This window comes from Geobacillus sp. WSUCF-018B (assembly GCF_002809985.1).
In the GTDB taxonomy this organism is placed as follows: domain Bacteria; phylum Bacillota; class Bacilli; order Bacillales; family Anoxybacillaceae; genus Geobacillus; species Geobacillus thermophilus.
Genome location: NZ_PIJF01000021.1, coordinates 1 through 44,518 on the forward strand (window position 1 = coordinate 1; position 44,518 = coordinate 44,518).

Annotated in this window: 41 protein-coding genes and 1 rRNA gene; 11 read left to right on the forward strand and 31 right to left on the reverse strand. The window is 51.5% G+C overall.

The genetic code is table 11. The features are described from left to right. Positions 1 to 1,043: 1,043 nt before the first annotated feature. A complete protein-coding gene (locus tag CV944_RS08140; RefSeq protein ID WP_100664057.1) occupies positions 1,044 to 2,282 on the forward strand; it encodes a GGDEF domain-containing protein in 1,239 nt (412 codons plus the stop codon). Positions 2,283 to 2,654: 372 nt separating this feature from the next. Here the strand turns inward: CV944_RS08140 and rlmH are convergent, their stop codons facing one another. The 20 genes from rlmH to CV944_RS08240 form a co-directional block, all read right to left on the reverse strand. Beyond that, positions 2,655 to 3,134, reverse strand: coding sequence for a 23S rRNA (pseudouridine(1915)-N(3))-methyltransferase RlmH (rlmH, locus tag CV944_RS08145; protein WP_020754209.1), 480 nt, complete (start codon positions 3,132 to 3,134; stop codon positions 2,655 to 2,657). Positions 3,135 to 3,217: 83 nt separating this feature from the next. After that, positions 3,218 to 3,370: a CxxH/CxxC protein gene (locus tag CV944_RS08150; protein WP_020754210.1), complete on the reverse strand. Its 153-nt coding sequence runs from the start codon at positions 3,368 to 3,370 to the stop codon at positions 3,218 to 3,220. Between the two features lie 59 nt (positions 3,371 to 3,429). Continuing rightward, a complete protein-coding gene (locus CV944_RS08155; RefSeq protein ID WP_100664062.1) occupies positions 3,430 to 4,647 on the reverse strand; it encodes a S1C family serine protease in 1,218 nt (405 codons plus the stop codon). A gap of 100 nt (positions 4,648 to 4,747) precedes the next feature. Next, entirely contained in the window at positions 4,748 to 5,542 is a 795-nt protein-coding gene (locus tag CV944_RS08160) for an MBL fold metallo-hydrolase (RefSeq protein ID WP_063211306.1), read from the reverse strand. 6 nt (positions 5,543 to 5,548) lie between these two features. Then, positions 5,549 to 6,334 carry a two-component system regulatory protein YycI gene (locus tag CV944_RS08165; RefSeq protein ID WP_033008870.1) on the reverse strand — a complete coding sequence of 262 codons (786 nt, stop codon included), beginning with the start codon at positions 6,332 to 6,334 and terminating at the stop codon, positions 5,549 to 5,551. Beyond that, positions 6,321 to 7,649, reverse strand: coding sequence for a YycH family regulatory protein (locus tag CV944_RS08170; protein WP_100664058.1), 1,329 nt, complete (start codon positions 7,647 to 7,649; stop codon positions 6,321 to 6,323). The genes CV944_RS08165 and CV944_RS08170 overlap by 14 nt, the downstream gene beginning before the upstream one ends. Further along, entirely contained in the window at positions 7,642 to 9,471 is a 1,830-nt protein-coding gene (gene walK, locus CV944_RS08175; protein ID WP_033016895.1) for a cell wall metabolism sensor histidine kinase WalK, read from the reverse strand. The genes CV944_RS08170 and walK overlap by 8 nt, the downstream gene beginning before the upstream one ends. Positions 9,472 to 9,477: 6 nt before the next feature. Next, a complete protein-coding gene (gene yycF / locus CV944_RS08180) occupies positions 9,478 to 10,191 on the reverse strand; it encodes a response regulator YycF (protein WP_033008867.1) in 714 nt (237 codons plus the stop codon). A gap of 542 nt (positions 10,192 to 10,733) precedes the next feature. Continuing rightward, positions 10,734 to 12,020 carry an adenylosuccinate synthase gene (locus CV944_RS08185; protein WP_033008881.1) on the reverse strand — a complete coding sequence of 429 codons (1,287 nt, stop codon included), beginning with the start codon at positions 12,018 to 12,020 and terminating at the stop codon, positions 10,734 to 10,736. Positions 12,021 to 12,173: 153 nt separating this feature from the next. Continuing rightward, complete coding sequence (dnaB, locus tag CV944_RS08190; RefSeq protein WP_033016901.1) at positions 12,174 to 13,538, reverse strand: replicative DNA helicase; 1,365 nt, start codon at positions 13,536 to 13,538, stop codon at positions 12,174 to 12,176. A gap of 111 nt (positions 13,539 to 13,649) precedes the next feature. Beyond that, positions 13,650 to 14,099, reverse strand: a complete 450-nt coding sequence (rplI, locus tag CV944_RS08195) for a 50S ribosomal protein L9 (protein ID WP_033008865.1) — start codon at positions 14,097 to 14,099, stop codon at positions 13,650 to 13,652. Continuing rightward, positions 14,096 to 16,072: a DHH family phosphoesterase gene (locus CV944_RS08200; RefSeq protein ID WP_063211308.1), complete on the reverse strand. Its 1,977-nt coding sequence runs from the start codon at positions 16,070 to 16,072 to the stop codon at positions 14,096 to 14,098. The genes rplI and CV944_RS08200 overlap by 4 nt, the downstream gene beginning before the upstream one ends. Positions 16,073 to 16,119: 47 nt before the next feature. Further along, entirely contained in the window at positions 16,120 to 17,046 is a 927-nt protein-coding gene (locus CV944_RS08205; protein ID WP_061581041.1) for a YybS family protein, read from the reverse strand. A gap of 78 nt (positions 17,047 to 17,124) precedes the next feature. Further along, entirely contained in the window at positions 17,125 to 17,361 is a 237-nt protein-coding gene (gene rpsR / locus CV944_RS08210) for a 30S ribosomal protein S18 (RefSeq protein WP_008880812.1), read from the reverse strand. 41 nt (positions 17,362 to 17,402) lie between these two features. Beyond that, positions 17,403 to 17,897: a single-stranded DNA-binding protein gene (gene ssb / locus CV944_RS08215; RefSeq protein ID WP_033008862.1), complete on the reverse strand. Its 495-nt coding sequence runs from the start codon at positions 17,895 to 17,897 to the stop codon at positions 17,403 to 17,405. Positions 17,898 to 17,926: 29 nt separating this feature from the next. Next, positions 17,927 to 18,214: a 30S ribosomal protein S6 gene (rpsF, locus tag CV944_RS08220; RefSeq protein WP_033008861.1), complete on the reverse strand. Its 288-nt coding sequence runs from the start codon at positions 18,212 to 18,214 to the stop codon at positions 17,927 to 17,929. Between the two features lie 259 nt (positions 18,215 to 18,473). Further along, complete coding sequence (ychF, locus tag CV944_RS08225) at positions 18,474 to 19,574, reverse strand: redox-regulated ATPase YchF (RefSeq protein ID WP_100664059.1); 1,101 nt, start codon at positions 19,572 to 19,574, stop codon at positions 18,474 to 18,476. 201 nt (positions 19,575 to 19,775) lie between these two features. Continuing rightward, the gene (locus tag CV944_RS08230) at positions 19,776 to 21,803 is read right to left on the reverse strand and encodes a molybdopterin-dependent oxidoreductase (protein WP_100659536.1); all 2,028 of its coding nucleotides are present in this window, start codon (positions 21,801 to 21,803) and stop codon (positions 19,776 to 19,778) included. A 189-nt stretch (positions 21,804 to 21,992) separates the two neighbouring features. After that, the gene (locus tag CV944_RS08235; RefSeq protein WP_033008859.1) at positions 21,993 to 22,190 is read right to left on the reverse strand and encodes a DUF951 domain-containing protein; all 198 of its coding nucleotides are present in this window, start codon (positions 22,188 to 22,190) and stop codon (positions 21,993 to 21,995) included. Between the two features lie 19 nt (positions 22,191 to 22,209). Continuing rightward, the gene (locus CV944_RS08240) at positions 22,210 to 23,109 is read right to left on the reverse strand and encodes a mechanosensitive ion channel family protein (protein WP_044743675.1); all 900 of its coding nucleotides are present in this window, start codon (positions 23,107 to 23,109) and stop codon (positions 22,210 to 22,212) included. Between the two features lie 187 nt (positions 23,110 to 23,296). Here CV944_RS08240 and yyaC point away from each other — a divergent pair, with 187 nt between their 5' ends. Further along, positions 23,297 to 23,917 carry a spore protease YyaC gene (yyaC, locus tag CV944_RS08245; RefSeq protein ID WP_044743676.1) on the forward strand — a complete coding sequence of 207 codons (621 nt, stop codon included), beginning with the start codon at positions 23,297 to 23,299 and terminating at the stop codon, positions 23,915 to 23,917. A gap of 134 nt (positions 23,918 to 24,051) precedes the next feature. On the opposite strand, the gene CV944_RS08250 is transcribed toward yyaC, so the two are convergent. The 11 genes from CV944_RS08250 to rpmH form a co-directional block, all read right to left on the reverse strand. Then, positions 24,052 to 24,264, reverse strand: coding sequence for a DUF554 family protein (locus CV944_RS08250; RefSeq protein WP_044743677.1), 213 nt, complete (start codon positions 24,262 to 24,264; stop codon positions 24,052 to 24,054). Between the two features lie 58 nt (positions 24,265 to 24,322). Continuing rightward, a complete protein-coding gene (locus CV944_RS08255) occupies positions 24,323 to 25,183 on the reverse strand; it encodes a ParB/RepB/Spo0J family partition protein (RefSeq protein WP_033010850.1) in 861 nt (286 codons plus the stop codon). Further along, on the reverse strand, positions 25,176 to 25,937 hold the full coding sequence (locus tag CV944_RS08260) for a ParA family protein (RefSeq protein ID WP_033010849.1): 762 nt from the start codon (positions 25,935 to 25,937) through the stop codon (positions 25,176 to 25,178). Before CV944_RS08260 ends, CV944_RS08255 begins: the two co-directional genes overlap by 8 nt. A gap of 127 nt (positions 25,938 to 26,064) precedes the next feature. Beyond that, entirely contained in the window at positions 26,065 to 26,910 is an 846-nt protein-coding gene (gene noc / locus CV944_RS08265) for a nucleoid occlusion protein (RefSeq protein ID WP_033010848.1), read from the reverse strand. A 142-nt stretch (positions 26,911 to 27,052) separates the two neighbouring features. Then, positions 27,053 to 27,769: a 16S rRNA (guanine(527)-N(7))-methyltransferase RsmG gene (rsmG, locus tag CV944_RS08270; RefSeq protein WP_033010847.1), complete on the reverse strand. Its 717-nt coding sequence runs from the start codon at positions 27,767 to 27,769 to the stop codon at positions 27,053 to 27,055. A gap of 23 nt (positions 27,770 to 27,792) precedes the next feature. After that, complete coding sequence (mnmG, locus tag CV944_RS08275) at positions 27,793 to 29,682, reverse strand: tRNA uridine-5-carboxymethylaminomethyl(34) synthesis enzyme MnmG (protein WP_100664060.1); 1,890 nt, start codon at positions 29,680 to 29,682, stop codon at positions 27,793 to 27,795. A 17-nt stretch (positions 29,683 to 29,699) separates the two neighbouring features. Then, positions 29,700 to 31,088 carry a tRNA uridine-5-carboxymethylaminomethyl(34) synthesis GTPase MnmE gene (mnmE, locus tag CV944_RS08280; RefSeq protein WP_100664061.1) on the reverse strand — a complete coding sequence of 463 codons (1,389 nt, stop codon included), beginning with the start codon at positions 31,086 to 31,088 and terminating at the stop codon, positions 29,700 to 29,702. Positions 31,089 to 31,310: 222 nt separating this feature from the next. Next, on the reverse strand, positions 31,311 to 31,967 hold the full coding sequence (gene jag, locus CV944_RS08285) for an RNA-binding cell elongation regulator Jag/EloR (RefSeq protein WP_033010844.1): 657 nt from the start codon (positions 31,965 to 31,967) through the stop codon (positions 31,311 to 31,313). Beyond that, positions 31,964 to 32,728 (reverse strand): YidC family membrane integrase SpoIIIJ, encoded by a 765-nt coding sequence (gene spoIIIJ / locus CV944_RS08290; protein ID WP_044743679.1) that lies wholly within the window; start codon positions 32,726 to 32,728, stop codon positions 31,964 to 31,966. The genes jag and spoIIIJ overlap by 4 nt, the downstream gene beginning before the upstream one ends. A 72-nt stretch (positions 32,729 to 32,800) precedes the next feature. Then, the gene (rnpA, locus tag CV944_RS08295; protein WP_033010842.1) at positions 32,801 to 33,166 is read right to left on the reverse strand and encodes a ribonuclease P protein component; all 366 of its coding nucleotides are present in this window, start codon (positions 33,164 to 33,166) and stop codon (positions 32,801 to 32,803) included. Between the two features lie 79 nt (positions 33,167 to 33,245). After that, positions 33,246 to 33,380, reverse strand: coding sequence for a 50S ribosomal protein L34 (gene rpmH, locus CV944_RS08300; protein WP_020961658.1), 135 nt, complete (start codon positions 33,378 to 33,380; stop codon positions 33,246 to 33,248). A 490-nt stretch (positions 33,381 to 33,870) separates the two neighbouring features. Here rpmH and dnaA point away from each other — a divergent pair, with 490 nt between their 5' ends. From dnaA to CV944_RS08340, 9 genes are all read left to right on the forward strand, one after another. Further along, the gene (gene dnaA / locus CV944_RS08305; protein WP_033027785.1) at positions 33,871 to 35,220 is read left to right on the forward strand and encodes a chromosomal replication initiator protein DnaA; all 1,350 of its coding nucleotides are present in this window, start codon (positions 33,871 to 33,873) and stop codon (positions 35,218 to 35,220) included. A 171-nt stretch (positions 35,221 to 35,391) separates the two neighbouring features. Then, on the forward strand, positions 35,392 to 36,528 hold the full coding sequence (gene dnaN / locus CV944_RS08310) for a DNA polymerase III subunit beta (protein ID WP_033011986.1): 1,137 nt from the start codon (positions 35,392 to 35,394) through the stop codon (positions 36,526 to 36,528). A gap of 182 nt (positions 36,529 to 36,710) precedes the next feature. Then, positions 36,711 to 36,932, forward strand: coding sequence for a S4 domain-containing protein YaaA (yaaA, locus tag CV944_RS08315; protein WP_033011987.1), 222 nt, complete (start codon positions 36,711 to 36,713; stop codon positions 36,930 to 36,932). Positions 36,933 to 36,943: 11 nt separating this feature from the next. After that, positions 36,944 to 38,062: a DNA replication/repair protein RecF gene (gene recF / locus CV944_RS08320; RefSeq protein ID WP_033011988.1), complete on the forward strand. Its 1,119-nt coding sequence runs from the start codon at positions 36,944 to 36,946 to the stop codon at positions 38,060 to 38,062. A gap of 45 nt (positions 38,063 to 38,107) precedes the next feature. Continuing rightward, complete coding sequence (gyrB, locus tag CV944_RS08325; RefSeq protein ID WP_033011989.1) at positions 38,108 to 40,030, forward strand: DNA topoisomerase (ATP-hydrolyzing) subunit B; 1,923 nt, start codon at positions 38,108 to 38,110, stop codon at positions 40,028 to 40,030. 153 nt (positions 40,031 to 40,183) lie between these two features. Beyond that, the gene (gyrA, locus tag CV944_RS08330; protein ID WP_033011990.1) at positions 40,184 to 42,661 is read left to right on the forward strand and encodes a DNA gyrase subunit A; all 2,478 of its coding nucleotides are present in this window, start codon (positions 40,184 to 40,186) and stop codon (positions 42,659 to 42,661) included. 349 nt (positions 42,662 to 43,010) lie between these two features. After that, positions 43,011 to 44,087 (forward strand): HD-GYP domain-containing protein, encoded by a 1,077-nt coding sequence (locus tag CV944_RS08335; RefSeq protein WP_047817615.1) that lies wholly within the window; start codon positions 43,011 to 43,013, stop codon positions 44,085 to 44,087. After that, positions 44,068 to 44,211: a hypothetical protein gene (locus CV944_RS17275; RefSeq protein ID WP_155734064.1), complete on the forward strand. Its 144-nt coding sequence runs from the start codon at positions 44,068 to 44,070 to the stop codon at positions 44,209 to 44,211. Before CV944_RS08335 ends, CV944_RS17275 begins: the two co-directional genes overlap by 20 nt. A gap of 240 nt (positions 44,212 to 44,451) precedes the next feature. Next, positions 44,452 to 44,518, forward strand: a 16S ribosomal RNA gene (locus CV944_RS08340); the annotation flags it as partial.

A 44,518-nucleotide genomic window follows, 5' to 3' on the forward strand; every position in this document is an offset into this window, starting at 1 on the left:
TTTACGTACCATAGATACAACGACCTCATGACCCCAGCTGCAAGGAGACCATTCGACAGAAGGTTGTTTTCATCCTTCCGATGGTGACGAAATTTTTTTGTCATGGGAGTCTATATTCTTTTTTCATCGATTCTCCCATTTTTTTACTTTTTTTGATCAAAAGTAAAAAAAAGGACGCCGCGTATCCCCCGCCTACGCTTCGCTTAGAGGCGGGGGACTTGCGGCGTATGGGTTGTTAAACGAATCTGGGGCAATGACGACCTTCATCTTTTTCCCTCCTCGATGTCGTGAAACGGGGCGACACATGGCCATAACGATGCAAACGCAGCCGGCCGCACGAACAGCGGATTCATATCCGTGCGGCGCAAGCCACTAGGCCGCAGCGGCACAGACGATGGCCATCGCGGTCAGAGCGGCGGTCGCCCCTTACTATTGTTTTCACCAACGAAAATGCCGTTTCCTTTATCGGGCAGGCAAACAGATAGATGCCGAATGGGCCAATGATCGTTGAAACAGTCTTGACCGCGATCAACGAAGGCAACGCTGCGCACTTCCGTCGCCGCGATTTTCCATAGGCTCAGCTCGGAAGTGCAGCGCCCTCAGTCCGGCGTACATTTGATTTCCAGAAACTCGCGGTCTCTCGTCCCCGCCCGATGGTGCTGATGGAACGATCGATGTTTGATCCCCGTCCTTTCGCCGCTCGTATTATATACAACGAAAGAGGCAGGATCTAGCGGCATCGCTCATGATGTCAAATTTTGACGAAAAAAGACGGAGACAGCCGCTTTTTTTCTATTTTCAGAATTGGTTATATAGTACTATAATAGAATTAGTTATATGTTCGTTTGTTCCGATGGGGAACATGATTGCCGTCGCCAATGCCAAGAAGCAGCGGTTTCCGAACTCGCCATCCGCCTTGTCTGTCAAACAATCCATCAATTGATCGCCAACGGCCACCGTCATTGGAGTGATCATCCTCTTTTTAGCATCGCTTCGTCAGCACTGAAGTTGTCAGAGGTCAGATAATAGGAGAGAGAGTCGACATGTTATTCCGAGCGCGACCGGTTATTTTTTCCGTTTTTTTCGCATCGATTGCTGTTGCGGTTATGTCAAAACCGCCTTCCTTCGATCGTACATATATGATCGCCTTGCTGTTTTATTGGCTGTTTTCCAGCTTGTATTCGCACTTGCGCGTCGTCGATAAAACAAAAAACAATATCCCGGTTGACTACGGCATCAACTACAGCTTATCGTTCTCCTTGTTTGCTGGCCCACTCGGGCTGCTTATTTTTGAATCGCTGTTTCGCTTGACTGAACATCTGACAAAGAAATATTTAAAAACAGCGGAACCGGATGAATGGCTGCACACGTTGTACAACATCGGCTCATTTGTGACGTTCAACTCATTGGCGTTCGCTCTATACAACCTCCTTAACCCGCTGTTTCAATCCGTTCCGCTTATCGGTTTTTGGCTGCTCGTTTTTCTGCTCGTCGTCATCGTTTCGTTGCTGACTGATTGCTGTCTCATCATCGTTTTTTATCTCACCGGCGATATTCGGACACAAGGCGAAGCGCTTGAGTTTATTAAAACAAGAAGCTGGACGGACATGGGAAAAACGGCGCTGACAAATGGTCTGTTATTTCTCTTTTTGCAAGAACAGCGGTGGGATATGCTTTTAAGTTTGTTTTTGCTTAATTACTTTGTCAGTCGCTCGTTTTTTTCCAAATCGCAAAGCATCCGTCATAAACTGGAGCGCGATCAGTTTGAGAAGATGGCGTACACCGATTTTCTCACCGGCGTCCATAACCGCGCCTACATGGACAAAACGATCGCCAAGCTGAATGGGACAGGCGAATGGATCGGCGTTGTCGTCGCAGATATTGACAATTTTAAATCGATTAATGACACGTACAACCACGCTGTTGGCGACGAGGTGATCCGCCATTTTGCCTCAACCTTGAAACAGTTTCTCAAAGAGGGCGATTTTTTGTTCCGCAGCGGCGGTGAAGAATTTACGATGTTTTTGCGTCATCGCACGTTTGAAGAGAGCGTCCGGCTTGTCGAGGAGATTCGAGAAGCCGTGCGCCGCAGCACCGTGTTGGTCGATTATATGGCGGCGAAACGTCCCATTGCCTATACGTCGTCGTTTGGTCTTTACTTTTGTCAAGCAGAAGGAACGATGTCAATTGAAAAAGCGTACATTTATGCCGACCATTTATTGCTCCGTTCGAAAGAAAGCGGCAAAAATAAAGTATCAGCCCAATGCGGGGGAGTTGCATGACGGGGCAGCTCCTTTTTGTTTTCTCCGCACCGTCCGGCCTAAGCAAAAACGGCGCAGCCACCATACATTAACGAAAAAATGGGGCTATCCTCGGCTGCACTGCCAAGGCAAACTTCTTCATCCTTTTCAGTAATGGATGACAGAAGAGGAATAGTTCAATAAGGTGGTGAGGGCCCTTTGATTCATCTTGTTACGGCGACTAACGACGCATACCCCTTGCCTCTTGGGGCGATGTTAAAGTCGTTGTTTGCCGATAAAACGTCCGAACATCGTGTCACCATTTATGTATCACACGAAACATTATCGGAACAAAACCAGCTAAACTGAGAAAAAAGTATTAAAAAAACATCCCCCAAAGTAAAAGGGGACGACTCACTTGTGATACGGCTCCCCCCGGTTGATCCGAAATGCGCGGTAAATCTGCTCGAGCAAAATGAGACGCATGAGCTGGTGAGGAAACGTCATTTTCGAAAACGACAACGCCTCGTCAGCGCGCGCCATCACTTGTTTGCTTAAGCCAAGCGAGCCGCCGATGACGAACACTACCTTGCTTTTGCCATAGGTGGCGAGCTCATCGAGACGGGCGGCAAATTGCTCGGACGATTTCATCTTTCCTTCAATCGCAAGCGCGATGACGTGGGCGTCATGCGGAATTTTCGCCAACAGCCGCTCGCCTTCCCGCTGTCTGATTTGCTCTTCCTCAAGTTCGCTTGCCCGTTCGGAGGTTTTTTCATCGGCGACCTCAATTATCTCAATTTTTGCATATGCGGACAGACGCTTTGTGTACTCATTGATCCCTTGAATTAAATATTTTTCCTTCAATTTGCCCACAGCGGCAATGGAAATATGCACACATCATCCCCACCTTACAAACAACTTATCAACAATATTTATCCACATATACACAACACATATCCACATATTGTGCAAAAACATCAGCATCCTACGGCATAGACAGCCTTTTTCTCGCAAAAACGGCACAGTTTTTCGCTGTTATCCACAAACATGACATCAGGGGCCTGCTCCGTCTCATCCACATATTCGTCAATGGCCATATCGATGTGCTCCTCACATGTGAATATCATCATTCTCGCTCCTTTCCTTGTGGAAAAAAGAAGGAGCGTTTCCGCTCCTCCATCGTTTTCGTTTAATACGACTCACGCGTCAACTTCATCGTGACCGTGCGTTTTTCCCCATCACGATAAAACGTGACTTCCATCCGGTCGCCGATCGATTTTTTCGTATACAAATATTTGCGCAAGTCGAGCACATTGCGGATTTTTTCGCCATCAAGCGCCACGATGACATCAAACTGTTTTAAGCCTGCCTGGGCGGCTGGCGACATCGGCACGACTTGGATGACCGCGGCCCCTTCTGTTACATTCGGCGGCAAATGAAGCGTCGCCTGCAAATGGTACGATGGGATGTCGCTCAGCGAGCGAAGTTCAACGCCCATATATGGACGGCGCACTTGTCCGTATTTTTCCAAGTCCGAAATGATCGGAATGGCTGTGTTGATCGGGATCGCAAATCCGATGCCTTCAACCGCCTCTTGGGCGATTTTCATCGAATTAATGCCAATGACTTGCCCTTTGATGTTGACGAGGGCGCCGCCGCTGTTGCCCGGGTTAATGGCTGCGTCTGTCTGCAATACTTCCGCATTCCAATCCGGAGCGCCGTCCTGGTCCAAGTCAACTTCCACCGTCCGGTTCGTCCCGGAAATAATGCCTTGCGTCACCGACCCGGCGAACTGCAGGCCGAGCGGGTTGCCGATGGCGATGACCGGCTCTCCTGGCTTTACCGCGTCGGAGTCGCCGAACTCAGCCACCTTTTTCACATGCTTTGCATCGATTTCCAGCACAGCCAAGTCCATCAGCACATCGCTGCCCAGCAGCTTCGCCGGCACTCTCGTCCCATCTTTGAGGCTCACTTCGAGCTGACTGGCGTTTTCAACAACATGATGGTTCGTGACGATAAACGCCCGTCCTCCCGCATTCTTGTAAATGACGCCCGATCCGACGCCAGCCTCGCCTCCTTGCGACCAGAAGCTGGCTTCTTGAATGTTGACAACGCCGACAACCGCATCCGATACTTGGTCGATCGCCTTTGTCACCGCCGTCGTCACATCGACGGAAACGCTTTGCCGAACCGCAGGAGCTTCACTTTCCCCTTCCGGCTCCCCTCGTTCCTCTTGCGACGGCACGACGTCGTACGGGAGGACGTCCCAACGGGAAAGCGCCGGAATGGACATGAGGACGAGCAATCCTCCTAACACAGCGCCGACAAGCGTGGACAAAAACGAACCGCTGCGCCGTTTCCGTCTCGTTTGCCCGTGCGCTTCGTAATGGTCATCGTAATATCCCACATTCACCACCCTTTCCGCATTCGTCTCCATCCCTCATTATAATCACCAATAGAGGAAAAATCCAACAAACACATTTTCCCCAGTTTAGCCAAAACGCCTCTCATACATACGCCAACGCGGTCGCCCGACGGGGATCGGTGTCGTATAAATGAAAGCGGGCGCCGACTGCCAGCCCTCTTTGTTCCAATATTTGCGCCACAGTCATGCGCGCCAGCTCTTTCATATTGTTATCTTGACTTAAATGAGCCAAATACACTTGTTTTGTCCGCTCCCCGATCACATCGGCAAGCGCCAGCCCTGCTTCCTCGTTCGAAATATGGCCGACATCGCTTAAAATGCGGCGCTTGACGCTCCACGGATACCTCCCCATCCGCAGCATCCCGACGTCGTGGTTGCTTTCAAACACGAACACATCAGCATTTTCGATCGTCTTTTTGATCCGCTCGCTCACGTAGCCGGTGTCGGTGAGCAACGCAAGCTTTTTTCCCCCGTAGTGAAAGACGTAAAACATCGGTTCAGCCGCATCGTGAGAGACGCCAAACGATTCGACATCCACATCGCCGAACGTCCTCACCGCGCCGAGTGGAAAGACAAATTTTTGTTCAGCCGGAATGTCGCCGACGGCCTGTTCCATCGCCCGCCATGTTTTTTCATTCGCATACACAGGCAGGCGGTATTTGCGAGCGAGCACCCCAAGCCCTTTAATGTGGTCGCTATGTTCATGGGTGACAAGCAGCCCATCAAGCTCCTTTGGATGGCGGCCGATTTCGGCAAACAGCTGCTCAAGCTGCCTGCCGCTCAACCCGGCGTCGACGAGCAAGCGTTGGCGGTCCGTTTCAACGTAAAACGCGTTGCCGGTGCTGCCGCTGGCCAGTACACTAAATCGCATCGTCATTCAAGCTCACTCCAACACACTTCCTTCATCGGTAATGACTTGTCCTTCAAACGCATTCACAAAATAATCTTCTTTCCGATTGACGACGATATGCCATGTCGGCGTCAACACTTGGGAAGCGGTAAACTGGACGAGGCCATAGTAGCCAAGCTCCACTTTCGTGACGCGGTCGCCCGGCTGCAAATGCCCTTTCCGGTACAGCGTCTCAAGAGCTTTAATGGCCGGAACGATGTCTTGTTTCCGCTCGTATTTTTCCAAGTCATCGAGCATCGTCTGTTCATAAGAAACCGCTTTTTGCTGCTTATTGACATGAATGATGAGCTTGCTGTTTTCGTTGCCATAAATCATTTTGCCTTCGTACACTTGGTAACAAATTACCGTTCCTTCCCCTTCATCAAATGACCAAAGGGCGTACTGCTCCCCATCCAAAATATAGCGCCGCAAAAACTCGCGCAACTGGTACGGGTCGCTGACATTTAAAGCAATGGGATGGAGAAACGTTCCTTTCAATTTCGTTTCTCCTTCTTCGATTTTTGCTTTTTGCGCGGACAGTTTTTTCGTATCGGCGGCGGTAAACGCTCGGCTTTTGCCGCTGACGTACGCCGCTTTCGTCACTTCTTTCGGCAGCTCCACATACGTGATGCCGTTCGCTTCGAGCTGCTCTTCAATGGTCGTTTCCAAAATGACATCAAGCTGGCTGCTGTTTCGTTTTTCCATAAACTGATACACTAAAAAGCAGTCGAGGATGAGGAACACAATGATGAAAATCGTCTTCGTTTTACTCCAATCCATTCGTTCCCCCTCCTCCGCCGTCCCCATCGTCGCTCACTTTTTTCCACGTTTGCTCGTACAAATAAAACCACGCCGGTTCCAGACGAATCACTTTCTCCCGTTCCGGATCTTTGACGAGCTCGTAGCCGATGGCGATATCTTTCACGAACGATTTGCGGACGCCTTTCGCTTGTTCAAGCTGTTTGACGATCTCACGGCCGGACGGCAGCGTTTTCGGGGTTCGGGTGCGGTCGGGGATTTCCAGACGGAAGAGCGGGCGCTGATATTTCATTAAATCGCTCGCCCCCCACATCTCCACGATTTCCGACATGCCGTATTCATTAAAAACCGGATACCCGTTGACAACAAGCCGGAAAATGACTTTCCGATCTTCTTCACTCCAACGGGCAAAATGGTATAAATCAGTCCAGCCGCCATGTTCATTGACAAAATCAATGCTTTTTTGAATGAAGTGAGTTTCTTGATCAGTTTGGCCCATATTGGAGACACGGGCTGCCGGATTGACATACAGCAGCATGCGCTGAAGGAAATCGACGTCCATCAGCCGCGAACCATCGGTGTACTCCTCGCCAAACGGAATCAAGTCCTTTTTCACAAAGCTCGGGTCGCTAAACAGCGCTTCTTTAAACTTATCGACGTCCAACTCATCGATGTAGTATTGCAAACTGCTAAGCTCCACTTCTTTTTCCGGCAAATAAAGCTGCTTCGTCTCGCTGACCGGATAAGCGAAATAACGGGGAAAATGGTTGGCCTCCTTCGCCAGCCGGCTGATGGCGTCCTGCGAAGCGTCACTGGCGGTCGCCTTATAAATTTTGTGCTTATCGGTTGCGATAAAATAGACTGGGAATTTATCCCCTTCACTGAATGGAACGAGAATGCGGTCAAATGCCAAGCCATCAAGCCCTCTATCTTCCACCGTGAAGATCAACCGGTAAATATCGATCGGCAGCTCGTCTGGGTAAATGATTTCCAGCCGCTCTTTTCCGTCTAAAAACGACAAAAACTTTCCTTGCGGGACGGAAGATGAAATGTTCTCAAAATCGTCGAGCGCCCATTTTTTGACTTCTTTCAGCACTTCATTTTTCTTTTCCTCTTTCGTGAGGGCGTAGTGGGCTCCGCCTTTATGGATGAGCACCTGCTTTGGCTGCACGACCATCTCCGTATCAACTTGCGTATTGCTGACGGAAACGTGCTGAATATACTCGTCGTTTTGCAGCACGTCATATTTAGGATGATACGTCCATAAAGCAAACGTCATCATAATGCTGATGAGCACAAGCGACGTCAACACAACTGTTTTGATCGCTTCATACATCGTACCAGTCATCCTTTTGCTCCCGTTCTAGCGGCAGCGTAAAATAAATCGTCGTCCCTTTATGTTCTTTGCTTTCCGCCCAAATCGTCCCGCCATGGGCGAGCACGACTTCTTTGGCAATGGCCAGTCCGAGGCCGGTGCCGCCCAATTTGCGCGACCGCGCCTTATCGACCCGGTAAAAACGCTCAAAAATTTTCGCCAAATCGGCCTTCGGGATGCCGACCCCTTCGTCGCTGACGCTGACAATGATCTCGTCGGCCAGCTCGCGGACGCGGAACGTGATCGTCCCGCCTTGCGGAGAGTATTTCAACGCATTGGAAATGATGTTGTCCAATACTTGTGTGATTTTGTCCTCATCCACTTCGATGAAAATCGCCTGGCGCGGAATTTTGCGAACGAACCGGATGTTATCGCTTTTTGTCAGTTCAAACCGGTCAATCACTTTATGAAAATAAGCCGAAAAATTGATCCATGTCTTTTTCAGCTTGTAATCTTTGCTGTCGAGCTTCGACAGATGAAGCAAGTCGTTGACGAGCCGAATCATGCGCTCCGTTTCATTTTGCACGACTTGAATGAACCTTGGAGCGATGTCTTTATCTTGCCAGGCGCCATCCGCCAATGCCTCTAAATAGCTTTTCATTGTCGTCAAGGGCGTGCGCAGCTCATGCGAGACATTGGCGACGAACTGCCGCCGCTCGCGGTCGATTTTTTCTTGCTCGGTGATGTCGTGCAAAACGACAATCAGCCCGTTGACAAACCCACCCTCTTTTTGAATGACCGATAGTGACGCCCGCAAAATGTACAATTCCTCATCGGTGCTGAAATCCAAAATGAGTGAGTCGCGTTCCTCGAGCAGCGTTTCAAACGTATATTGGTCAGCGATGCCGAGCACGTCGACGATCGAACTCGACAGCACTGTTTCACGTGAAACATTCAAAATGTTTAACGCCGCATCATTAATGAGAATGACGCGGCCGCGGCGGTCGGTCGCGATCACGCCATCGGTCATGTGCGTCAACACCGACTCAAGCTTGCGCCGTTCGCCTTCCGTTGTCGCCTGCGCTTCCTGCAGTTTTTTCGTCAAGTTGTTAAAGGTCATCGCCAGCTGGCCGATTTCATCGTAGCCGTACACTTTGACTTTGCGGGAAAAATCGCCCCTTGTCATCGCCAGCGCTTGCCGGCGCATATCGGAAATCGGCCGGGTGATGGTGCGCGACAAAAAAATGCCGAGCACGGCGGTAATGGCGAGCGCGATCCCCGTCCCAGTCGCCAAAATCATGTTGATTTGCCGCATTTGCGAAAAGACGTTTTCCATTGAGGCAATAACGTAAATGACCCCTTTGACTTCCCCGCTCGTCTTAATCGGAGTCGAGGAAATGTACATGCGATGGCCTGTCCTTGAATCAAGCATCATCCGGTCGACAGTTTCGCCGGTGACGAGCGAACGCTTCACGTAAATCTCCGTCGTCCGCTTCCCGACGATGTTTTGCATATACGGATTCGACGTCGCCAACACCTTCCCTTTGGCATCAATGACGCGCACTTCGGAAATATCTTGGGAAACGAAATCATGAAGAAGCGAACGGATGTCTTCTTCCAATGTCGGGCTTTTTTCATCGCGCTCCCGATTCATTGCCTGCTCGACGTTATAGGCGAGCAGCGTCACCCGTTCGTTCAGTGAGTTTTTGAAATTTTGCACAAGCTCCGTTTCCAACTTACGGACAAAATACACGCCGATGATTTGCATAGCGACAAGAATGAGCAGCACATAAATAATAACAAACTTAAAGCGGATCGAACGAAATGGCCCTACTTTTTTCATGCCGACTCATGACTCCTGTTCCGGGTTGCGCAAATAATAGCCGACGCCCCGTCTTGTGACGATCCACGACGGATGGGAAGGGTTGTCTTCGATTTTTTCACGCAGCCTTCTTACCGTCACATCGACCGTGCGCACATCGCCGTAATAGTCGTAGCCCCAAACCGTTTGCAGCAAGTGTTCGCGCGTCATCACTTGGCCGATATGTTTCGCCAAATAGTGGAGCAGTTCAAATTCGCGATGGGTCAACTCGATCGTCTCCCCCCGTTTTTGCACGACGTACGCATCTGGACGGATGACAAGCGGCCCGATGACGATTTCATTCGTTTCATTCTCCACTTCCTCTTGGTTGGCTGTTTGCGCATGGCGGCGCAAGTTCGCTTTGACTCGCGCCAGCAGCTCGCGCGTGCTGAACGGCTTTGTCACATAATCGTCCGCCCCCAGCTCCAAACCAAGCACTTTATCAATCTCGGAATCTTTCGCCGTCAGCATGATGATCGGCATGTCGTATTTTTTCCGCACCTCGCGGCATACTTCCATGCCGTCTTTCAGCGGCAGCATAATATCCAATAAAATCAAATCCGGCATCGTTTCTTCCACTTTTTGCAGCGCTTCCTCGCCGTCATAGGCGCAGATGACTTCGTACCCTTCTTTTTGTAAGTTAAATTGCAAAATATCGGCAATCGGTTTTTCGTCGTCAACAACTAAAATGCGTTTTTCCATCTCGCTCACGTCCTTCCTTTTGCGATGGAATGCTATCATTATGGTTCATCACCAAATTTTGTGATTTAGTGACAAAAAAGAGAAAGCACTGACGAGATCCTGGCAATAATGTTAGCGGTGAAATCAACACCGTCAAGAAAGCACTTGACTGTTTCCATTCTACCAACTTCAAGGTCTGTATACGGAAGAAGGATGTTGACTGATGAACCCATTTCATCCAGATAACATGTTTCTAGGATTGATTGGAAATCACAGAAAATGGTGAAGACTCATCATTATTAATTTACCACGTTATAAAAACGAAATCATCCTTTGCCCGCTGCCATTTTGAGGAGCAAACCATAGGCTTGCCTTCGACAGTCAAAAATGGATGAGCCACTTTTCCGCCAAGGATATGTTAAACGATTTCGTTGCATCTATACAGTGAAAAGGGCATAGACGCACGCGCATGACCCCGACCACGGACGGGACCGCTTTTCCTCCGCGAATGAAAAAAGCATAGACGCATGTGCATCTATGCTTTGGTGTTCACCGCTAGCCGCTTATGCATAAACGCTGCGGACAACGTTCGTTTGCGAGCGGTCCGGACCGACAGAGAAAATCGAAAGCGGGATGCCGGTGAGCTGGGAAATGCGTTCGACATAGTGGCGGGCATTGGCCGGCAGCTCGTCCAAGCTTCTCACCCCGGTGATATCTTCCGTCCAGCCCGGCAGCTCTTCGTAAATCGGCTCGCATTCCGCCAAAACTTTTAAGCTGGCTGGAAACTCCTCGATCACTTCACCGCGATATCGGTAGGCGACGCAAATTTTCAACGTTTCAATGCCGGTCAACACGTCAATCGAATTGAGCGACAAGTCAGTGATGCCGCTCACCCGGCGGGCATGGCGAACGACGACGCTGTCAAACCAGCCGACGCGGCGCGGACGGCCGGTTGTCGTCCCATATTCGCGGCCCACTTCACGAATGCGGTCGCCGATTTCATCATGCAGCTCGGTCGGGAACGGCCCATCGCCGACGCGCGTCGTATAGGCTTTTGCCACTCCGACGACGTGCTTGATTTTCGTCGGGCCAACGCCAGCACCGATCGTCACCCCGCCGGCCACCGGGTTGGAAGACGTAACAAACGGGTACGTCCCTTGGTCGATATCGAGCATGACGCCTTGCGCTCCTTCAAACAGGACGCGGCGTCCTTCATCAAGCGCGTTGTTCAATACGACCGATGTATCACAGACGTATTTTGCGATTTGCTGGCCATACTCGTAATACTCTTCAAAAATGTCCTCGAAGCGGAACCCTTCGGCACCGTACACTTTTTCGAACAACATGTTTTTCTCTTCCAAGTTGCGGGCCAGCTTTTCCGCAAACACATCGCGGTCGAGCAAATCGATGATGCGGATGCCGATGCGCGCTGCTTTATCCATGTACGCCGGCCCGATTCCTTTTTTCGTCGTGCCGATTTTATTGGCGCCTTTCCGCTCTTCCTCAAGCCCATCCAATTTCAAATGATACGGCAAAATGACATGGGCGCGGTTGCTGATGCGCAAATTATCGGTCGAAACGCCGCGCTCATGCAAATAGGAAAGCTCGGCGACAAGCGCTTTCGGATCAACGACCATGCCGTTGCCGATGACGCAAATTTTGTCTTTATAAAAAATGCCCGACGGGATTAAGTGAAGCTTATACCGCTCTCCGTTAAACACGATCGTGTGTCCGGCGTTGTTCCCTCCCTGGTACCGGGCAATGACTTCCGCGTTTTCCGATAAAAAGTCTGTAATTTTCCCTTTTCCTTCATCGCCCCATTGCGTGCCGACAACAACGACTGACGACATGGCGAGCACCTCCAGTTTCCTCGGTCTAAACATTGTCAGTGTATCAGTTTTTCGGTGCAAAGTCAATGAAACACGAACATTTTAAACAGTTATAAACTTTTTTATTCGTCTATTAAACCCGAAAGGAGGCGCCTGCCGCCAACGTGAGCCGGTTTACGCCCCCGGCGGAATTTGCGCCTCATCGAAGCGGCGCTCTAGGTTGACAAACTTATTATACTCTTTAATAAAAGCGAGCTGCACCGTTCCGACTGGACCATTGCGCTGTTTGGCAATAATGATTTCAATGATGTTTTTGTTCTCAGAATCTTTGTTGTAATAGTCATCGCGGTACAAAAAGGCGACAATGTCGGCGTCTTGCTCAATGCTTCCGGATTCACGAATATCGGACATCATCGGCCGTTTGTCTTGGCGCTGCTCGACGCTGCGCGACAGCTGCGACAAGGCGATGACCGGCACTTCAAGCTCGCGGGCGAGCGCCTTCAGCGAGCGGGAAATTTCCGATACTTCCTGTTGGCGATTTTCTTTGCTGCGTCCGCTCCCTTGAATGAGCTGCAAATAATCGATGACAATCATGCCGAGCCCGCTTTCCTGCTTAAGCCGGCGGCATTTGGCGCGAATGTCGCTGACGCGGATGCTCGGCGTGTCGTCGATATAAATGCCGGCGTTCGATAAACTCCCCATCGCCATCGTCAGCTTGCCCCAGTCTTCCGGCGTCAATTTGCCGGTGCGCAAGTTTTGCGCGTTAATGTTGCCTTCGGCACAAAGCATCCGCATCACCAGCTGCTGGGCGCTCATCTCCAAACTGAAAATGGCGACATTTTCATTCGTTTTCGTCGCTACATTTTGGGCAATATTTAAGGCGAACGCTGTTTTCCCAACCGACGGCCGGGCGGCCACGATAATCAAATCGCTCCGCTGAAAACCGGACGTCATCCGGTCAAGCTCGGTGAACCCGGTCGGGATGCCGGTGATTTCCCCATCCCGGTTATGGAGCATCTCAATATTGTCATACGTTTGCACGAGAATGTCCTTAATATTTTTAAAGGCGCCCGAATGCTTCCGTTGGGAAACCTCCATAATTTTGCGCTCAGCTTCATCAAGCAAAACGTCGATCTCGTCTTCCCTTGTATATCCGTCTTGCGCGATCGAGGTCGCTGTGCGGATGAGGCGGCGCAGCACCGATTTTTCCTCGACGATGCGGGCGTAATATTCGACGTTGGCCGCTGTCGGCACGGCGTCGGCGAGCTCGCTTAAGTAGGAGACGCCGCCGATTTCCTCAAGCTGCTCGGAAGCGGCGAGTTCCGCCGTCACCGTCACCAAATCGACCGGCTCCCCCCTGTCGGCGACGCGAAGCATGGCGTGAAAAATTTTTTGATGGGCTGCACGGTAAAAATCCTCTGGGATTAAAATTTCCGAAGCAGGCACTAACGCAGCGGGATCCAAAAATACGGCGCCAAGCACCGCTTGCTCAGCTTCAATGCTTTGTGGAGGAATTCGTTCTGAAAACAGCTCGCTCATCGTTTCACCACCTTTTCCCCCGTTGTGTCTTTCTCTGTTGCAGCTAATAAGCAAAGGAGCCCCGCCGCAGCGGGCGGGGGCATCTTCGCTTCCTGAAATGAGACGTCGCCGTTATTTTTGTTCTGTCACATGCACTTTCAGCGTCGCCGTTACCTCTGGGTGGAGTTTCACCGGCACGTTCGTGTATCCAAGCGCGCGAATGGCATCGGCAAGCTCAATTTTGCGCTTGTCGAGCTTCAAGCCGTGTTGGGCTTGCAGCGACTCGGCGATTTGTTTGCTCGTAATCGAGCCGAACAAACGGCCGCCTTCGCCTGCCTTTGCTGGAATGGTTACTGTCAGCTTCTCAAGCTGTTCTTTCAATTTTTTCGCATTCGCCAGCTCCTCGGCCGCCTGGCGCTGCTCTTTTTGTTTTTGCGCCTCGAGCGCTTTTAAATTGGCTGGCGTCGCTTCAATGGCCAGCCCTTGTTTAAATAAGAAGTTGTTGGCATAGCCGTCGGCGACGTTTTTGATTTCCCCTTTTTTCCCTTTTCCTTTGACATCCTTTAAAAAGATGACCTTCATGATGGCTTACCCCCCTCAAAATAGTCATGAATGGCTTCGCGCAGTTGCCGCTCCGCCTCTCCGACCGTCACCCCGGACAGTTGGGCGGCAGCGTTTGTCAAATGTCCGCCCCCGCCCAACTTCTCCATAATGACTTGCACGTTGATGTCGCCAAGCGAGCGGGCGCTGATGCCGACCGTCCCATCTGCCCGCTTGGAAATGACGAAAGAGGCGGCGACGCCGCTCAGCGTCAGAAGCGTATCGGCGGTTTGCGCGATCAACACTTGATCGTGCACCTCGTTCTCGCCCCCCTTGGCGATGGCGATGCCGTGTTCATCAATCACCGTCCGCTCGATCAATTTCGCCCGTCTGACGTAATTCGTTACGCTTTCCCGCAGCAATTTTTGCACAAGCACCGTATCCGCTCCTTGGGCGCGCAAATACGACGCCGCATCGAACGTGCGGGAACCGGTGCGGAGCGTAAAACTCTTTGTGTCAACGACGATGCCGGCAAGAAGCGCCGTCGCCTCCAGCATCGACAGCTTCACCCGCTTCGGCTGGTACTCAAGCAACTCGGTGACCAATTCCGATGTCGATGAAGCGTACGGCTCCATGTAGACGAGAATCGGCGCTTCAATAAACTCTTCGCCGCGACGATGATGATCGATGACGACTATATGATCCATGCGGTACAGCAGTCGTTCTTCAATGACAAGCGACGGACGGTGCGTATCCACGACGATGAGCAGCGTATCTTCTGTCACGAGCTCAAGCGCCTGCTCCGGTTTGATGCATCTCGACCATAAATCAGCATGTTTTCTCATTTCTTCGAGCAGCCGTTGCGCACCTGCATCCGTTTTTGCCTGGTCAACAACAATAAACCCTTCCTTTTGGTTTGATTGAACGACCTTTAAAATGCCAATCGCCGCCCCGAGCGCGTCCATATCCGGATATTTATGCCCCATAATGAGCACCCTATCGCTTTCAGCGATGAGCTCGCGAAGCGCATGGGAAATGACGCGGGCGCGGACGCGTGTCCGCTTTTCCATCGGGTTCGTTTTTCCGCCGTAAAACTTCACTTTTCCGTTTCCGTGTTTGATCGCTACTTGATCGCCGCCGCGCCCGAGCGCCAAATCCAAGCTCGATTGCGCAAGCGTCCCAAGTTCTGGCAGTGGGGATACGCCGGCGCCAATGCCGATGCTCAACGTGAGCTGGGCTTGGTGTTTGGCCGTCTGCTCGCGCACCTCATCCAAAATAGAAAATTTGCTTTTTTCCAACCGGGTCAATATGTGCTCATTCAATACGGCAATGAATCGATCCGACGACGTTCGCTTTAAAAAGATGCCGTAATCGTTCGCCCATCGGTTCAACACAGAGGTTACAAGGCTGTTCAATTGGCTTTTCGCTTGATCGTCCATCCCTTGCGTAATTTCATCATAATTGTCAAGAAAAATGATCGCCAGCGCCAACCGCTCTGCCTCATATTGCCGTTTCAGCTCCATATGCTCTGTAACATCGAAAAAGTAAAGAAGCCGTTCGTGGCGGCGGACGATGACTTTCAGCTGTTTTCCGTTCAGTTCCATAATCTCCTCGTCCGCCTTTCCTTTTTTGACGAAAGCGGCCAACGGTTCGGACAGCTCGGCAAGCGAGCGGCCAACCAACGTCTGTTCCTTAAAGCAGGAGGCTAAAAACCGGTTCGACCATTCGATTTTCCCTTCCTCATCGATGAGCATGATGCCGATCGGCATCTGCATAAGCGCTTCCTCGCCGACTTTCTTCACCCGATACGACAGGTTGGAAATATATTGCCCCAGCTCTTGATACAAAGAGCGCTGTGACCAAATGACATAATAAAGCGTAAACCCAACGGTGAGAAAGCCGATCAGCCCAAGCAGCCAGTGGAAATAAAACAGGCCGGCCGCCATGAGCACCGCCAAGGCGGCTAACGCATAGGACGGATAGCGGTATGCTTTCCTCTCGTAAAAATGGGACATTCAAGTCAGCTCCTACACTGAAGAAATGGCTCACCTTATCCAATTATTTATATGCGGCGGCGCAAATCAAATCCTAAATCAATTATACCGAATATCGCCACAAGATAAAGTAGAAAAGGCAGGAATAAACAAACAACCGTCCCAGCGATCACCACGCCTTTCGCAATGCCTTTTTTGTAGGCGGCGTAATACAAAAACGAAAATCCTTGTACTGCCATGGCAAGCTGCAGCACATAAGAGAGGTTCAATACAGCAATATAAGGGAACGTTCCCTCGGCAAACGGAAACATGGAAAGAACAAGCACCATGATGTATATCCATAGCACGCTTTTTGGCAAGGAGAGCTCACGAAACGGCGGCCACGTGCCGACCGGGAGCTTCAGCCGCTTCATAATGGGCAGCGAGACCATGATGGTCACGTAGGCGAGCGCCAACGCAGCGATGACAAACAGCGTCGGAACCATGTAGCCGATCAGTTCGATTCCTTGTTCAAGCTGCTTTTGCATCCCAGCTGGCGGCTTTTGGCCCATCGCTTCCATCATGCGCATCGCCGTATCAAACGACTCGCGCACTAAACCAAGCGTATCCCGGATCATGTCAACTTGGAAAAATTGAATCGAAATGATGTAATCAAGCACGATGTTGGCTAAAAACACGAGGGCGCCGACAAGCCAGATGAGATAGCGGTTTTTCTGTTTCGCCAACATCGCGCCGACCGTTATGCCGACAGTGCCAAACATAAGCGCCATCGGCAGCGACAAAAACGAACCGATAAGGCTGGAGACAACGAGAGCCGCAACGAGCAGCAACCAGGCAGGGGCAAGCCCGTGACGCATCGTAAACACCATAAATGGAAGCGCTAAAAACAGGGCAGCGACAAAGCCGATCACCGGCACGTACAACGCCATCAAAAACAAAACGGCAAACAGCGCGAGTTCGATGGCTGCTTCAGTGAGGGCGTGTGTTTTCCGCAATGAACGTTCTCCTTTCCAGCTAGTTTACTCAGCATAAATAGAAAAAGCAGTAAGGTCCCCCTTACTGCTTTTTTCAGCTCACTCATCGGCAACGTACGGCAACAGCGCCATTTGGCGCGCCCGTTTGATTGCGACCGTCAGTTTGCGCTGATATTTCGCGCTCGTTCCCGTCACACGGCGCGGTAAAATTTTGCCGCGTTCAGAGATGAATTTTTTCAGCAAATCAACGTCTTTGTAGTCGATGTGCGTGATGTTGTTTGCCGTGAAATAACATACTTTGCGGCGTTTGCCACGACCGCCTTTCCGTCCTGCCATGCTTCGTTCCTCCTTTCCGCTTCTATCGTTTCCATGATCGTTCAAAACGGTAAATCATCGTCGGAAATATCAATCGGCTGGCCGTCATTGGCAAAAGGATCTTCATCGAGGCGGCCAACCCCTTTCTCGCTTGAATGACGGTGGTTCTGATCTTGTCCGAATGGGAACGGATCCCCATAGTAGCCGCCTGCTGCTGCCCCACGCTGCTCATTGCTTCCTTTTGGCTCAAGAAATTGGACGTTGTCAGCCACCACTTCCGTCACATACACGCGTCGGCCTTCCTGGTTTTCATAGCTGCGGGTTTGCAGCCGGCCGTCAACCCCGGCCAAGCTCCCTTTTTTCAAGAAGTTGGCGACGTTTTCCGCTTGGCGGCGCCAAACGACGCATTGAATAAAATCCGCCTCCCGCTCGCCCTGCTGATTCGTAAACGGGCGGTTGACCGCGAGCGTGAACGTGGCAACAGCCACTCCGCTTGGAGTGTAGCGCAACTCCGGATCTTTCGTTAACCTGCCGACCAAAATGACGCGGTTAATCATCAGAACCACCTCGTACCATATACAAAAAATTATTCTTCTTCTTTCACAACGATATGGCGGATAATGTCTTCGCTGATGCGCGCTAAACGGTCAAATTCTTGCACCGCTTTCGGCTCTGCCGTGACGTTGACAATCATGTAGTAGCCGTCGCGATATTTTTCAATTTCATAGGCTAAACGGCGTTTGCCCCAATCCGTCACATTCGTAATCTCCGCACCGTTTTCTTTCAACACGTTGTTAAACCGCTCGACGAGAGCTTGTCTTGCTTCATCGTCCATGTTCGGGCGGATGATGTACATGATTTCGTATTTTCTCACGCTCGTCACCTCCTTTTGGTCTAAACGGCCCTTCCCGTCGAAGGGCAAGGAGCAATAATCATTACTCACATTCGTTGATTATACCATGACTGGCGGCAATAAGCAAGGCTATTCCGCTTCATTCCGATGACGGAAACATTCGCCAGAATTAGCACTGGAAGTTCACCACGCCGCCAACCATTTTCCTTTCTCCGCGGCATTGCACATGGAACTCACGCAGTCTGCCGCCCCTTGGCCGCGGACTCTGTCGACAATGGCGTTACACATTGAACCGGAAGTGCATGATGTCGCCGTCTTGCACTTCGTAATCTTTCCCTTCCAGCCGCACTTTGCCGGCTTCGCGCGCCGCCGCCATCGAGCCGGCAGCGACTAAATCTTCGTATGAAACGGTTTCAGCGCGAATGAACCCGCGCTCAAAGTCAGAGTGAATAATACCGGCGCATTGCGGCGCCTTCATCCCTTTGCGAAACGTCCATGCCCGCACTTCTTGTTCACCGGCGGTAAAAAACGTCGCCAGCCCAAGCAAGCTGTAGGCGGCGCGAATGAGCTGATCGAGGCCGGATTGTTCAATGCCGAGCTCTTGCAAAAACTGCTGTTTTTCCTCATCGCTGAACTCGGCGATTTCTTCTTCAATTTTTGCACAGACGACAATCACTTCCGCATTGTCGCTTTTGGCAAACTCACGCACTTCCGCGACGAACGGATTGCTCTCCGGATCAGCGACATCGTCCTCGCCGACATTGGCGACATAAAGCATCGGTTTGGTCGTCAGCAAGTGCAGCTGCTTGACGACTTTCATCTCTTCATCGGCAAACTCGATCGTGCGCGCCGGCTTGCCGGCTTCGAGCGTCTCTTTCAGCCGCAGCAAAATTTCGTATTCAAACGCCGCCTCTTTGTCTTTTTGCTTGGCGATTTTGCCCACCCGCTCCATTCGTTTGTCGACCGTCTCCAGGTCAGCAAAAATAAGCTCTAAGTTGATCGTTTCAATATCGGCGAGCGGATCGACTTTGCCGGCGACGTGGGTGATGTTTTCATCGCTGAAGCAACGGACGACTTGGCAAATCGCATCAACTTGGCGAATGTGCGACAAAAACTTGTTGCCAAGCCCTTCCCCTTTGCTTGCTCCTTTCACGATCCCGGCGATGTCGGTAAACTCAAAAACCGTCGGCACGGTCCGCTTCGGCCGGAACATGTCGGTCAGGACGGTCAACCGCTCGTCCGGCACTTCCACGACGCCGACGTTCGGTTCAATCGTGCAAAACGGATAATTGGCCGATTCGGCGCCTGCTTTTGTAATGGCGTTAAACAACGTCGATTTGCCGACGTTTGGCAACCCGACGATTCCTGCTGTCAATCCCATTCGTTCCACTCCTCTTTCCCGTTCGCATCTTCCCTCATTATATGGGCTGGCACAAAAAATGACAAGCGTGCCGCGGGCGGGGAATATTTCCTCTTCCATCCGCCTCAACAACTAGGAGTTTGTGTCTTTTTCCAACTGTTGGACGTCAACACTGTCCGGCGCGGATCAACCTTGGGGCAATTTGGGCCGCCGCCCTTTACGTTAAAGTGCTTCATTTGTTTCCTGCGCAACTTTTTCAATATTCACCAAGCAATCGTACAGCGTGCTGCCGCATTTGTTGTCTGACTCCAAATCGGATGTGAGCACATTGACCGGACCGCCAAACGCGCCCCATTGTCCTTCGTCAATATTGATCGTTCCCGGATAAGCGCCATTAAGCACTTTGACCGTCCCGACAACGGCCCCGCGGTCGTTGTAGACACGTGCCCGATCGCCGTCGATGAGGCCTTTTTTCTCAGCAATATCAGCCGAAATTTCAATGCGCACAGTTTGCAGCGCCGGAACGAGAGGGTAATGCTGAGAATGGTTTGAACGGAGCGGATGGATCGTCAACAACCGGTACGGATACTTGGCGGCCAATGCCGGATGAGCTTCTTCCGACTCAGCCGGGTACATGATTTGCAGCCGGCCGTCCATTCCTTTTTGCCGGGCAATGTTCGAAGTGAATTCATATTTGCCGCTTGGCGTTTGGAAACGGCGGTCATGCCATGGCACCGGCTCGACGGGCAGAAGAATGCGATGCTCGGCTTTGATCCGCTCGAGCGTAATCCCGTTTGTTTCCAACGGGCGCAGCGCCATGGCGAGAAACTGCTCGCGCGTATAGGCGAACGCATCGCCAAAGCCAAGCCGTTTGGCCAGCTCCGTCCAAATCCAAAGATCAGGCTTCGCCTCGCCCGGCGGGTCGACGAGCTTCGGCCCGTAATTCAAATACGCATGGTACATTGACGAACAATAAACGTCTTCTTCCTCAAACGAAGCCGCAACCGGAAGGACATAATCAGCAGCGGCGGCGGTATCAGTCATAAACTGTTCAAAGACAACAACAGTGTTGACCGAGGCAAACGCTTCTTTCATTAAATTCGTATTCGGCACCTGAACAAGCGGGTTGCCGCACGTGACGATGACCATCTCAATGGGCGGATCATCCGCCCGCAAGATCTCTTCCGCTTGCTTCATCACCGTCCACGTGCGTGACGCTGTTTTCCGTTCCGGGAGCGTGAGAGCGGCTTTGTCAAAGCATTCACTCACTTGCAAGTTGCCAAAATTCGCTCCTCCGCCCGGAATGCCGACATTGCCGCTCGCCGCGACAAGAGCATCAATCCAGCGGATCGTGTTGCCGCCGTTCGCATAGCGCTGCATGCCAAGTCCAAGATACGTCGCCGTCGGCCGGTCGCTGTAAAGCTCAGCGAGCTCTGTCATAACACGGCGGCCGACGCCGGTATGCCGTTCGATCTCCGCAAACGAAATCGTCTGCAACATCTCTTCCACATCGCGAAAACCGACCGTATACTGCTCGATAAACGTGCGATCCTCGAGCCGAAGCCGAAGCAGCTCTTTCATAATGCCCATGGCTAAAAAGGCATCCATCCCCGGTTTGATGCACACGTACCGGTCGGCGATGCGCGCCGTCGGGCCAAACAGCGGATCAATAACGGTGATCGTCGCGCCGCGCTTTTTCGCCGCCAGCAACCGTTCAAACAAATGCATGTTCGTGCGGGCGACATTTCGCCCCCAAATGACGATATGGCGGCTGTTGTCGATATCTTCCGGCGCATGGCTGTACGCATTGCCAAAATCCCATGTTTGCGCCTCAATGCCCGCGCCCCAGCAAAGGCTGCCGACAAGCTCTGTCACCCCGCCGTAGCAATTGAAAAAACGCTTGTCTAGATTTTTCAGCAGCCCGTTGTTGGCATAGTCATGGCTATGGAGCACGGCTGTCGACCCCAACCGTTCTTTTACGTCCCACAATTTTTCGGCGATATCATCGAGTGCTTCTTCCCATGAAACCCGGATAAATCGCCCGTTTGCTTTTTTCAGCGGATAAAGGAGCCGCTCTTTGGCGTTTGCCCGCTCTTTCAGCATCCGCCCGCGCCCGCAAATCGTTCCTTTCGTGATCGGATGATGTTCGTCGCCATCAATGCGCACTACTTTTCCGCCATTTACGGTCACCTTGAGTCCGCAAACGTCCCAGCAATTGAGCGGACATGACGTTACATGCACGGTTTCCATCGATTCTCCCCTCCCTGTCCAGCAAAAGAGGGGCTGACGCAAAAGCCCCTTTTTGATAAGATGCAACCGAAGTATGGGAAAGAGACCCCCTCCTGAAACCCTTGGCTTTACCGGATGTTTCGTGGCGGTCTATGTTTCCATGCTGCTCCAGATAGGAGCGTTACCGCTCTTTTGGATCAGCCCCTTTTGTCATTCTTCATGCCTGACTAACACTTTTTTCATTTTGCGAATAAACTCTTTGCGCGGCAACAGAACGCTGTGGGCGCACCCCTCGCATTTGATGCGGATATCCGCGCCTAAGCGGATCACTTTCCAACGGTTCGTGCCGCACGGGTGCGGCTTTTTCATCTCAACGATATCATACAAGCCAAATTCCTTCTCTTCCATCTGCTCACCTCCATGATTGTCATGATTTCTGCCCTTGCCATTTGGCATCAAGCGGCTCCTCTCCGCTTCGCCGATGCAACACGAACCTTGGGTATGCCATTTCGATTCCGCGTTCGTCTAAAAGCATCTTTACTTCTTTGCGGATGGCTCTTGCCACACCGACATGGCACATCGGCTTCGTTTCGCATGTAATACGAAGCACCATTTCCGAGTTCACTAAGTTTTGCACGCCAAGCAACTGCGGCGGTGCGACCATATCCTCGTATTTGTCCGGCAACTGCGGCAGCAGTTCACGAATCGCTTTTTCCGCCTCTTCAATATCTTCTTCATAGGAGATGCTGATGTCCACTACCGCCAAACTGTTGTGAAGTGAATAGTTCGTCACTTGCGTAATGCTGCCGTTAGGCAAAATATGCACTTCTCCCGTCCAGCTTTTAATTTTCGTCACCCGAAGCCCGATCTCTTCCACATACCCTTCAAAATTGCCGATGCGGACGTAATCGCCGACCGCAAACTGGTCTTCAAAAATGATGAAAAACCCGGTGATGATGTCTTTTACTAAGCTTTGCGCCCCGAAGCCGACGGCCAGGCCAACAACCCCGGCCCCAGCCAACAACGCTTTGACCGGAACACCAAACGTATCTAAAATCATCAACAGCGCAATAAAATATAGTACGTACGTAATCACATTGTCTAACAGCCGCGTTAACGTCATCTCTCGCCGTTCCGAAATGCGGATCGGTGCTTTCTCCCGCACTTTGAACATATTATGAACGGCTATTTTCAACACTTTCACTGCTGCGGCGCATATGAGTAGGATAAGAACAATCTTAAGCGCCCCTGTTCCAATTCGAAGCCATAGCTCCTCATTCGTCAACAGCTCGAGCAGCCGGTTAACCGTTTTTTCCATCGCATTCAATGTTGACGACACCTCAACCTTTTTCTATTCTGCGCTTTTATTTTAACAAGATGGACCGCCGATTTGTAGTCAAATGCAGGCAGCGGGCGAAAAAGAAAAGACAAGAAAACAAACATCGAGATGTATATGATTCTTTTATTTTCCGTATACTGTTAATAATTTTGAACCGAAAGTAGGAGTGAATCGCATGAGCATACCGTCGATATTTTTCTCTTCCCGGGAAGAAAGGAATCGCGTTTTTTATGATGAACAGGGGGCGGCATCGTCCATCGCCTGGCGAATCACTTCGCTGCTTCCCGATCCGCTCGTTCAACCGATTGCCGTCGTCTGCATCGGCACGGACCGTTCGACCGGCGATTCGCTTGGACCGCTCGTCGGCACGATGCTGAAGGAGAAGCCATTGGCCCGTTTTCACGTATACGGAACGCTTGAAGAGCCGATTCATGCGGTCAACTTGGAAGAAAAAGTGGGGGCCATTCAGCTGATTCATCGCGATCCGTTTATCATCGCTGTCGACGCTTGCCTCGGACGGTTGAAAAGCGTCGGGGCCATCACCGTGTCGAAAGGGCCGGTTCGCCCCGGAGCCGGAGTGAACAAGCAACTTCCCCCTGTCGGCGACGCCCATATTACTGGAGTCGTCAATGTGAGCGGGTTTATGGAATTTTTCGTCTTGCAAAATACGCGTCTTCATCTCGTCATGAATATGGCGAAAACGATCGCCAACGGCATTTATGAAGCGGAGCGGCACATCATCCGCAAAGAGCGAGCCGCCCAACCGCTTCTGAAAGACCGGCATTCCTTATGGTAAACAGCAAAATCCCCTCTCATCCGGCTGTTGTTCTTAAAGAGGGGATTTTTTTTGCGCGCCTTGAACGCCCGGTTTAGGCGCTCCCTCTGCACGGACGTCGTTTGTCCGCTCTCGGCCGAAGAGGCGGCCGTCTATTAGACGAATGAAAGAACACACACGGCAGCCGCCACGACAAGAATGCTCGGCAGCAAATTCGCCACGCGAATGTTCGTCAAACCGAGCATATTCAGCCCGATTCCTCCCATCACCGTCTCTTTTACCCGTTCGGGAATGCGGTGAAACCATTTTCCAATCAATGCCCCGGCTACAATGCTGAGCCCGTTCACAATCGTTCCTAGCAATACCATGATGTTCAACCCTCTCTAGCTCCAGCAAAAATAAACCGGCCCTTATTGCCAGGCCGCTCTACTCGTCGAACTGCACATCAAGCAGTTCCAATATTCTTTGCAAGTCTTCCGGAGAAAAAAACTCGATTTCAATTTTCCCCTTTTTCTTCGTCTGTTTGATCGTGACGTTTGTGCCGAATTTTTCGCGCAACAGCGATTCGCTCTCACGGAGAAACACGCTTTTTTCCGGCGGTTTCCGTTTCGATGTTTCACGTGAAACATTTTCGTTGATTTGCCGGATCAGTTTCTCGAGCTGGCGGACGTTCAGCCCGTCGCGGACAATCCGCTCGATCACGAACTTCATTTTGCTTTTTTGCTTCAGCCCGAGCAGCGCACGTCCATGGCCCATTGACAGCGTTCCATCGGCAAGCAGTTTTTGCACGTCGGGAGGAAGCGACAAGAGGCGCACATGATTGGCGACGTGCGGGCGGCTCTTTCCGACGCGGCTGGCGACTTCCTCCTGGGTCAGATGCAGTTTGTCCATCAACATTTTATAAGCCATCGCTTCTTCAATCGGGTTCAAATCTTCGCGCTGCAAGTTTTCCAAAAGGGCAAACTCCATCATTTGTTCATCGGTCAGTTCGCGCACGACGACCGGCACAAACTGCAGGTTCGCCTCTTTTGCCGCCCGGTAGCGCCGCTCGCCGACAACAATTTCAAACCCTTTGACCGACCGGCGGACGATGAGCGGCTGCAAAATGCCGTGCTGCAAAATGGACTGTTTCAACTCTTCGATCGTTTCGGGCTGAAATGTTTTCCGCGGCTGGTATGGATTCGGATGAAGGACATGAATGCTGACCTCCTGCACCACTCCCTCTTTTCCGTCGAGTTCGAGGTTGTGAAACAGCGCATTAATGCCTTTGCCAAGACCTTTAGCCACGCTCAAGCACCTCCTTCGCCAACTCTAAATACACTTCCGCCCCCCGCGATTTGACATCGTACAAAATCACCGGCTTGCCGTGGCTTGGCGCTTCGCTCAGCCGCACGTTTCTCGGGATGATCGTTTCGTACACCATTTCGCGAAAATACTTTTTGACCTCCTGAATGACTTGCAACCCTAAATTCGTCCGCGCATCGAGCATGGTCAACAAGACGCCTTCGAGGCGCAAATTATAGTTTAAGTGGCGCTGCACAAGCCGAATCGTGTTCAGCAGCTGGCTGAGCCCTTCAAGCGCATAATATTCGCACTGGACGGGAATCATGACGGAATCGGCCGCCGTCAGCGCATTCAGCGTCAGCAGCCCTAGCGAAGGGGGGCAATCGATAATGATAAAGTCGTACATGGCTTTCAGCGGCTCAAGCGCATTTTTGAGCCGGATTTCTCGGGAGATGACCGAAACAAGCTCAATTTCTGCACCGGCAAGTTGGATTGTCGCCGGGATGACATATAAGTTTTCAATGTTCGTCGGCCGAATGACCTCTTTCGCCTTCATATCGCCAATAATGACATTATAAATGCATTCGTCGACATCGCCTTTTTCAATGCCGATGCCGCTTGTCGCGTTTCCTTGCGGATCGGCGTCAACGAGCAGCACTTTTTTTCCGAGATGCGCCAAACAGGCCGACAGGTTGACAGCTGTTGTCGTTTTTCCGACCCCGCCTTTCTGATTTGCAATAGCAATGACTTTGCCCACGGTGCCACCTACCTCTATTCCTTACTCGTAAATTCTATTTTACCATGAAAAAAGGAAAATGACTTTGTTTTCTGAAAGAAAAAAACCCCATCAGCTGCGCTTGATGAGGCAAAAGGCGACTTGATGATTATTTTTTCGCGATGCGAATCGTAATTTGATAGTAATCGTCAAATTCCTCTTCTTCGGAATGGACGGATACGCCGCTGTTTTCCACCATGGAGAGCGATTGGCGGATCGTGTTGACGGCGATGCGCATATCGCGGCTGAACGCCTTCCGTTTCGGCTTCGGCTTTCGCTCGCCAGCCTCGAGCATCTTGACGACCCTGTCTTCCGTCTGCTTGACGTTGAGCTGTTTGTCGATGATTTCTTGCAACAGTTTCAGCTGTTTCTCTTTATCTTTCAACACAATTAACGCGCGTGCGTGGCGCTCAGTGATCGTCCGCTGCAACAGCGCCTCTTGCACTTCCTGAGGGAGTTTTAGGAGACGCAGCTTGTTGGCGATCGTTGATTGCCCCTTGCCAAGGCGCTGGGCGAGCGCCTCCTGCGTCAAATCGTGCAGCTCGATCAGCCTGGCATACGCCATCGCCTCTTCGATCGGCGTCAATTCCTCGCGTTGTAGGTTTTCGATGAGGGCGACGGAGGCGGTTTCTTTGTCGTTTAAGTTTTTCACAATAGCGGGGATTTCCGTCCAGCCAAGCTTTTGCACCGCCCGCCATCTCCGCTCGCCGGCAATGATTTCAAATTGGCCGTTTCCGCATTCACGCACAACGATCGGTTGAATAATGCCATGCGTGCGGATCGTCAACGCCAATTCATCGATTTTCTCCTCATCGAACACAGCGCGCGGTTGGAAACGGTTTGGAATAATGCTGGAAACGGGAATATGGCGCACTTCTTCCCGGTCTTTGTCTTCTCCCATTTCTTCTTGCTCTTTTTCTCCAAAGCTGAACAAGCGCGAAAACGGATGCTTCATCCCCCTACACCACCTTTGGACATACTTGGCCGATATTCTCTGTTTTGCCCGGCATACGCCGCTGCTTTAAGGCCGTCTTTTGTTTCCCTTGGCATAGGACGCAAAGCGGAGGGACGGACCCCCGCGCCGTCTGCAAGGGGTTTTATTGAATCGGTTGTTTGCTCGGCATTCCCGGCTTGCGCGGATATCGAGCCGGCGTCTTTTTCGTTTTGCGGACGAAAATGATCGTCCGTTCGCCCTCTTCGAACGGCAGCATGAACGTTTCCACCGCCGCCACCTCCCCGCCAAGCACAGAAATTGCCTTCTCCCCCTCTTTCAGCTCTTCCGGCGCTGAGGCAGCTTTCATCGCAATGAATGTACCGCCTGTCTTCACAAGCGGAAGACAAAGTTCGGCAAGCACCGGCATGCGCGCCACCGCTCTAGCCGTGACGACATCGAACGATTCGCGCATCCCCTTTTGGCGGGCGAACGTCTCGGCGCGGTCATGGTACAGCGCTACATCCGCAAGTTCCAGCTCTGCTGCGAGATGCTCCAAAAAGCGGATGCGCTTTTGCAGCGAATCGACGATCGAGATGCGCAGCTGCGGAAAGCAAATTTTGAGCGGAATGCTCGGAAACCCCGCCCCGGCGCCGACATCGCAAAGCGATATAGGCGCGGAAAAATTGTAATAGAAAGCCGGAGAAACCGAATCAAAAAAATGCTTTACATAGACGCCGGGCTTGTCCGTAATGGCAGTCAAATTCATTTTCTCATTCCATTCCACAAGCAGTTCATAATAGCGCTCAAACTGCGCAAGCGCCCGGGAAGAGAGGGAAATCCCTCTCTCTTCGAGCATGGATTGAAATTGTGTCGCCTCCATATGCCAATCCTTTCCCTCATGATTTATTCATTCGACACGCGCGCGATTCTTCCTTGTTCCAAATACACTAATAATATCGAAATATCGGCGGGATTGACGCCGGAAATGCGCGATGCCTGGGCAATTGAGAGCGGCCGCACTTGCTTCAGTTTTTGCCGCGCCTCGGTCGCCAGCCCTTGGATGGCGTCGTAATCGATATCTTCCGGGATTTTTTTGTTTTCCATTTTTTTGAGCCGCTCGACTTCCTGCAGCGATTTTTGGATGTAGCCTTCGTACTTGATTTGAATTTCGACTTGCTCGGCCACTTCCGGAGCGATGTCCTCGTCCGCCGGCGCCAGTTTTCGAATATGTTCATACGTCATTTCCGGACGCCGGAGCAAATCAGCGGCGCGGATGCCGTCTTTCAGCTCGCTTCCGCCCGCTTCGCGGATGACTTCCTGCACTTTTGGCGTCGGTTTGATGATCACCGTTTGCATCCGCTTTTTCTCCCGCTCGATCGCCTCTTTTTTCGCCAAAAATTTTTGATACCGCTCTTCGGAAATGAGGCCGATCCGATAGCCGAGCTCGGTCAGGCGCAAATCGGCGTTGTCGTGGCGGAGCAACAACCGATATTCAGCGCGCGAGGTGAGCAAGCGGTACGGCTCGTTCGTCCCTTTCGTCACCAAGTCGTCGATTAAGACGCCAATATAGGCGTCCGAACGGCTTAAAATGATCTCCTCGCGGCCGAGCGCACGGTGGGCGGCGTTAATGCCGGCCATAATGCCTTGGCCCGCCGCTTCTTCATAGCCGGACGTACCGTTGATTTGCCCTGCGGTGTACAAGTTTTTCACAAGCTTCGTCTCGAGCGTCGGCCAGAGCTGGGTCGGCACGATCGCATCGTACTCGATCGCATATCCCGCCCGCATGAGCTGCGCTTTCTCAAGCCCCGGAATCGTTTCAAGAAGCTTGCGCTGAATATGTTCCGGCAGGCTCGTTGACAGTCCTTGCACGTACACTTCTTCCGTTTCCCGCCCCTCCGGCTCGAGGAAAATTTGATGGCGCGGCTTGTCATGGAACCGAACGACTTTATCTTCGATCGATGGGCAATAGCGCGGTCCGGTTCCTTTAATCATGCCGGAGTACATCGGCGACAAATGCAAATTTTCATCGATGATTCGGTGCGTTTCCTCCGTCGTGTACGTCAGCCAGCACGGCAGCTGATCCGTGATGTATGTTGTCGTCTCGTACGAAAACGCCCGCGGCTCTTCGTCGCCCGGCTGAATTTCCGTTTTGCTGTAATCGATCGTCCGGCTGTTGACGCGCGGCGGCGTGCCCGTTTTAAAGCGGACGAGCTTAAACCCAAGCTCCTCTAAATGCTCGGACAGCTTGATCGACGGCTGCTGATTGTTCGGTCCGCTCGAATATTTAATGTCGCCAATGATAATCTCCCCGCGCAAAAACGTCCCGGTTGTGATGACGACCGCCTTGGCGTAATAATGAGCCCCCGTTTGCGTAACGACGCCTTTGCAGACGCCGTCTTCCACGATGAGCCGCTCGACTTTGCCCTGCAGCAGCGTCAAGTTTTCCTGCCTTTCAAGCGTCTTCTTCATTTCCCGCTGGTACAGCACTTTATCAGCCTGGGCCCTCAGCGCGCGCACGGCCGGGCCTTTCCCGGTGTTGAGCATCCGGATTTGAATGTATGTTTTATCGATGTTTCTTCCCATTTCCCCGCCGAGAGCGTCGATTTCACGCACGACGATCCCTTTTGCTGGGCCGCCGATCGACGGGTTGCACGGCATAAACGCAATCATATCAAGGTTAAGGGTGATGACGAGCGTTTTCGCCCCGATGCGCGCAGCCGCCAATGCCGCTTCACAGCCGGCATGGCCGGCGCCGACGACGATGACGTCATACGATCCTCCTTGGTAATCCATGCTTGTTTCCTCCTTGCTTATTTTCCTAAACAAAATTGAGCAAACAGCTGATCAATCAAACTTTCGTGCACTGTATCACCCACGATTTCGCCAAGCAGCTCCCACGCCCGGCGCAAATCGATTTGCACAAGATCGACCGGCATGCCGGCGTCAATGCCGGCCAAGGCATCGTCAATCGCCTGTTTCGCCTGCTCGAGCAAGGCGATATGGCGGGAGTTGGAGACGTATGTTAAATCGCCGGCTTCCAGTTCGCCGCCGAAAAATAAGTCAGCAATCGCCTGTTCCAATTCATCAATTCCTTGTTCGCGCAACAACGACGTCGCCACGACCGGACGGCCGGCCGCCAGCTCGTTCACGCGCTCCATGTCAATCTGCTTGGGCAAATCGGTCTTATTCACAATGACGATGACATCCATCCCTTCCGTCATCATAAACAGCCGTTCATCTTCTTCTGTCAGCGGTTCGTGGTAGTTTAAAACGAGCAAAATTAAATCGGCCCGCTTCAACATTTGCCGGGAGCGCTCGACGCCGATTCGTTCGACAACATCTTCCGTTTCCCGGATGCCGGCCGTATCAATCAAGCGGAGCGGCACGCCGCGGACGTTGACATACTCCTCAATGACATCGCGCGTCGTCCCTGGGATATCGGTGACGATCGCCCGATTTTCATGGGCGAGCGCATTTAACAGCGAAGACTTGCCGACGTTCGGCCGTCCGATAATGACCGTGGCCAACCCTTCGCGCAAAATTTTCCCCTGATTGGCGGTCGACAAAAGCTTTTCAATTTGCCGGCGCACATATTGCGCCTTCTCCTTTAGCAGCCGCGGCGTCATCTCCTCGACATCATCGTATTCGGGATAATCGATGTTCACTTCAACATGCGCCAGCGTCTCCAAAATCGTCTGCCGCAGCTCGCGGATGAGCTTGGAAAGGCGCCCCTCCATTTGCTGCAAGGCGACATTCATGGCCCGGTCCGTTTTCGCCCGAATCAAGTCAATGACCGCCTCCGCTTGGGACAAGTCAATGCGCCCGTTTAAAAACGCCCGCTTCGTAAACTCGCCCGGCTCGGCAAGCCGCGCTCCGTTGGCGAGCACTAACTGCAAAACGCGGTTGACGGAAACAAATCCGCCATGGCAGTTAATTTCCACCACGTCCTCGCGTGTAAATGTTTTCGGCGCCCGCATGACCGACACCATCACTTCTTCGACGACCCGGCCGCTTTTCGGGTCGACAATATGCCCGTAATGGATCGTATGCGACGGGACGTCTTTCAGCCGCTTCCCGCTCGGGCTCCGAAACAGCCGGTCAGTGATCTCCACCGCCTCATCTCCGCTCAGCCGGACGATGGCGATCGCCCCCTCGCCCATCGGCGTTGAAATGGCGGCAATCGTATCCAATTGTGTCACCGCTTTTCACCTCGCTTTTCTCCGTTTCTTCTATATCCACAGCCTTTCTCAGCCGCATGCTCCCTGTGCATAGTTGTTTAGTTCAATTTTAACTTATCCACATGTGAATAACAATATGGCACGCTCAGCCCCGCTGTGGAAAAATATATTGCTGGCCCATTTTCGCGCAGCCGCAAGTACACAAGCGAAAGAGGGCAAAAAAAGAGGCCTCCTCCACATTCGTTAGAGGGGCGTCCTTTTCGTTGGCGATTTTTTGCTTGTTATCGGGGAAACAACAATAAGGCGGTGCGGGTCAACTCCAACCGAATAGGTAGAGACATGCTTATGGCCGGCCAACGCAGCATGGATGATTTTGCGTTCATGGGCGGGCAACGGCTCCAGCCTCACTTCTTTGCCTGTCCTGACCGCCTGAGCCGCCAGTTTGTGCGCCAGTTCCACAAGCGCCTTTTCCCTTCGTTCGCGATAATGCTCCACGTCAACCGCAATCGACACATATTCCTCCGCATGGCGATTGGCGACAAGCTGCGCCAAAAACTGGAGAGCATTTAAAGTTTGGCCGTGTTTGCCGATCAACAAACCGACCGGCCCCCCATGGATGTGGAGCGTCACTTGCTTGCCGCGGCGGACAGCTTCGACGTCTGCCTCTTCCGCTCCCATATGCGCAATGACTTGCTGCAAGAAGCGCACCGTCTCCTCAACCGGGTCCATTTTCAACACCGCTTTGACAACCGCCGGCCGGCCGCCAAACAGGCCAAACCAGCCTTTTTTTCCTTCGTCAAGCACGACGATGTCCGTGCGCTCCCGGGGAGCGCCGAGCTGTGCGAGCGCGAGCTGCACCGCTTCTTCAACCGTTGCGGCGGTTGCAGTCACTTCCTTCACTTTTTCGCTCCTCCTAAATGGGCAGAGACGTTTGGCCCTTTAATAAGATACGTTTGCACAATAGAGAAAATGTTCCCAACCACCCAGTACAGCGACAAAGCTGCCGGGAAGTTGATGGCGAAAATGACGATCATAATCGGCATCATCCAAAGCAACATCGCCATTTGCGGGTTTTGCTGAGCGGAGCCGGCCATCATGATCTTTTGCTGGATAAACGTCGTCACCCCGGCAATGACCGGCAAAATAAAGTACGGATCCTTTTCGCCAAGGTCAAACCATAAAAAATTATGTTGGGCAATTTCCCTTGTCCGCATAATCGCGTGGTAAAAACCGATTAAAATCGGCATTTGGATTAAAATCGGCAAACAGCCGGCCATCGGATTGACCCCGTGCTTTTGGAACAAGAGCATCATTTCCTGCTGGAGCTTTTGCTGTGTCTGAGCGTCTTTCGAACTGTACTTTTTACGCAACGCCTCTATTTCCGGCTGAAGCGCTTGCATCGCTTTGGCATTGCGCGTCTGTTGGATCATCAGCGGCAAAATCAACAAACGGATTAAAATCGTGACGACAATAATCGACAACCCAAAACTTCCGCCGAGCAGCCCGGCCACATATTTGATCAGCCAGGAGAGCGGATAAACGATATACTCATTCCAAAATCCTTTGCTTTCCGGAGTGATCGGCTGATTGATTTCCGTGCATCCGGCCAGCATGGCAGCCAATGCACCGATCAAAGCAATGAATAGTATTCGCCTTTTCACCTTCTTTTTCCTCCCACATATACAAGTTCACGTATGTATTTTACCATTTTTTTTGCCGCGTGGAGCATTTTTTCAAGCCGAATGCGACGGTTGGCCTCCTTTTTTCAGCCCCCCGGCTTTCCGCAGCACATGGATCAAACTTTTTTTCACTTCCGCGTAGCCCATTTCCGCCGCAGGCTGCCTGGCAATAATGACATAGTCCTTGCCAGGGGCGACCTCTTCTTTCAGTTCAAGAAAGCATTGGCGGACGTATCGTTTGATCCGGTTTCTGACAACCGCTTTGCCAAGCTTTTTGCTGACTGACAGCCCAATGCGAAAATAAGGCTGCTCCGGGCGGTCAAGCGTATACACGACAAACTGCCGATTGGCCGTCGAAACGCCCCGTTGAAACACTTCTTGGAATTCCTCGTTTTTTTTGATCCGATACTTTTTTTTCATTTTCCCGAAACACTCCATTTGCCTAGTTTCCCGCCGCCAAAACATTGAGAAAAAAGACCACTGAAGCTTCAGTGGCCTATTATGCAGACAATACTTTTCTTCCTTTGCGACGGCGGCGCGCCAATACTTTTCTCCCATTTTTCGTGCTCATGCGCGCGCGGAACCCGTGCACTTTGCTGCGCTTCCGTCTATTTGGTTGATACGTCCGTTTCATCTATGACACCTCCCTGAAGGAATAACTGTTACGGGCAGTCTTTCTCATTATATTGAACAATCTCAGCAAATGTCAACCGCCCCTTTCTCTTTTCTTGAGGCGGCCTTGATGTGGATAAATTTTTCTGCCCCCAACCACAATCCACAACATTTATCGACATTTTTTTCACATACGCAACGGTGTGGATAACGTTTTTTTCACAGCCTGTCCGTTTTGTGGATAATCAAAAAATTCCGTTGCAACAAGCCGTTTTATTTGCTATTATTATTGTGTTTTCACTATGGTCGACAATGGATAACTGTGTGGATAAAAAAACATATCCACACTTGTGGATAGTTTGTGGATATGTTTTTTCACATCTTGTTTATAATGTTGTCCACAGTTGGTGGATTTTGTCGAAAAGCCGTCTTTTTTCCTTAATATATCTTTTCCACAAACTTATTTTTTTAAACAAATGATTATCCTCTGAATTAAAAGGGAGGGGCAACGGGTGGAAAATATCCATGATTTATGGGATCGCGTGCTTCAGGAAATTGAACGGAAAATCAGCAAGCCGAGCTTTGAGACTTGGCTCAAGTCAACGAAAGCCCACTCTTTGCGTGGTGACACGCTCGTCATCGTAGCCCCGAACGAGTTTGCTAGAGACTGGCTTGATTCCCGCTATTCCCATTTAATTGGGGAAACGATCTACGCCATTACCGGCGAAGAGCTGGCCGTCAAATTTATCATTCCGCCAAACCAGGCTGACGAAGAACTCGAGTTTCAACCGGCCAAAAAACAGCGGAAGCCGTACGAGGAAGCGAATGATTTCCCGCAAAGCATGTTAAATCCGAAATATACATTCGACACGTTTGTCATCGGCTCCGGCAACCGGTTCGCCCATGCTGCATCACTCGCGGTCGCCGAAGCTCCGGCCAAGGCGTACAACCCGCTTTTCATTTACGGCGGAGTCGGACTTGGAAAAACGCATTTGATGCACGCGATCGGCCATTACGTCATTGAACATAACCCATCCGCGAAAGTTGTCTATTTATCTTCAGAAAAGTTTACAAACGAGTTTATTAACGCCATTCGCGACAACCGCCCGGACGATTTTCGCAACAAGTATCGAAACGTTGACGTTCTGCTGATCGATGATATTCAGTTCTTGGCTGGAAAAGAACAAACGCAGGAGGAATTTTTCCATACGTTTAACACGCTGCATGAAGAAAGCAAGCAAATCGTCATTTCAAGCGACCGGCCGCCTAAAGAAATCCCGACGCTTGAAGACCGCTTGCGTTCGCGCTTTGAGTGGGGGCTGATCACCGACATCACGCCGCCTGATTTGGAAACGCGGATCGCCATCCTCCGAAAAAAAGCGAAAGCGGAAGGGTTTGACATTCCGAACGAAGTGATGCTTTATATCGCCAATCAAATCGATTCGAACATCCGTGAGCTCGAAGGCGCCCTCATCCGCGTCGTCGCCTACTCATCGCTTATCAATAAAGAAATCACGGCTGACCTGGCAGCGGAAGCATTGAAGGATATCATTCCGAGCGCGAAGCCCAAAGTGATCACGATCCAAGACATTCAGCGCGTTGTTGGACAGCATTTCAATATTAAGCTTGAAGACTTTAAGGCAAAAAAACGGACAAAATCGGTCGCGTTCCCCCGGCAAATCGCCATGTATCTCTCCCGCGAACTGACCGACTGTTCGCTGCCAAAAATCGGCGACGAATTTGGCGGCCGCGATCATACGACGGTCATCCACGCCCATGAAAAAATATCAAAGCTTTTGCAAACCGACACGCAGCTGCAGAAACATGTGAAAGAAATCCAAGAAAAGCTGAAGCAACTGTGAATAACCGCCGCTGTCTTACGCACAGCTTATCCACATGTGGGCAAGCTGTGCTTGCTTCGCTTTTCTTGGTTATCCACATACCAACAAGCCATACTACTAGTACTACGGTTTTTATTTTTTATATTTTTATAATTTATTTCCGATCACCATTAAAACGAGGAGGAACAGCAAGTGAACATCTCGATTGACCGTGAAGCGCTGGCAAGAAGCGTCCAAGATGTGATGAAAGCTGTATCGACGAGAACGACGATTCCGATTTTGACAGGGATTAAACTGACAGCGACGGCCCTTGGGGTGACATTGACAGGCAGCGACTCCGATATTTCGATCGAGTCGTTCATTCCGCTTGAAAAAGAAGGTCGGCTGCTCGTTGATGTCAAAAGGCCGGGAAGCATCGTGCTGCAAGCTCGCTTTTTTGCTGAAATTGTCAAAAAGCTGCCGCAGCAAACTGTCGAGATCGAGACGGAAGACAACTTTTTGACTGTCATCCGCTCAGGCCACTCGGAATTCCGTCTCAATGGCTTAAATGCCGACGAATATCCGCGGTTGCCGCAAATTGAGGAAGAAAACGTCTTTCAAATTCCGGCTGATCTATTGAAGACAATCATCCGACAAACTGTTTTTGCTGTTTCAACATCGGAAACGCGCCCCATCTTGACAGGTGTCAACTGGAAAGTGGAGAATAACGAACTCGTCTGCACGGCGACAGACAGCCATCGTTTGGCGATGCGAAAGGTAAAAATTGAAGCAGGACATGCTGTGTCGTACAACGTCGTCATTCCGGGGAAAAGCCTAAACGAGCTGAGCAAAATTTTGGACGACGGCAGCGCTCCGGTCGATATTGTCATAACGGCCAACCAAGTGTTGTTTAAAGCGGAACATCTTCTTTTCTTTTCCCGGCTGCTTGACGGAAACTATCCGGAAACAGCCCGCCTGATTCCGACAGAAAGCAAAACAACGATGACCGTCAATGCGAAAGAGTTTTTGCAAGCGATTGACCGGGCATCACTGCTTGCAAGGGAAGGGAGAAACAATGTCGTGAAACTGACGACGCTCCCGGGAGGGCTGTTGGAAATTTCCTCGGTTTCTCCAGAAATCGGGAAAGTGACGGAACAGTTGCAGGCCGAATCACTTGAAGGGGAAGAGTTAAACATCTCGTTCAGCGCAAAATATATGATGGATGCACTCCGGGCCCTTGATGGCACCGATATTCAAATCAGTTTCACCGGGGCAATGCGCCCGTTCGTGCTGCGTCCGCTTTACACCGACTCGATGCTGCAGCTCATTTTGCCGGTAAGAACATATTGATGTATGTCGGAAACGCATAAAAGGGCGATCCAGTCATGGACGCCGTCCTTTTCGCAATGCCTCCGATGGAGAGGATGGGGACAATTGCGTCCCATTCTCTTCATCGGCTTTCTTTGCGGGCGGGCGATGTTTTCGATAAAATAAAGGAATAGGCGACTTAGAGGAAAGCGAGCGATGAACGGATGGAACAAACGGTGACGATTAAAACGGAAACGATCACGTTAGGACAGCTGTTGAAGCTTGTGCAGTTAATTGATACAGGCGGCGCTGCGAAATGGTTTTTGCAGGAATACAACGTGCTCGTCAATGGCGAAAGAGAGACCCGGCGCGGGCGGAAGTTAAAAGACGGCGACCGGGTGGATGTGGAGCAAATCGGCACGTTTGTCGTTGTACGGGCAGAGTAGGTGAAGATCGGGTGTTTTTAACCGACTTAGTGTTAACGAACTACCGCAACTACGAACATGAAATGGTGAATTTCAGCCAAGGCGTCAACGTCATTCTCGGGGAAAATGCCCAAGGGAAGACAAACATGATGGAGGCCATTTATGTATTGGCCATGGCGAAATCGCACCGCACATCGAACGATAAAGACCTTATCCGTTGGAATGAAGAGTATGCTAAAATAGAAGGAAGAGCGGAAAAACGAAGCGGTTCTCTTGCCCTTGAACTGCTCATCTCAAAAAAAGGGAAAAAAGCGAGATGCAACCATATTGAACAGCGACGGCTCAGCCAATATGTCGGGCAGTTAAATGTCGTCATGTTCGCTCCGGAAGACTTGAATCTGGTCAAAGGAAGTCCGCAAGTGCGGCGGCGGTTTATCGATATGGAAATCGGACAAGTATCCCCCGTTTATATACATGATTTGGGTCAATACCAAAAACTGTTGCAGCAGCGCAACCACTGCTTGAAGATGATGCAGACGCGCGAGAGGGGCAACGAGGCGGTGCTTGACGTATTAACCGAACAGCTCGCCGTGCTGGCGGCGAAGATTACGTTGCGGCGCCGCCAGTTTTTGTCGCTGCTTGAGCAGTGGGCGATGCCGATCCACCGTGAAATCAGCCGCGGAGCTGAACAACTCGGCATTCGGTATGAACCGTCGGTCGACGTATCAGAAAAGGCAGAATTGTCGAGAATAGTAGAAGCATACTGCGAAACGTTCGCTTCCTTGCGAAAACGGGAAATCGAGCGGGGAACGACGCTTGCCGGCCCGCATCGCGATGACATCGCGTTTATCGTCAACGGAAAAAACGTCCAAACGTTCGGTTCCCAAGGGCAACAGCGCACAACCGCGCTGGCGGTGAAACTGGCGGAAATTGAGCTCATCTTTTCCGAGTTAGGTGATTACCCCATTTTGTTGCTCGATGATGTGCTGTCCGAACTTGATGACTTTCGGCAAACCCACCTCTTAGATGCGATCCGAAAAAAAGTGCAAACTTTCGTGACCACAACGAGCATTGACGGCATTAAGCACGATATCATTCAAGAAGCGGCTATTTATCGAGTCCACTCCGGTTCGGTAGCTGCCCCTTCTTGACCGCAAAACGTTGAACGTTTGCAAAGAAAGCGTAGGTGATCTGGCATGACAATGGAACAACGGGTTGAGCGAGCGTACGACGCGAGCCAAATCCAAGTGCTCGAAGGCCTTGAAGCAGTTCGAAAGCGCCCGGGGATGTACATCGGCTCGACGGGGCCTAAAGGGCTGCACCACCTCGTTTGGGAAATCGTCGACAACAGCATTGACGAAGCATTAGCCGGCTATTGCACGGAAATTCATGTGACGATCGGAAAGGATAACAGCATCACGGTCGCTGACAACGGGCGCGGCATTCCAGTCGATGTGCATGAGGCAACCGGACGGCCGGCTGTTGAGGTCATCATGACCGTTCTGCACGCCGGCGGGAAGTTCGGCGGCGGCGGTTATAAAGTATCCGGCGGCTTGCACGGCGTCGGCGCCTCGGTCGTCAACGCCTTGTCGGAATGGCTGGAAGTTTACGTATACCGAGATGGGAAAATCCATTATCAAAAATACGAGCGGGGCGAGCCGTGCACCGATCTGCAAGTCATCGGCGAGACGGACCGAACCGGGACGACGACCCGCTTTAAGCCGGATCCGGAAATTTTTACAGAAACGACCGAGTTTGATTACGAAACGTTGGCCGCCCGGCTGCGCGAGCTCGCCTTTTTGAACCGCGGCTTGAAAATCACCTTGACGGATGAACGGGTTGACAACCGGAAAAGTGAATACTTTTATGAAGGCGGCATCCGCTCTTACGTCCGCCATTTGAATCGGACGCGGGAAGTGTTGCACGAAGAGCCGATTTACATTGCCGGCGAGCGCGACGGCATCGCTGTCGAAATCGCCTTGCAGTACAACGACGGCTATACGAGCAACATTTATTCATTCGTGAATAATATCCATACGCACGAAGGCGGCACGCATGAATCCGGCTTTAAAATGGCGTTGACGCGCATCATCAATGACTACGCCCGCAAACAGCAAATTTTCAAGGACAATGATGCCAATTTGACGGGGGAAGATGTGCGGGAAGGGCTGACGGCCATTGTGTCAATCAAACACCCCTCCCCGCAATTTGAGGGGCAGACGAAAACAAAGCTCGGCAACAGCGATGCGCGCACGGTGACGGACGCTGTCTTTTCTGAACAATTTGAAACGTTTTTGCTCGAACACCCGACCATTGCCCGAAAAATTGTCGAAAAAGGGATGATGGCCGCCCGCGCCCGCCTGGCGGCCAAAAAGGCGCGCGAACTGACGCGGCGCAAAAGCGCGCTTGAAGTCTCCAATTTGCCGGGCAAACTTGCCGACTGCTCGTCAAGAGATCCGTCGATCAGCGAGCTGTATATCGTGGAGGGGGATTCGGCGGGCGGTTCAGCGAAACAAGGGCGCGACCGCCATTTCCAGGCAATTTTGCCGTTACGTGGGAAAATTCTCAACGTTGAGAAGGCAAGAATCGACAAAATCTTGTCCAACAACGAAGTGCGAGCGATCATCACCGCTCTTGGCACCGGCATTGGCGAAGAGTTCGACATCTCAAAGGCGCGTTATCATAAAGTCATCATTATGACCGATGCGGACGTCGACGGCGCTCATATCCGCACGCTTCTTTTGACATTCTTTTATCGCTACATGCGTCAATTTATCGAGCACGGCTATGTGTACATCGCCCAACCGCCCCTGTATAAAATCGAACAAGGAAAACAAGTGCGCTACGCTTACAACGACCGCCAGCTCGAAAAAATTCTTGCTGAGCTGCCGGAACAACCGAAGCCGACAATCCAACGCTACAAAGGGTTGGGCGAGATGAACCCAGAGCAACTTTGGGAGACGACGATGAACCCGGAAAAGCGAACATTGCTTCAAGTCAGCTTGCAAGATGCCATTGACGCAGATGAAACGTTTGAAATTTTAATGGGCGACAAAGTCGAGCCACGCCGCCAATTTATCGAAGAAAACGCCCGTTATGTGAAAAACTTGGACATTTAGGATGAAAAGAGAGGGATGGGGCCGCCCTCCTCGCTTCTTTTTGCCGACGGGGCCAACCGGGGCGCAAACGAAGCGGCGCCCGCCGTCCGCCTATGTCTGCTCCCTGTAAAGGCAGACCGGGCCGAAGAAGGCTCAAAAGGGAGGTTTATATGAATGGCAGAACATGAACAATCGCGCATTCGCGAAGTCAATATCAGCCAGGAAATGCGCTCGTCGTTCCTTGACTACGCCATGAGCGTCATCGTTTCCCGCGCCTTGCCGGATGTGCGCGATGGGCTGAAACCGGTGCACCGCCGCATTTTATATGCCATGCATGACCTCGGCATGACCGCTGATAAACCGTATAAAAAGTCAGCCCGCATCGTCGGCGAAGTGATCGGAAAATACCACCCGCACGGCGACGCCGCCGTGTATGATACGATGGTGCGCATGGCGCAAGACTTCAACTACCGGTACATGCTCGTTGACGGGCACGGCAACTTCGGGTCGATCGACGGCGATGCAGCAGCGGCCATGCGTTACACGGAAGCCCGCATGTCGAAAATCGCCATGGAGCTGTTGCGCGACATCAATAAAGACACGATCGATTACCAAGATAACTACGACGGTTCAGAAAAAGAACCGGTTGTGCTGCCGTCACGGTTTCCAAACTTGCTTGTCAATGGTTCGTCAGGCATTGCCGTTGGGATGGCGACGAACATCCCTCCGCATCAGCTTGGCGAGGTCATCGATGCGCTGTTGGCGTTAAGCCGAAACCCGGAGATGACCGTTGCCGACTTGATGGAATACATTCCTGGTCCGGATTTCCCGACGGCCGGGCAAATCATCGGCCGCAGCGGCATCCGCAAGGCGTACGAAACGGGACGGGGATCCATTACGTTGCGCGCCAAGGCTGAAATTGAGCAGCATGCCAATGGCAAGGAAACGATTATTGTAAGCGAACTCCCCTATCAAGTGAACAAAGCAAAGCTGATTGAACGGATCGCCGAATTGGTGCGCGAGAGAAAAATCGACGGCATCACCGATTTGCGTGATGAATCGGACCGAAGCGGAATGCGCATCGTTATTGAAGTGCGGCGCGATGCGAACGCGAAGGTCGTGTTAAACAACTTATACAAACATACCGCCTTGCAGACGAGTTTTGGAATCAACATGCTCGCCTTGGTGGATGGCGAGCCGAAAGTGTTGAACTTAAAAGAATGTTTGGAGCACTATTTGAACCACCAGAAAACGGTCATCCGCCGGCGAACGGCCTTTGAGCTGAAAAAGGCTGAAGCGCGCGCCCATATTCTTGAAGGCTTGCGCATTGCCCTTGACCATTTGGATGAAGTGATCGACCTCATCCGTCGTTCGCGAACGACAGAAATAGCGCGCGAAGGGTTGATGGAACGGTTTTCGCTCAGCGAACGGCAGGCGCAGGCGATCCTAGATATGCGCCTGCAACGGCTGACCGGCCTCGAGCGGGAAAAAATTGAACAGGAGTATCAAGAGCTTCTCCGCCTCATCGCTGAGTTGAAAGCGGTGTTGGCTGACGAAGAGAAAGTATTGCAGATCATTCGCGATGAGCTGGCCGAAATCAAAGAGCGGTTTAACGACGAGCGGCGCACAGAGATCATTGCGGGGGCTGTCGAACAGTTTGACGACGAAGACTTAATCCCGCACGAACATGTCGTCATTACGCTCACCCATAAAGGATATATTAAGCGCCTGCCGTTATCGACGTATCGAAGCCAGAAACGCGGCGGCCGGGGCGTGCAAGGCATGCATACAGCCGAGGATGACTTTGTCGAACATTTGCTCGTCACTTCTACTCATGACAACGTGCTGTTTTTCACAAATAAAGGGAAAGTATACCAGGCGAAAGGCTATGAAATTCCGGAATTCGGCCGCACCGCCAAAGGGCTGCCGATCATCAACTTGCTTGAGCTCGACAAGGATGAATGGATCAACGCCATGATTCCCATTGAAAATGAGTTTGATAATGAGCTTTATCTCGTGTTTGCGACAAAGCAAGGGATCGCCAAGCGCTCTCCGCTCTCAGCTTTCGCCCACATCCGCAACAATGGGCTCATCGCCATTCACTTGCGCGAGGGGGATGAGCTGATTTCCGTCAAGTTGACGGACGGTAAAAAACATTTGATTATCGGCACGAAAAGAGGGATGCTCATCCGTTTTCCAGAAACGGATGTGCGGACAATGGGCCGCAGTGCGACGGGAGTCAAGGCCATCTCACTCGATGACGGCGATGAAGTCGTTGGCATGGAAATCTTGGAAGACCATCATGATGTTCTTGTTGTGACGAAAAAAGGGTTCGGCAAACGCACCCCAGCTTCGGAGTATCGCGTGCAAAGCCGGGGCGGCAAAGGGTTGAAAACGTGCAATGTCACGGAACGGAACGGTCCTGTTGTTGCAGTGACAACAGTCGTCGGCAATGAAGATTTAATGGTCATTACGACAGGCGGCGTGCTGATCCGCATCGCTGTCAGCGATATTTCCAGGACAGGGAGAATTGCCCAAGGCGTCAAGCTCATTCGCCTCTCGGACGAAGACGAACATGAGTGTGTAGCGACAGTTGCCAAAGTGCCAGAGGAAGAAAAAGAAGAGAAAGAGGAAGAAGGGCATCCCGCTTAATTGAATGGCGTTCCGCCTGCAGGTGCGGGGCGCCCTTTCGTTTGAAAATGCGTGCGTCTGTTTTTACGGCGAATCGGAAAGCGAAACGCGCTTATTGGGCTTTCCGATTGCGAAAGTGCTGTTATTGCAGCCTATATAGATGCAACGAAATCGTTTAACATATCCTTGACGGAAAAGTGGCTCATCCATTTTTGACTGTCGAAGGCAAGCCGTAGGCTTGCCTCCGTCACGCTAAGGCGTGACGGACAGTTGGATGAAATGACCGGTCAAAACGAAAAATGTTAAAGCTTTAAATTGCATCTATATAAATCGTGCTACGATAAAAACAAAAAGACGGGGGGCTACATGGATGGTTCGCGTGAAGCGCTCCCAGCTTCGCGAAGGCTGTGTGCTTGCTGAAGATGTAATCGGCAAAACGAAACGGCCGATTATGACAAAAAACACTATTATTACAACACCGTTGTTGCAAGTGCTTGAAAAATTTCTTGTAGAGGAAGTGGAGATTGAGCCGTTTCTCGCAAACGGCGAACCATTTTCGCCGGGGGATTCGGCCGCGGCGGAGGATCAACGGCCGCTCTCTTTATATTTAGAGACCGTCCGCCAATACAAGACATGGTTTCAATCTTGGCGGTCCGGCTTGCCGGTCGACATCAATGAAATAAGGGAAGCTGTCATTCCCCTTTTTGAACACATGACAGGCTGCAAGCGGGAATTGCTTGCGTTGCACCATTATGCGACAAAAGAGGAATATTTATATCATCACGCCGTCAGTGTAGGATTGCTCGCCGGCTTTTTAGCCATGGAGCTCGGGTATAGCCGCGGGGAATGCCACCAAGTCGTTTTAGCCGGCGTCTTGTCCGACTGCGGCATGGCAAAAATGAGCAAACAAATTTTAACGAAGCCGTCGGCGCTCACTGAAGTGGAGTTCCGCGAAGTGAAGCAACATCCGATTCTCGGCTACCGCATGGTGCAGAAGATCACAGCGTTAAGCCATGGAGCGAAGCTAGCCGTTTTGCAACATCATGAGCGAAACGACGGCAGCGGCTATCCGCTCAAGTTAAAAGCGAAAAAAATTCACCCCTACAGCCAACTCGTCGCAACAGCGGATGTGTACCACGCCATGACGTCAGAGCGCTTGTATCGGCGCAAACAGCCGCCGCTTCGGGCCATTGAAACGATGTTGCGGCAGCAAGCCGGCAGATTGAGCGCAGACGCCGTCGCTGTACTGTTGAACCGTCTCGTCGGCCTGCAAACAGGAGCCGTCGTCAAACTATCCAACGGTGAGACAGCCGAAGTCATGTTGATTCAGCCAGACGAGCCAACCCGGCCGGTTGTCAAAGCAGCGAGGACGGGACGATTGCTTCTGTTAAGCACTCAACATGATATATATATTGAGGAGGTTTTGCGTGCACCAATGGATGAATAGTCGACCGAAAAGGCCGGTGAAAAACAATCATTTTCTCTTGCTGCTGTTGTTCATCGCCGAAAGAGGAAGCGGATTTCAGCAGGTTTCTCAGCTTGAGAATAACGCATTTCGCATTGTTTTTTGAATTAAATTGCCAACCGTCCAAAAAATACCGTTGCATAAACAACATCAACATGATACAATCAACTTTGCTTGCGCCGGCAACAACGAAATAAAAAAACTATTGACTTTTCATCGCCCATCAGTTATTATGTAATAGCTGTCATCATTAAAGTAAAGATCAAGCTCCTTGAAAACTAAACAAAACGCAAGCGTCATGAAAAAAACTTCGGCCGCATGGGCCGAAGCAAAAGCCAATCAACTTTCTTTGGAGAGTTTGATCCTGGCTCAGGACGAACGCTGGCGGCGTGCCTAATACATGCAAGTCGAGC

What these genes read in the sequence shown, in the direction of transcription:
- rpmH (WP_020961658.1), bottom strand. Translation starts at nt 33,380, where the DNA reads ATGAAACGGACGTATCAACCAAATAGACGGAAGCGCAGCAAAGTGCAC.
- dnaB (WP_033016901.1), bottom strand. Translation starts at nt 13,538, where the DNA reads ATGAGCGAGCTGTTTTCAGAACGAATTCCTCCACAAAGCATTGAAGCT.
- rsmG (WP_033010847.1), bottom strand. Translation starts at nt 27,769, where the DNA reads ATGGAGGCGACACAATTTCAATCCATGCTCGAAGAGAGAGGGATTTCC.
- CV944_RS08200 (WP_063211308.1), bottom strand. Translation starts at nt 16,072, where the DNA reads ATGTCCCATTTTTACGAGAGGAAAGCATACCGCTATCCGTCCTATGCG.
- CV944_RS08250 (WP_044743677.1), bottom strand. Translation starts at nt 24,264, where the DNA reads ATGGTATTGCTAGGAACGATTGTGAACGGGCTCAGCATTGTAGCCGGG.
- noc (WP_033010848.1), bottom strand. Translation starts at nt 26,910, where the DNA reads ATGAAGCATCCGTTTTCGCGCTTGTTCAGCTTTGGAGAAAAAGAGCAA.
- ychF (WP_100664059.1), bottom strand. Translation starts at nt 19,574, where the DNA reads ATGGGATTGACAGCAGGAATCGTCGGGTTGCCAAACGTCGGCAAATCG.
- CV944_RS08150 (WP_020754210.1), bottom strand. Translation starts at nt 3,370, where the DNA reads ATGATGATATTCACATGTGAGGAGCACATCGATATGGCCATTGACGAA.
- walK (WP_033016895.1), bottom strand. Translation starts at nt 9,471, where the DNA reads ATGAAAAAAGTAGGGCCATTTCGTTCGATCCGCTTTAAGTTTGTTATT.
- yycF (WP_033008867.1), bottom strand. Translation starts at nt 10,191, where the DNA reads ATGGAAAAACGCATTTTAGTTGTTGACGACGAAAAACCGATTGCCGAT.
- CV944_RS08160 (WP_063211306.1), bottom strand. Translation starts at nt 5,542, where the DNA reads ATGACGATGCGATTTAGTGTACTGGCCAGCGGCAGCACCGGCAACGCG.
- gyrB (WP_033011989.1), top strand. Translation starts at nt 38,108, where the DNA reads ATGACAATGGAACAACGGGTTGAGCGAGCGTACGACGCGAGCCAAATC.
- yyaC (WP_044743676.1), top strand. Translation starts at nt 23,297, where the DNA reads ATGAGCATACCGTCGATATTTTTCTCTTCCCGGGAAGAAAGGAATCGC.
- ssb (WP_033008862.1), bottom strand. Translation starts at nt 17,897, where the DNA reads ATGATTAACCGCGTCATTTTGGTCGGCAGGTTAACGAAAGATCCGGAG.
- CV944_RS08235 (WP_033008859.1), bottom strand. Translation starts at nt 22,190, where the DNA reads ATGGAAGAGAAGGAATTTGGCTTGTATGATATCGTTGAGATGAAAAAG.
- gyrA (WP_033011990.1), top strand. Translation starts at nt 40,184, where the DNA reads ATGGCAGAACATGAACAATCGCGCATTCGCGAAGTCAATATCAGCCAG.
- rpsR (WP_008880812.1), bottom strand. Translation starts at nt 17,361, where the DNA reads ATGGCAGGACGGAAAGGCGGTCGTGGCAAACGCCGCAAAGTATGTTAT.
- mnmG (WP_100664060.1), bottom strand. Translation starts at nt 29,682, where the DNA reads ATGGATTACCAAGGAGGATCGTATGACGTCATCGTCGTCGGCGCCGGC.
- CV944_RS08185 (WP_033008881.1), bottom strand. Translation starts at nt 12,020, where the DNA reads ATGTCGTCAGTCGTTGTTGTCGGCACGCAATGGGGCGATGAAGGAAAA.
- CV944_RS08165 (WP_033008870.1), bottom strand. Translation starts at nt 6,334, where the DNA reads ATGGATTGGAGTAAAACGAAGACGATTTTCATCATTGTGTTCCTCATC.
- yaaA (WP_033011987.1), top strand. Translation starts at nt 36,711, where the DNA reads ATGGAACAAACGGTGACGATTAAAACGGAAACGATCACGTTAGGACAG.
- rnpA (WP_033010842.1), bottom strand. Translation starts at nt 33,166, where the DNA reads ATGAAAAAAAAGTATCGGATCAAAAAAAACGAGGAATTCCAAGAAGTG.
- CV944_RS08335 (WP_047817615.1), top strand. Translation starts at nt 43,011, where the DNA reads ATGGTTCGCGTGAAGCGCTCCCAGCTTCGCGAAGGCTGTGTGCTTGCT.
- rplI (WP_033008865.1), bottom strand. Translation starts at nt 14,099, where the DNA reads ATGAAGGTCATCTTTTTAAAGGATGTCAAAGGAAAAGGGAAAAAAGGG.
- CV944_RS08170 (WP_100664058.1), bottom strand. Translation starts at nt 7,649, where the DNA reads ATGTATGAAGCGATCAAAACAGTTGTGTTGACGTCGCTTGTGCTCATC.
- CV944_RS08230 (WP_100659536.1), bottom strand. Translation starts at nt 21,803, where the DNA reads ATGGAAACCGTGCATGTAACGTCATGTCCGCTCAATTGCTGGGACGTT.
- CV944_RS08140 (WP_100664057.1), top strand. Translation starts at nt 1,044, where the DNA reads ATGTTATTCCGAGCGCGACCGGTTATTTTTTCCGTTTTTTTCGCATCG.